Source organism: Pseudomonas brassicacearum subsp. neoaurantiaca, from assembly GCF_013608025.1.
Taxonomy (GTDB): Bacteria; Pseudomonadota; Gammaproteobacteria; order Pseudomonadales; family Pseudomonadaceae; genus Aquipseudomonas.
In genome coordinates this window covers 112,286-168,317 of record NZ_VDLV01000004.1, presented here as the reverse complement: position 1 = coordinate 168,317, position 56,032 = coordinate 112,286, and the positions used below count along the sequence as shown (strand labels likewise).

General features: G+C 59.9%; 55 protein-coding genes (2 of these 55 cut by a window edge). 30 read left to right on the top strand and 25 right to left on the bottom strand.

What is annotated here, in order from left to right:
• The 5 genes from fadA to FHK92_RS03890 all read left to right on the top strand — a co-directional run.
• A protein-coding gene (fadA, locus tag FHK92_RS03910; RefSeq protein WP_041020098.1) for an acetyl-CoA C-acyltransferase FadA crosses the window boundary here: on the top strand, nt 1-208 show its 3' portion. Its footprint begins 968 nt before the window's first position; the window shows 208 of its 1,176 coding nt (coding positions 969-1,176); the start codon falls outside the window, past its left edge; the stop codon is at nt 206-208.
• Nucleotides 209-317: 109 nt separating this feature from the next.
• The gene (locus FHK92_RS03905; protein WP_025212748.1) at nt 318-554 is read left to right on the top strand and encodes a DUF1653 domain-containing protein; all 237 of its coding nucleotides are present in this window, start codon (nt 318-320) and stop codon (nt 552-554) included.
• Between the two features lie 115 nt (nt 555-669).
• Nucleotides 670-3,282: a type I DNA topoisomerase gene (topA, locus tag FHK92_RS03900; protein ID WP_181286909.1), complete on the top strand. Its 2,613-nt coding sequence runs from the start codon at nt 670-672 to the stop codon at nt 3,280-3,282.
• Nucleotides 3,283-3,491: 209 nt separating this feature from the next.
• Nucleotides 3,492-4,016: a DUF6586 family protein gene (locus FHK92_RS03895; RefSeq protein ID WP_181286908.1), complete on the top strand. Its 525-nt coding sequence runs from the start codon at nt 3,492-3,494 to the stop codon at nt 4,014-4,016.
• A gap of 106 nt (nt 4,017-4,122) precedes the next feature.
• The gene (locus FHK92_RS03890; RefSeq protein WP_122568400.1) at nt 4,123-4,356 is read left to right on the top strand and encodes a hypothetical protein; all 234 of its coding nucleotides are present in this window, start codon (nt 4,123-4,125) and stop codon (nt 4,354-4,356) included.
• Between the two features lie 71 nt (nt 4,357-4,427).
• On the opposite strand, the gene sulA is transcribed toward FHK92_RS03890, so the two are convergent.
• Both sulA and lexA read right to left on the bottom strand, forming a co-directional pair.
• Nucleotides 4,428-4,901, bottom strand: a complete 474-nt coding sequence (gene sulA, locus FHK92_RS03885; RefSeq protein WP_030139953.1) for an SOS-induced cell division inhibitor SulA — start codon at nt 4,899-4,901, stop codon at nt 4,428-4,430.
• Nucleotides 4,902-4,911: 10 nt separating this feature from the next.
• A complete protein-coding gene (lexA, locus tag FHK92_RS03880; RefSeq protein ID WP_030139954.1) occupies nt 4,912-5,520 on the bottom strand; it encodes a transcriptional repressor LexA in 609 nt (202 codons plus the stop codon).
• A 240-nt stretch (nt 5,521-5,760) separates the two neighbouring features.
• Between lexA and FHK92_RS03875 the strand changes: the two genes are divergently transcribed.
• From FHK92_RS03875 to FHK92_RS03865, 3 genes are all read left to right on the top strand, one after another.
• Complete coding sequence (locus FHK92_RS03875) at nt 5,761-6,468, top strand: TetR/AcrR family transcriptional regulator (protein ID WP_181286907.1); 708 nt, start codon at nt 5,761-5,763, stop codon at nt 6,466-6,468.
• Between the two features lie 182 nt (nt 6,469-6,650).
• The gene (nagZ, locus tag FHK92_RS03870) at nt 6,651-7,649 is read left to right on the top strand and encodes a beta-N-acetylhexosaminidase (RefSeq protein ID WP_181286976.1); all 999 of its coding nucleotides are present in this window, start codon (nt 6,651-6,653) and stop codon (nt 7,647-7,649) included.
• A gap of 10 nt (nt 7,650-7,659) precedes the next feature.
• Nucleotides 7,660-8,400, top strand: a complete 741-nt coding sequence (locus tag FHK92_RS03865) for an S-methyl-5'-thioinosine phosphorylase (RefSeq protein ID WP_181286906.1) — start codon at nt 7,660-7,662, stop codon at nt 8,398-8,400.
• A 122-nt stretch (nt 8,401-8,522) separates the two neighbouring features.
• On the opposite strand, the gene FHK92_RS03860 is transcribed toward FHK92_RS03865, so the two are convergent.
• Genes FHK92_RS03860 through mfd form a run of 3 tightly spaced genes read right to left on the bottom strand, consistent with a single transcriptional unit; the run spans nt 8,523 to nt 15,254 of the window.
• Complete coding sequence (locus tag FHK92_RS03860) at nt 8,523-11,216, bottom strand: DEAD/DEAH box helicase (RefSeq protein ID WP_181286905.1); 2,694 nt, start codon at nt 11,214-11,216, stop codon at nt 8,523-8,525.
• 11 nt (nt 11,217-11,227) lie between these two features.
• Nucleotides 11,228-11,794 (bottom strand): CsiV family protein, encoded by a 567-nt coding sequence (locus FHK92_RS03855; protein WP_181286904.1) that lies wholly within the window; start codon nt 11,792-11,794, stop codon nt 11,228-11,230.
• Between the two features lie 10 nt (nt 11,795-11,804).
• Nucleotides 11,805-15,254, bottom strand: coding sequence for a transcription-repair coupling factor (gene mfd, locus FHK92_RS03850; protein WP_181286903.1), 3,450 nt, complete (start codon nt 15,252-15,254; stop codon nt 11,805-11,807).
• 168 nt (nt 15,255-15,422) lie between these two features.
• Between mfd and FHK92_RS03845 the strand changes: the two genes are divergently transcribed.
• Nucleotides 15,423-16,886 carry a glyceraldehyde-3-phosphate dehydrogenase gene (locus tag FHK92_RS03845; RefSeq protein WP_181286902.1) on the top strand — a complete coding sequence of 488 codons (1,464 nt, stop codon included), beginning with the start codon at nt 15,423-15,425 and terminating at the stop codon, nt 16,884-16,886.
• Between the two features lie 165 nt (nt 16,887-17,051).
• Here FHK92_RS03845 and FHK92_RS03840 read toward each other — a convergent pair whose 3' ends face one another.
• Nucleotides 17,052-18,350 (bottom strand): MFS transporter, encoded by a 1,299-nt coding sequence (locus tag FHK92_RS03840; protein WP_181286901.1) that lies wholly within the window; start codon nt 18,348-18,350, stop codon nt 17,052-17,054.
• Nucleotides 18,351-18,580: 230 nt separating this feature from the next.
• On the opposite strand from FHK92_RS03840, the gene FHK92_RS03835 reads away from it, so the two are divergent.
• Nucleotides 18,581-19,567, top strand: a complete 987-nt coding sequence (locus FHK92_RS03835) for an FAD:protein FMN transferase (protein WP_258232577.1) — start codon at nt 18,581-18,583, stop codon at nt 19,565-19,567.
• A 347-nt stretch (nt 19,568-19,914) separates the two neighbouring features.
• Nucleotides 19,915-21,309, top strand: coding sequence for a Si-specific NAD(P)(+) transhydrogenase (sthA, locus tag FHK92_RS03830; protein ID WP_003183399.1), 1,395 nt, complete (start codon nt 19,915-19,917; stop codon nt 21,307-21,309).
• 42 nt (nt 21,310-21,351) lie between these two features.
• On the opposite strand, the gene FHK92_RS03825 is transcribed toward sthA, so the two are convergent.
• Both FHK92_RS03825 and FHK92_RS03820 read right to left on the bottom strand, forming a co-directional pair.
• Complete coding sequence (locus FHK92_RS03825) at nt 21,352-22,074, bottom strand: glycerophosphodiester phosphodiesterase (protein WP_030139963.1); 723 nt, start codon at nt 22,072-22,074, stop codon at nt 21,352-21,354.
• Nucleotides 22,071-22,667: a PilZ domain-containing protein gene (locus tag FHK92_RS03820; RefSeq protein WP_181286899.1), complete on the bottom strand. Its 597-nt coding sequence runs from the start codon at nt 22,665-22,667 to the stop codon at nt 22,071-22,073. Before FHK92_RS03820 ends, FHK92_RS03825 begins: the two co-directional genes overlap by 4 nt.
• 94 nt (nt 22,668-22,761) lie before the next feature.
• Here FHK92_RS03820 and FHK92_RS03815 point away from each other — a divergent pair, with 94 nt between their 5' ends.
• From FHK92_RS03815 to FHK92_RS03805, 3 genes are all read left to right on the top strand, one after another.
• Nucleotides 22,762-24,012, top strand: a complete 1,251-nt coding sequence (locus FHK92_RS03815; protein ID WP_181286898.1) for a lipoprotein-releasing ABC transporter permease subunit — start codon at nt 22,762-22,764, stop codon at nt 24,010-24,012.
• Between the two features lie 7 nt (nt 24,013-24,019).
• Complete coding sequence (gene lolD / locus FHK92_RS03810) at nt 24,020-24,703, top strand: lipoprotein-releasing ABC transporter ATP-binding protein LolD (protein WP_181286897.1); 684 nt, start codon at nt 24,020-24,022, stop codon at nt 24,701-24,703.
• A gap of 63 nt (nt 24,704-24,766) precedes the next feature.
• Nucleotides 24,767-26,011 (top strand): lipoprotein-releasing ABC transporter permease subunit, encoded by a 1,245-nt coding sequence (locus FHK92_RS03805; protein WP_181286896.1) that lies wholly within the window; start codon nt 24,767-24,769, stop codon nt 26,009-26,011.
• Nucleotides 26,012-26,164: 153 nt separating this feature from the next.
• On the opposite strand, the gene FHK92_RS03800 is transcribed toward FHK92_RS03805, so the two are convergent.
• Nucleotides 26,165-27,514: a heavy metal sensor histidine kinase gene (locus tag FHK92_RS03800; RefSeq protein ID WP_181286895.1), complete on the bottom strand. Its 1,350-nt coding sequence runs from the start codon at nt 27,512-27,514 to the stop codon at nt 26,165-26,167.
• Nucleotides 27,511-28,191 (bottom strand): heavy metal response regulator transcription factor, encoded by a 681-nt coding sequence (locus tag FHK92_RS03795; RefSeq protein ID WP_030139969.1) that lies wholly within the window; start codon nt 28,189-28,191, stop codon nt 27,511-27,513. The genes FHK92_RS03800 and FHK92_RS03795 overlap by 4 nt, the downstream gene beginning before the upstream one ends.
• A 157-nt stretch (nt 28,192-28,348) precedes the next feature.
• On the opposite strand from FHK92_RS03795, the gene copI reads away from it, so the two are divergent.
• Together copI and queF are read left to right on the top strand one after the other, a co-directional pair.
• The gene (copI, locus tag FHK92_RS03790; RefSeq protein WP_181286894.1) at nt 28,349-28,873 is read left to right on the top strand and encodes a copper-resistant cuproprotein CopI; all 525 of its coding nucleotides are present in this window, start codon (nt 28,349-28,351) and stop codon (nt 28,871-28,873) included.
• A gap of 60 nt (nt 28,874-28,933) precedes the next feature.
• A complete protein-coding gene (gene queF / locus FHK92_RS03785) occupies nt 28,934-29,764 on the top strand; it encodes an NADPH-dependent 7-cyano-7-deazaguanine reductase QueF (protein ID WP_181286893.1) in 831 nt (276 codons plus the stop codon).
• Nucleotides 29,765-29,937: 173 nt separating this feature from the next.
• Here queF and FHK92_RS03780 read toward each other — a convergent pair whose 3' ends face one another.
• Nucleotides 29,938-30,201, bottom strand: a complete 264-nt coding sequence (locus FHK92_RS03780; protein ID WP_181286892.1) for a DUF4404 family protein — start codon at nt 30,199-30,201, stop codon at nt 29,938-29,940.
• A 109-nt stretch (nt 30,202-30,310) separates the two neighbouring features.
• Nucleotides 30,311-30,931: an HAD family phosphatase gene (locus FHK92_RS03775; RefSeq protein ID WP_181286891.1), complete on the bottom strand. Its 621-nt coding sequence runs from the start codon at nt 30,929-30,931 to the stop codon at nt 30,311-30,313.
• A 200-nt stretch (nt 30,932-31,131) separates the two neighbouring features.
• Between FHK92_RS03775 and FHK92_RS03770 the strand changes: the two genes are divergently transcribed.
• From FHK92_RS03770 to rssC, 3 genes are all read left to right on the top strand, one after another.
• Nucleotides 31,132-31,821: an MlaA family lipoprotein gene (locus FHK92_RS03770; protein WP_181286890.1), complete on the top strand. Its 690-nt coding sequence runs from the start codon at nt 31,132-31,134 to the stop codon at nt 31,819-31,821.
• A gap of 344 nt (nt 31,822-32,165) precedes the next feature.
• The gene (rssB, locus tag FHK92_RS03765) at nt 32,166-33,347 is read left to right on the top strand and encodes a two-component system response regulator RssB (RefSeq protein WP_030139975.1); all 1,182 of its coding nucleotides are present in this window, start codon (nt 32,166-32,168) and stop codon (nt 33,345-33,347) included.
• Nucleotides 33,347-33,829: an anti-sigma factor antagonist RssC gene (rssC, locus tag FHK92_RS03760; RefSeq protein ID WP_181286889.1), complete on the top strand. Its 483-nt coding sequence runs from the start codon at nt 33,347-33,349 to the stop codon at nt 33,827-33,829. Before rssB ends, rssC begins: the two co-directional genes overlap by 1 nt.
• Before the next feature lie 210 nt (nt 33,830-34,039).
• Here the strand turns inward: rssC and tal are convergent, their stop codons facing one another.
• The 5 genes from tal to FHK92_RS03735 form a co-directional block, all read right to left on the bottom strand.
• Complete coding sequence (gene tal / locus FHK92_RS03755) at nt 34,040-34,966, bottom strand: transaldolase (RefSeq protein ID WP_181286888.1); 927 nt, start codon at nt 34,964-34,966, stop codon at nt 34,040-34,042.
• 178 nt (nt 34,967-35,144) lie between these two features.
• The gene (dusA, locus tag FHK92_RS03750; protein ID WP_181286887.1) at nt 35,145-36,140 is read right to left on the bottom strand and encodes a tRNA dihydrouridine(20/20a) synthase DusA; all 996 of its coding nucleotides are present in this window, start codon (nt 36,138-36,140) and stop codon (nt 35,145-35,147) included.
• Between the two features lie 99 nt (nt 36,141-36,239).
• On the bottom strand, nt 36,240-36,962 hold the full coding sequence (locus FHK92_RS03745; RefSeq protein ID WP_181286886.1) for a metallophosphoesterase: 723 nt from the start codon (nt 36,960-36,962) through the stop codon (nt 36,240-36,242).
• Between the two features lie 65 nt (nt 36,963-37,027).
• Nucleotides 37,028-37,633 (bottom strand): putative adenosine monophosphate-protein transferase Fic, encoded by a 606-nt coding sequence (locus FHK92_RS03740; RefSeq protein WP_181286885.1) that lies wholly within the window; start codon nt 37,631-37,633, stop codon nt 37,028-37,030.
• Nucleotides 37,633-37,803 (bottom strand): YhfG family protein, encoded by a 171-nt coding sequence (locus FHK92_RS03735; RefSeq protein ID WP_085987050.1) that lies wholly within the window; start codon nt 37,801-37,803, stop codon nt 37,633-37,635. Before FHK92_RS03735 ends, FHK92_RS03740 begins: the two co-directional genes overlap by 1 nt.
• Nucleotides 37,804-37,964: 161 nt before the next feature.
• Here FHK92_RS03735 and FHK92_RS03730 point away from each other — a divergent pair, with 161 nt between their 5' ends.
• Nucleotides 37,965-39,185, top strand: coding sequence for a putative DNA modification/repair radical SAM protein (locus tag FHK92_RS03730; protein ID WP_181286884.1), 1,221 nt, complete (start codon nt 37,965-37,967; stop codon nt 39,183-39,185).
• The gene (locus tag FHK92_RS03725) at nt 39,176-40,033 is read left to right on the top strand and encodes a TIGR03915 family putative DNA repair protein (protein WP_181286883.1); all 858 of its coding nucleotides are present in this window, start codon (nt 39,176-39,178) and stop codon (nt 40,031-40,033) included. The genes FHK92_RS03730 and FHK92_RS03725 overlap by 10 nt, the downstream gene beginning before the upstream one ends.
• A 34-nt stretch (nt 40,034-40,067) precedes the next feature.
• Here FHK92_RS03725 and FHK92_RS03720 read toward each other — a convergent pair whose 3' ends face one another.
• Both FHK92_RS03720 and FHK92_RS03715 read right to left on the bottom strand, forming a co-directional pair.
• On the bottom strand, nt 40,068-40,430 hold the full coding sequence (locus FHK92_RS03720) for a BrnA antitoxin family protein (RefSeq protein ID WP_181286882.1): 363 nt from the start codon (nt 40,428-40,430) through the stop codon (nt 40,068-40,070).
• Nucleotides 40,427-40,711 (bottom strand): BrnT family toxin, encoded by a 285-nt coding sequence (locus tag FHK92_RS03715; protein ID WP_181286881.1) that lies wholly within the window; start codon nt 40,709-40,711, stop codon nt 40,427-40,429. Before FHK92_RS03715 ends, FHK92_RS03720 begins: the two co-directional genes overlap by 4 nt.
• 333 nt (nt 40,712-41,044) lie before the next feature.
• Here FHK92_RS03715 and FHK92_RS03710 point away from each other — a divergent pair, with 333 nt between their 5' ends.
• Nucleotides 41,045-41,320, top strand: a complete 276-nt coding sequence (locus tag FHK92_RS03710; RefSeq protein ID WP_181286880.1) for a hypothetical protein — start codon at nt 41,045-41,047, stop codon at nt 41,318-41,320.
• Between the two features lie 470 nt (nt 41,321-41,790).
• On the opposite strand, the gene FHK92_RS03705 is transcribed toward FHK92_RS03710, so the two are convergent.
• Nucleotides 41,791-42,708 (bottom strand): LysR substrate-binding domain-containing protein, encoded by a 918-nt coding sequence (locus tag FHK92_RS03705; RefSeq protein ID WP_181286879.1) that lies wholly within the window; start codon nt 42,706-42,708, stop codon nt 41,791-41,793.
• 415 nt (nt 42,709-43,123) lie between these two features.
• Here FHK92_RS03705 and FHK92_RS03700 point away from each other — a divergent pair, with 415 nt between their 5' ends.
• Both FHK92_RS03700 and FHK92_RS03695 read left to right on the top strand, forming a co-directional pair.
• The gene (locus tag FHK92_RS03700) at nt 43,124-44,443 is read left to right on the top strand and encodes a dicarboxylate/amino acid:cation symporter (protein ID WP_181286878.1); all 1,320 of its coding nucleotides are present in this window, start codon (nt 43,124-43,126) and stop codon (nt 44,441-44,443) included.
• An 11-nt stretch (nt 44,444-44,454) separates the two neighbouring features.
• A complete protein-coding gene (locus tag FHK92_RS03695) occupies nt 44,455-45,975 on the top strand; it encodes an amino acid racemase (RefSeq protein WP_181286877.1) in 1,521 nt (506 codons plus the stop codon).
• On the opposite strand, the gene FHK92_RS03690 is transcribed toward FHK92_RS03695, so the two are convergent.
• Entirely contained in the window at nt 45,959-46,876 is a 918-nt protein-coding gene (locus FHK92_RS03690; protein ID WP_181286876.1) for an AraC family transcriptional regulator, read from the bottom strand. The genes FHK92_RS03695 and FHK92_RS03690 overlap by 17 nt on opposite strands.
• 241 nt (nt 46,877-47,117) lie before the next feature.
• Between FHK92_RS03690 and FHK92_RS03685 the strand changes: the two genes are divergently transcribed.
• Nucleotides 47,118-48,341, top strand: a complete 1,224-nt coding sequence (locus FHK92_RS03685; RefSeq protein WP_181286875.1) for an MFS transporter — start codon at nt 47,118-47,120, stop codon at nt 48,339-48,341.
• Nucleotides 48,342-48,448: 107 nt separating this feature from the next.
• A complete protein-coding gene (locus FHK92_RS03680; protein ID WP_181286874.1) occupies nt 48,449-48,691 on the top strand; it encodes a hypothetical protein in 243 nt (80 codons plus the stop codon).
• A 34-nt stretch (nt 48,692-48,725) separates the two neighbouring features.
• Here FHK92_RS03680 and FHK92_RS03675 read toward each other — a convergent pair whose 3' ends face one another.
• From FHK92_RS03675 to FHK92_RS03660, 4 genes are all read right to left on the bottom strand, one after another.
• The gene (locus FHK92_RS03675; RefSeq protein WP_181286873.1) at nt 48,726-49,205 is read right to left on the bottom strand and encodes a hypothetical protein; all 480 of its coding nucleotides are present in this window, start codon (nt 49,203-49,205) and stop codon (nt 48,726-48,728) included.
• A 178-nt stretch (nt 49,206-49,383) separates the two neighbouring features.
• A complete protein-coding gene (nadS, locus tag FHK92_RS03670) occupies nt 49,384-49,671 on the bottom strand; it encodes a NadS family protein (RefSeq protein ID WP_181286872.1) in 288 nt (95 codons plus the stop codon).
• Nucleotides 49,672-49,673: 2 nt separating this feature from the next.
• Nucleotides 49,674-49,988: a type II toxin-antitoxin system RelE/ParE family toxin gene (locus FHK92_RS03665; protein ID WP_181286871.1), complete on the bottom strand. Its 315-nt coding sequence runs from the start codon at nt 49,986-49,988 to the stop codon at nt 49,674-49,676.
• 104 nt (nt 49,989-50,092) lie between these two features.
• A complete protein-coding gene (locus FHK92_RS03660; protein WP_181286870.1) occupies nt 50,093-51,241 on the bottom strand; it encodes a mechanosensitive ion channel family protein in 1,149 nt (382 codons plus the stop codon).
• 191 nt (nt 51,242-51,432) lie between these two features.
• On the opposite strand from FHK92_RS03660, the gene arsN2 reads away from it, so the two are divergent.
• The 4 genes from arsN2 to FHK92_RS03640 form a co-directional block, all read left to right on the top strand.
• Complete coding sequence (arsN2, locus tag FHK92_RS03655; RefSeq protein WP_181286869.1) at nt 51,433-51,858, top strand: arsenic resistance N-acetyltransferase ArsN2; 426 nt, start codon at nt 51,433-51,435, stop codon at nt 51,856-51,858.
• 228 nt (nt 51,859-52,086) lie between these two features.
• Nucleotides 52,087-52,746: a ribonuclease T2 family protein gene (locus tag FHK92_RS03650; protein ID WP_181286868.1), complete on the top strand. Its 660-nt coding sequence runs from the start codon at nt 52,087-52,089 to the stop codon at nt 52,744-52,746.
• 216 nt (nt 52,747-52,962) lie between these two features.
• A complete protein-coding gene (locus FHK92_RS03645; protein ID WP_181286867.1) occupies nt 52,963-54,534 on the top strand; it encodes a sensor domain-containing diguanylate cyclase in 1,572 nt (523 codons plus the stop codon).
• 202 nt (nt 54,535-54,736) lie between these two features.
• A protein-coding gene (locus tag FHK92_RS03640) for a bifunctional diguanylate cyclase/phosphodiesterase (protein WP_181286866.1) crosses the window boundary here: on the top strand, nt 54,737-56,032 show its 5' portion. The gene runs 1,281 nt beyond the window's last position; the window shows 1,296 of its 2,577 coding nt (coding positions 1-1,296); the start codon lies at nt 54,737-54,739; the stop codon falls past the right edge of the window.

Genomic DNA, 56,032 nt, shown 5'->3' with positions numbered 1-56,032 from the left:
GAAAGATTTGAAAGTGCTCGACAAGATGAACGAGAAGGTTAACCTGCACGGCGGCGCGATCGCCCTGGGTCACCCGTTCGGTTGCTCCGGTGCGCGTATCTCCGGCACGCTGCTCAACGTCATGAAGCAGAACGGCGGCACTTTTGGGGTGTCCACCATGTGCATTGGCCTCGGCCAGGGCATCGCCACTGTCTTCGAACGCGTCTAAGCGTTGCGTTGATGGAAGCCGGGGCCAAGTGCCCCGGTTTTTGTTTTTCCGGGTTTGGTAAAAAAAGATTTTGTTTTTATTTTGAAAAAATTGGAGTGAGGGCCGAAGCATGCCGATACAACCTGGGCTCTACCAGCATTACAAAGGTCCGCAGTACCGCGTTTTCAGCATTGCGCGGCATTCCGAGACCGAGGAAGAAGTGGTCTTCTATCAAGCCCTGTATGGCGATTACGGCTTTTGGGTGCGTCCCTTGAGCATGTTCCAGGAGTCGGTCGAGGTTGACGGCGAACAGGTGCCACGCTTTGCTTTGGTGCAGGCTGAGGAGAGCATTTTTTCCAAGCCTTGAGGCCGACCTGGGGGAGACCCCGCCCTTGACCTCACCTTGCAGCCACTATATATAGCGGTGCCGCGTCAGGCGCCAACCGCCTTTCACTTTTTAGAATTCAGGAATTTTCTGATCCATGGGCAAATCGCTGGTCATTGTGGAATCCCCGGCTAAGGCCAAGACCATCAACAAGTATCTGGGCAACCAATACGTGGTGAAGTCGAGTATCGGCCATATCCGAGACCTGCCCACCAGCGGTTCGGCTAGCGCCAGCAAGGAGCCTGCCGCCAAGCGCGGCAAGGCGGCTGCTGGTGAAGCGCCGGCGCTGTCGCCGAAAGACAAGGCGCGCAAGCAGCTGGTCTCACGCATGGGGGTCGATCCGGAACATGGCTGGAAAGCCAAGTACGAGATCCTCCCAGGCAAGGAAAAGGTCATCGAAGAACTGCGTCGGCTCGCCAAGGATGCCGACACCATCTATCTCGCGACGGACTTGGACCGCGAAGGGGAAGCCATTGCCTGGCACCTGCGCGAAGCCATCGGTGGGGATGACAGCCGCTACAAGCGCGTGGTGTTCAACGAAATCACCAAGAAGGCCATTCAGGAAGCCTTCTCCCAGCCCGGCGAGCTGGATATCGACCGGGTCAATGCCCAACAGGCGCGTCGCTTCCTTGACCGCGTCGTGGGCTACATGGTCTCGCCATTGTTGTGGGCCAAGATCGCCCGTGGCCTGTCGGCCGGTCGCGTGCAGTCGGTCGCGGTGAAACTGGTGGTGGAACGCGAGCGGGAAATCCGTGCGTTCATTCCAGAGGAATACTGGGAGGTCCACGCTGATCTCGGCACCGCCAAGGGTGCTACCGTGCGCTTCGAAGTGGCCCGTGAGAAAGGCGAAGCCTTCAAGCCGCTCAACGAAGCCCAGGCCATGGCGGCGCTGGAGAAGCTCAAGGCTTCGAGCTACAGCATCGTCAAGCGCGAAGACAAGCCGACCAGCAGCAAGCCTTCCGCACCGTTCATTACTTCCACCTTGCAGCAGGCCGCGAGCAACCGCCTGGGCTTCGGTGTGAAGAAGACCATGATGATGGCCCAGCGTCTGTACGAAGCAGGCTACATCACGTACATGCGTACCGACTCGACCAACCTCTCGGCCGATGCCGTGGCGATGGCGCGCACTTATATAGAAAGCGAGTTCGGCAAGAAATACCTGCCGGAGACGCCCAACGTCTACAGCAGCAAGGAAGGCGCCCAGGAGGCTCACGAAGCGATTCGTCCGTCCGACGCCAATACCGAGCCAAGCAAGCTGTCGGGCATGGAGCGCGACGCCGAGCGTCTCTACGAGCTGATCTGGCGCCAATTCCTGGCCTGCCAGATGCTGCCGGCGCAATACCTGTCGACCACGGTCAGCGTCGGTGCTGGCGACTTCGAGCTGCGCGCCAAGGGCCGTATCCTGAAGTTCGACGGTTACACCCGCGTCATGCCGCAAATCACCAAGCCTGGCGATGACGATGTCCTGCCGGACATGGCCCAGGGCGACGTGATGAAGCTGATCAAACTCGATCCGACCCAGCACTTCACCAAGCCGCCAGCGCGGTACTCGGAGGCCAGCCTGGTCAAGGAAATGGAAAAACGCGGCATCGGTCGTCCTTCGACCTACGCAGCGATCATTTCCACCATCCAGGACCGTGGCTACGTGACGTTGCACAACCGTCGTTTCTATTCGGAAAAGATGGGGGACATCGTTACCGAGCGTCTCTCCGAAAGCTTCTCGAACCTGATGGACTACGGTTTCACCGCGGGCATGGAAGAGAACCTCGACGACGTGGCCCAGGGCGAGCGGGACTGGAAGAACGTGCTCGACGAGTTCTATGGCGATTTCAAGAAAAAACTCGAAGTAGCCGAGAGTCCGGACGATGGCATGCGTGCCAACCAACCGGTCATGACCGATATTCCGTGCCTGACCTGCGGTCGTCCGATGCAGATCCGTACCGCCTCGACTGGCGTATTCCTTGGGTGCTCAGGCTACAGCCTGCCGCCGAAGGAGCGCTGCAAGGCGACGGTCAACCTCGTGCCAGGTGATGAAATCGCTGCGGACGACGAGGGCGAATCGGAATCCCTGGTGCTGCGTGGCAAGCACCGTTGCCCGATCTGCAGCACGGCAATGGATGCTTACTTGCTGGATGAAAAGCGCAAGCTGCACATCTGCGGTAACAATCCGGACTGCGCCGGCTACGAGATCGAGGAGGGCACTTATCGCATCAAGGGCTATGAAGGCCCGAGCCTGGAATGTGACAAGTGTGGCAGTGAGATGCAGCTCAAGACCGGCCGTTTCGGCAAGTTCTTCGGTTGCACCAACCCGACCTGCAAGAACACCCGCAAGCTGTTGAAGAGCGGTGACGCTGCGCCGCCGAAGATGGATCCGGTGAAGATGCCCGAACTCAAGTGCGAGAAGGTCAACGACACCTACATCCTGCGCGACGGTGCATCCGGTCTGTTCCTGGCAGCCAGCCAGTTCCCGAAGAACCGCGAGACTCGGGCGCCGTTGGTGATTGAGATACTGCCGCACAAGGACGAGATCGATCCGAAGTACCATTTCCTCTGCGACGCACCGCAGAAGGATCCGGACGGCCGCCCCGCAGTGATTCGCTACAGCCGCAAGACCAAGGAGCAATATGTGCAGACCGAGGTCGACGGCAAGCCTACTGGCTGGAAGGCGTATTACGACGGCGGCAAATGGACCGTTGAAGACAAGCGCTGACTCAGCGATGTGAGGGGTTGTTATGGCGAGGGGGCTTGCTCCCGCTGGACGCCGTAGCGGTCCCTTGCAATTGCAGGCAAGTAAAAGGCCGCATGACAACCCGTAGGTTTTCATGCGGCCTTTTGGTTTTTGGCTTGCAGTGGCTTTGGTTCATCCACGACACTGTCGCACCTGCATGACGCTTTTATTTCGTTGGGGAGAATGCCGCCATGGCCCACGAACTCTATACCCGCACCAACCAGAAGATTTATTTCGCCGGCCTGTCGCTTGAAGCGCTCGCCAGGGCCGAGGAAGGGCGCACCATGAATTCCCCAGCGCTGATCCAGGCGGGGCGTGAGTCAGTGCTGTTTCACTTGTATGGCGCGTTGTTGGGTCTTTGTCATGAAATTGCCGGTTTCTATCGCTTGCCCCAGGCAAGTGCTTCGCGCGCCGAGCTGATGTTGACGCGTGAGGTGTTGGAAACCGTTGCGATCCCCGAACTGGCTGAAATGGTCGAGCTGGCCCAGAACCCGGAAACCTGGCTAGCCAGGCTGCTGGCGGCTCATGCGGCACTGTTCCAGCCACCACGGGCCCCTCGTCAGCCTAAGGGGGACGTGACCCAGCCGTTGATCGTGGCGGTCAATCTTGACGAGCAGGAATCCGAACAGCCATTGAGTCGGGAAGAGCTGGAAAGCTGGCGCCAGAACCTGAAAAGCCTGGCAATTCGCTTTCGAGAGGGGCTGAATGAATGCTGAGTTTTCACTCGTCTAGCAATGTCCGCTGACGACACTTGGTCAAGATCCCGAGCGAAGCCTGACCGATGACTATATAATTCCCGCCTTTCGTGGAGAACAGACTTTTATGCCAACGTCCTTTCTAGAAATCGTCGAACTTCCTGATGGCCGCATCGAGCTGCGCAGGGCTGAAGACGAGGGTTCTCTGGTTACCCTGAACTTTTCCGAAGATGCCAAGGTGTTCCTGCAAGGCCAGCACGTTGAAGTCGCCAAGGCGATGCTCAGCGTGGGTGTTCAAATGGCAGGACGCTTGGTTGAAGGCGAATTCAGCAAGGAAGAGGGGCCGCGGGTTCTTCATTGATCCCGTTTGTCGGCTTTTTGAAATCGATTTACCGACCGGCTTCTCTGTTCTGGAGAAGCCCTGCGTTTGTCTTAGCCCAATCGAATATTCAAACTCTGCGCGTCTCCGGTACGAGCGGCGCTGATCAATTGTTGACGAGCGGTCGCAGTCAGTGGATTGAGCCAGCTAACCACCGTATGGCTACGGCCCAGGCGTAACGCTTCGCAGGTTAATTGCTGCGCGCTCTGGCTGCCGCGTGGTTGCAATAGCAGGATTCGCTCGCGATTGAGCCCCGCGTCCCGCAGCCAGGCCTGGGTGACGCTGGCGGGTGGTGCGATCAACGTTAACCAGCGAGCATCCTGGTCCTGGCTCAGCTCCCTCAGGATCGGTGCCAGCAGGTTCAGGCAATTCCCCGCTGCACCACGCAACGACAGTTCACTGAAAGCCTCGGGTTCGACGCCCCAAGGCGACTCGATGACTTCTTTCAGGACTGGAGCCAGCGGTTGGGCCATGAAAGCCTCGAACAGCGGAAGTTGTGTGTGCTGTGGTGTGTGAGGAAATTGCATAAAGCCTCCTTTAGCGGCGAATGACGCCAACGCTCAAGCCTTCGATGACCAGGTCCTGATCTTTCAGGTCCACTTCGATGGGGGCGAACTCGGGGTTCTCGGCGATCAGCCAGACTTTGCTGCCGTCGCGCTTGAACCGCTTGACGGTGACTTCGTCGCCGATCCGCGCTACCACGACCTGGCCGTTACGGGCTTCGCGCGTGGTGTGGACAGCTAGCAGGTCCCCGTCGAAGATGCCGATGTCCTTCATGCTCATGCCATGCACGCGCAGCAGGTAGTCGGCTCTCGGATGGAAAAAGGAAGGATTGATGTTGCAGGATTCCTCGACGTGTTGCTGGGCGAGGATCGGAGCGCCGGCTGCTACTCGACCGATGATTGGAAGAGTGGTTTCGTCAGCCTTGGCTTCGAAGCCTGGGATGCGAATGCCGCGCGATGCACCAGGCGTCATTTCGATCGCACCCTTGCGGGCCAACGCCTTGAGGTGCTCTTCGGCCGCGTTGGGCGACTTGAAACCCAGTTCCTGGGCGATTTCCGCACGGGTCGGCGGATAGCCGTTGTCTTCTAGGCAGCGTTTGATGAAGGCCAGAATCTCTGCTTGGCGTGGCGTCAGCTTTAGCATATCGATCGCTCTGTCTTTTTATACAGTGACTGGGATTATATACAGTGAACGGCGCTTGGCAATCATCCTTTTTCAGCAGGCCGCCAGACGGTTGGCTTGGCCGCTTGGACAGGCATGGCTACAGCCTGTCCAAGGTGTGGTTAAATAGCTGACCGGTCGTTCGCAAAACGTCCCGGCAGACTTGACAACGCGAGGGCTGAAACGTATGTTTCAAACAAGTGTTTGTCAGGCGGAGTAGCCATGGCCCAGTCGGAAACCGTTGAACGCATTCTCGATGCTGCCGAGCAGTTGTTCGCGGAAAAAGGTTTCGCTGAAACCTCTTTGCGTCTGATTACCAGCAAGGCCGGGGTAAACCTGGCTGCGGTCAATTATCACTTCGGCTCGAAAAAAGCCCTGATCCAGGCCGTTTTCTCGCGTTTCCTCGGGCCGTTCTGCATCAGTCTTGATCGAGAGTTGGAGCGGCGCCAGGCCAAGCCTGACGTCAAGCCTACCCTGGAAGAATTGCTTGAAATCCTCGTCGAACAGGCGCTCGTGGTTCAGCCACGTAGCGGCAACGACCTGTCTATTTTCATGCGCCTGCTGGGCTTGGCGTTCAGCCAGAGCCAGGGCCACTTGCGACGCTACCTCGAGGACATGTACGGCAAGGTATTCCGCCGCTACATGTTGCTGGTCAATGAGGCTGCGCCGCGCATACCACCGATCGAGTTGTTCTGGCGCGTGCACTTCATGCTGGGTGCGGCGGCGTTCAGCATGTCCGGCATCAAGGCGTTGCGGGCTATCGCTGAAACCGACTTTGGTGTGAATACTTCTATCGAGCAAGTGATGCGCCTGATGGTGCCTTTCCTGGCCGCCGGCATGCGTGCCGAAAGCGGTGTCACCGATGAGGCAATGGCGGCAGCGCAATTGCGTCCGCGCAGCAAGTCGGCTCCGGCGCTCGCCAAGGCATAGCAGACGGGTGGGCGTGGCTGGCTACATCCGCTAAGCTAGCCGCCCATGCCGATTCTCCTTTCAAGTTCGTTTCATATTTCATCGCCGATGCGCGAACTGTCGGGCGTGCAGCCTGGCGGTTTTGTCGTGCAGGCGTCGCCGTGGGCGCCCATCGTTATTAAGGAATTGCTATGACCGCTGGCCTGCAAGGCTCGTTGATGGTCGACGTCGCCGGTACCTGGCTGACGGCCGAGGATCGCCATCTGTTGCGCCAACCCGAAGTGGGTGGCTTGATTATTTTTGCTCGTAACATCGAGCACCCGCGGCAAGTGCGCGAGCTGAGCGCGGCGATCCGCGCCATCCGTCCCGACCTGTTGCTGGCGGTTGACCAGGAAGGCGGGCGGGTCCAGCGGCTGCGCCAGGGATTTGTGCGCCTGCCGGCGATGCGAGCCATCGCCGACAACCCGAACGCCGAGTACCTCGCCGAACAGTGCGGCTGGATCATGGCGACCGAAGTGCTGGCGGTCGGTCTCGATTTGAGTTTCGCCCCGGTGCTGGACCTCGATTACCAGCGCAGTGCCGTGGTCGGCAGTCGCTCCTTTGAAGGTGATCCCGAGCGTGCCGCATTGTTGGCCGGAGCCTTCATTCGTGGCATGAACGCAGCGGGGATGGCAGCCACAGGCAAGCATTTTCCTGGGCACGGCTGGGCCGAGGCTGACTCCCATGTGGCCATCCCAACGGATGAGCGCAGCCTTGAGCAGATCCGCGCCAACGACCTGGTGCCATTTGCCAAGCTGAGCAATCAGCTTGCGGCGGTAATGCCTGCCCACGTCATTTACCCCAAGGTGGATTCCAGCCCGGCAGGCTTCTCCCGCCGTTGGCTGCAAGACATCCTGCGGGGCGAGTTGCGGTTCGATGGCGTGATCTTCAGTGATGATCTTTCCATGGCCGGCGCCCATGTGGTTGGCGATGCCGCCAGCCGCATCGAGGCGGCACTAACGGCCGGTTGTGACATGGGCCTGGTGTGCAACGACCGCGCGGCCGCCGAACTGGCCCTGAGCGCTGCCCAGCGCTTGAAGGTCAAGCCGTCGGCGCGGATTGCCCGCATGCGTGGCCAGGCCTTTGCCAATACCGAGTACCGCCAGGATCCACGCTGGTTGACCGCCATCGGTGCGTTGAAAGCCGCACAACTGATTGATTAAGGACGTTTGAATGACCGTTTATGCAATTATCGGCGGCACCGGCCTGACCCAGCTGGAAGGCCTGACCATACGCCAATCGCTGGCGGTAGAGACGCCGTACGGCGCGCCGTCGGCCGACGTACAGATTGGCGAGTACGCCGGGCGTGAGGTGCTGTTCCTGGCGCGCCATGGTCACCCTCACCGTTTTCCGCCCCACCAGGTGAATTATCGCGCCAACCTGTGGGCCCTGAAGCAGGCCGGTGCCGAAGCCATCCTTGCGGTCAACGCAGTGGGTGGGATTCACGCAGCGATGGGCACTGGGCATTTTTGCGTGCCCCACCAGTTGATCGATTACACCAGCGGTCGCCAGCATACGTATTTCGCCGATGACCTGGAGGCGGTGACCCACATCGACTTCAGCTATCCCTACAGCGAATCGCTGCGCCAGCAATTGATTGCGGCCCTGGCCGCCGAAGGCTGCGCTTATAGCAGCCACGGCGTCTACGCCTGCACCCAGGGGCCGCGCCTGGAAACCGTGGCCGAGATTGCCCGTCTGGAACGCGATGGCTGCGATATCGTCGGCATGACAGGCATGCCGGAGGCGGCGCTGGCGCGTGAGCTGGAGTTGGACTACGCCTGTCTGGCGCTGGTGGTGAATCCGGCGGCGGGCAAGTCCACTGCGGTGATCACCATGGCTGAGATCGAGCAGGCTTTGCATGACGGAATGGGCAAAGTGAAGTCGACCTTGGCGCGGGTGTTGATGGCGGGCTAAAACAGCCCAGGGAATATCCGGGTGGGAGCGAGCCTGCTCGCGAAGGCGGCGGCTTAGCTCGCGAGAATGTTGAAGGCTGGCGGCCTCTTCGCGATCAGGCTCGCTCCCACACGAAAAGGGTTTTAACGCTTCTCCAGTTTTTCCGGCAGCGGCGCGAATAGCGCTTCGATGTCTTCGTTCTGCAGTTTCCAATCTCCCGCCACGCGTCCGTCCAGCACGCCAGCCGCCAGGTCGGACTTCTCTTTCTGCAGCAGTTGGATCTTTTCTTCCACCGTGCCGCGGGCGATCAGTTTATAAACGAACACCGGTTTCTCCTGACCGATGCGATAGGCACGGTCGGTCGCCTGGTTCTCGGTGGCGGGGTTCCACCACGGGTCGTAGTGAATCACCGTGTCGGCTTCTGTCAGGTTCAAGCCGACGCCGCCGGCCTTCAGGCTGATCAGAAAGATCTGACGCTTCCCGCTCTGGAACTCCTTCACCGGCGTGCGGCGGTCCCTGGTCTGGCCAGTCAGGATGACGTATTCCACGCCACGCTTTTGCAGTTCTTCTTCGATCAGCGCCAACATCGAGGTGAACTGTGAAAACAACAGCACTCGTCGACCTTCTTCAAACAACTCCTCGAGCATTTCCATCAGGCTGTCGAGCTTGCCCGAGCTGCTGCCCCGGGCCGGCAGGGCGGCGTCGCTGATCAGGCGCAGGTCGCAGCACACTTGGCGCAGCTTCAATAGCGCCTCGAGGATGATGATCTGGCTGCGCGCCACGCCTTTGCGGGTGATCTCGTCGCGCACTTTCTTGTCCATGGCCAGGCGCATGGTCTCGTAGACGTCCCGCTGGGCGTCGCTGAGTTCGACCCAATGGATGATTTCGGTCTTGGGCGGCAGTTCGGTCGCCACTTGTTCCTTGGTGCGGCGCAGCAGGAACGGTTTTATCCGACCGTTGAGGTGTTGCAATCGCACGTCGCTGCCGCGCTTTTCGATGGGCACGCGGTAGTCGCGGTTGAAGCTTTTGATGTCGCCGAGCCAGCCCGGCAACAGGAAGTGAAACAACGACCAGAGTTCACCCAGGTGGTTTTCCAATGGCGTCCCGGACAGGCACAACCGTTGCCGGGCATCCAGTTCCCGGGCGGCCTGGGCGGCTTTACTGGTGGGGTTCTTGATGTACTGGGCTTCGTCGAGGATCAGTACGTGCAGCGGCTGTGCCTTGAGGCGTTCGACGTCCTTGGGCAGCAGCGCATAAGTGGTCAGGATCAGGTCGTAATCGGCCAGGCGCTCGAAGTGTTTCTTGCGCCCGGCACCGTACAGGGCCAGGACCTTGAGCTGCGGGGTGAAATGCGATGCTTCATCGAGCCAGTTTGGAATCAGGCTTGTCGGCATCACCACCATGCATGGGCGGTCCAGGCGGCCGGCGTGTTTTTCGCTGAGAATGTGCGCCAGGGTCTGTAGGGTTTTACCCAGGCCCATGTCGTCCGCCAGGATGCCGCCCACCTCCAATTGCCGTAGCGACTGCATCCAGCTCAGGCCTTCGAGCTGGTAGGGGCGCAGCGTTGCGTTCAAGCCCTTCGGGGCGGTGGCGGTGTAGTCCTTGATGTCGCGCAGGCGTTGGGCGAGGCTGCGTATGTGTTCGCCACCTTCCCAGCGCAGCGGCATGTCCTGCAACGGGTTCAGGCGCAGGGCGTCGGCGCTGTTGAGGCGCAGCTTGGTGGTGCCGGGCTCTTGCAGGTAGAACTCGCCGAGGGTCGCCAACACCGGCTTCAACCGACCGTAGGGCAGGGCCACTTGCTGTGGGCCGAACTCCGAGTTGGGACGGTGCGGCAAGTTGACCAGAATGAGTTCGTCATCGCGGCGCCTGGCCAGGCGTTCCGGGTTGAACAGCTCGATGTGCGAGCGCATCAGGTTCAACAGGATTGGCAGCAGGCTCAGTCGCTCGCCGTTGACGATGATCCCCAGCTCCAGGTCGAACCAGTCCCGCTCCGGCGTTTCCTCGACCGTGGCGTACCACTCGTCTACCGCCGTCAGGTCGAAGCCGAAATCTTCATCGATCTGCAATTCCCAGCCCTGGGTGCGCAGTTTCGGCAGGTCGTTGAGCGTAAAGGTCAGCCAGGCACTGTCGTTGACCATTTCGTACAGTTCGCCCGCGCTCTCCGGCAAGGCCTTGCTTTGTCGGGTCGCGATCTTGAAACCGAGAATTCGCAGTTGTTCGCGGTAGGACTGTTCCACATCGGTGTGGCGTTTTATCCGCAGCGTCTGGGTTTCCTGGCGAATCAGTACGTCGGTGTTGCGCTGGCCGCTGACGTATTCATCCAGATAGCTGAACGACAGGGCGGCGCGGTGCTGGATGTAGCGCTGCATCTTGCCGTTGCGCGGCTCGAAGGCACTGAATTCGATGCTCGCCAGCCACAGGCGTGGCACCGGCTGCACGTTGTCCACCAAGACTTGCGGCGGCGCCTTGGGGCTGCGGCTGTCGAGCACTGCCTGGAGTTTTTCCAGCATCTGCGCGTCTTTTTCGGCGGCAGGGTAGGCCAGGGTTTCCTGGACTTGCAGTAGCACCGCCGCGCAATGCTTGCAATTGATGCGCACCGGACAGGAGCACGCTGCTTCGAGCAGGATCAAAGTGCCCTTGGCTGACTCCTTGAGGCGAATGGTCTGACGATAAACGCTGCCACCGGAGCCTTCGCAACTGGCAACGATGGTGCTGTCGCCGGCCTCGACGATCCTGACGCGATTTTCCAGCGCGTATCGACGCCCACGCTCCAGGCTTTGCTCCTTGAATCGATTGACCCAGGAAGGTGCCAGCGGTTTGCTCAGGGGCGAGGGCATAGGCGCGCCGATCAGTCTGGAATGACGTCAGGTGCCTGCCGTGGAGCAGGCGCGGTCAACGAGGTGATCTTGATCAGCAAGCCAAGGTGGCCGTTGTCGAGGAAATTCAACTGGCCATTCTTGGTGTGGCTCTGTTGCTTCAAGCGTTCGCTGGCGGTGACCAGGCCATTGGCGTCGATCTGGTTGATCCAGAAGTCAGCGTCCACGTCGGTGAAGCGGCCGAGCTTGAGTTCCAGAGTGCCCTCGATGGGAAACTGGCCAAACTGTTCGGTGCCGTCGCTGACGGCGATCTTGCTGCCTTGTTCGCCCAGTTTCTGTTGCCAGGCCTTGTGCATGAGCACGGTGTACTGGCCGCTGGCGCTGAGTTTTTCGACGATATTGCCCATTGCCGGTGTACGCAGGCTGTCGGCGCCCAAGCGTCGAGCCCCGGCGTCCCAGTCTTCCGGCGCGGCTCGGCTGATGATGGTTGGCTCGGCATTTTGCCGGACCAGGATCATCTCCACCTGATACAGATCGTCGGCCAACGCCAGAGGGGCAACCAGGGTCATCAACAACATCAAGGAGTGAAACAGGCGCATTGGGCGTCCTTCAAGCAGTGGTCGGAGTGAGGCGCTCGAACAGCGCCTCCACGGTATTGAAACGCTCTTCCGGGCGTTCCATGGGCACCATGAACTTGAACATCGTGGCGCCTTCGAACTTGTAGCGTTTGGGCTGGCCCTGGATCAGCTTGATCAGCACCAGTGGATCGACCGGGGTCTGGGCTTCGAACTCGATACGGCCACCGTTGGGCCCGCCGTCGACTTTCTTGATGCCCAGTTGCTCGGCCTTGAGCTTGAGCAGCGTGGTGCGCACCAGATTCTTGGTCGGCTCCGGCAGCAGGCCGAAGCGGTCGATCATTTCCACCTGCAGATCCTTCAGGCCTTCCTCGTCAGTGGCCGAGGCGATGCGCTTGTAGAGGATCAGCCGTGCGTGGACGTCCGGCAGATAATCTTCCGGGATCAGCGCCGGCACCCGCAGGTTGATCTCCGGTCCGCCGCCCAAGGGCTGGTCGAGGTTCGGCTGTTCGCCCTTGCGGATCGACTTGACCGCCCGTTCGAGCATTTCCATGTACAGCGTGAAGCCGACGGCCTGGATCTGGCCGCTCTGGCCGTCGCCGAGCAACTCGCCGGCACCACGAATTTCCAGGTCATTGGTGGCCAACACGAAGCCGGCGCCGAGGTCCTGGGTATTGGCAATGGCTTCCAGGCGCTTCTCCGCGTCCGGGGTGATCTGCTGGCGCGGCGGCGTCAGCAGGTAGGCGTAGGCCTGGTGGTGGCTGCGTCCGACCCGACCGCGCAACTGGTGCAACTGGGCCAGGCCGAACTTGTCGGCGCGCTCGATGATGATGGTGTTGGCGCTCGGCACGTCGATGCCGGTCTCGATGATGGTCGAGGCGATCAGCACGTTGAAGCGCTTGTGGTAGAAGTCGCTCATCACCTGTTCGAGTTCGCGCTCGCGCATCTGTCCGTGGCCGATACCGATGCGCGCTTCCGGCACCAGCTCGGCCAGGTCGGCGGCGCATTTCTCGATGGTCTTCACGTCGTTGTGCAGGTAATAGACCTGGCCGCCGCGCAGCAGCTCACGCAGCAGGGCTTCCTTGACCGTGCTTTTGTTCTGCTCCATGACGAAGGTGCGCACCGACAGACGCCGGGCTGGCGGTGTGGCGATGATCGACAGGTCGCGCATGCCCGACACCGCCATGTTCAAGGTGCGCGGGATCGGCGTGGCGGTCAGGGTCAGGATGTCGACTTCGCTGCGCAGGGCCTTGAGCTGTTCTTTCTGGCGCACGCCAAAGCGGTGTTCCTCATCGATGATCACCAGCCCCAGGTTCTTGATCTTCACATCGTCCTGCAGCAGCTTGTGCGTGCCAATGACGATGTCGATCTTGCCTTCGGCCAGGTCCGCGACGGCGGCGTTCACTTCCTTGGCGGACTTGAAGCGGCTCATCACTTCCACGGTCACGGGCCAGTCGGCGAAGCGGTCGCGGAAACTGTTGTAGTGCTGCTGGGCGAGCAGAGTGGTCGGCACCAGGATCGCCACCTGCTTGCCGCCGTGCACGGCAATGAACGCGGCGCGCATCGCTACTTCGGTCTTGCCGAAGCCCACATCACCACAGACCAGGCGGTCCATGGGCTTGGGCGCGAGCATGTCGGCGCGTACGGCTTCAATGGTGGTCTGCTGGTCGACGGTTTCTTCGAACGGGAATCCGGCGCTGAAGGTTTCGTAGTCGGCTTTCGGGTCGGCGAATGCATAGCCTTCGCGCGCGGCACGGCGGGCATAGATGTCCAGCAATTCCGCCGCCACGTCGCGCACCTGTTCGGCGGCCTTGCGCTTGGCCTTCTGCCAGGTTTCCGAGCCCAGGCGATGCAGCGGTGCCAGCGCATCGTCGCTGCCGGTGTAGCGGGCGATCAAGTGCAGGTTCGCCACCGGCACGTAGAGCTTGGCGCCCTCGGCGTATTCCAGGGTGAGGAATTCGGCGGCCTGGTTTTCGATTTCCAGGGTCGCCAGGCCCAGGTAGCGGCCCACGCCGTGGTCGATATGTACCACCGGCGCACCTTCGCGCAGTTCTGTGAGGTTCTTGATGACCGCATCGTTGGCGGCGTCGGCGCGTTTCTCGCGGCGGCGACGCTGCATGACGCGCTGGCCGAACAACGGGCTTTCGGCAACCAGGGCCAGGGCGGGATCGTCAAGGACCAGGCCGTCGTTAAGCGGCGCGATGGTGATCGCCAGGCGATCCTTGCCCGCGACGAAGTCAGGCCAGCTGTCGACGGTCTTCGGGCGCAGCTTCAGGCGTTCCAGTAGTTCCAGCAATACTTCACGGCGGCCGGCGGACTCGGCGGTGAACAGTACGCGACCAGGAAACTCGTCGAGGAAACCGGCCAGGGCCGCCAGCGGTTGCGTGGCTTTGGCTTCGATCGCCAGGTCGGGCAGGGGCTTGGCGGGGAAGCGTTCCCGGCCGACGCCGGTTTCCACGTCCTGCTGGCTCGCCACCACGCGCGGCCAGCTCTTGAGGCGGGCGAAGCAGTCTTCCACCGGCAGGAACAACTCGGCGGGCGGCAATAATGGACGGGACGGGTCGACACGACGTTCTTCGTAGCGGTTGCGCACATCGTTCCAGAAATTTTCCGCCGCCTGCTCGATGCCCGGCAGGGAAAATACCTGGGTGTCCTGGGGCAAGTAATCGAACAGCGTGGAAGTTTCTTCGAAAAACAACGGCAAATAATACTCGATGCCGGCCGGGGTGATGCCGCTGCTCAGGTCCTGGAAGATCGGGCAGCGACGGAAATCCACGTCGAAACGTTCGCGAAAACGGGCCTTGAAGCGAGTGACCGCGTCTTTTTGCAGCGGGAATTCCTTGGCCGGCAACAGGCGGATCGACTGGACCTTGTCGATGGAACGCTGGGTTTCCGGGTCGAAGGTGCGCAGAGTCTCGATTTCGTCATCGAACAGATCGATGCGATACGGCAATTTGCTGCCCATCGGGAACAGATCGATCAACGCCCCGCGCACCGTGAACTCGCCGTGCTCGTACACGGTGTCGACGTAGCGGTAGCCGCTGGCCTCGAGTCGCGTGCGCATCTGCTCGACATCGAGCTTCTGGCCGATGTCCAGCACCAGGCTGCTGCCCAGCAAAAACTGAGTGGGCGCCAGGCGATGTAGGGCTGTGGTGATAGGCACTACCAAAACGCCATGACTGAGCTCCGGCAGCCGATAAAGGCTGGCGATTCGCTGGGAAATGATGTCCTGGTGCGGCGAAAAAAGGTCGTAGGGCAGGGTTTCCCAGTCTGGAAAATGCAGCACTGGCAAATCCGGGGCGAAGAAACCCAGCTCCTGTTCCAGCCGCTCGGCGCTTTGGCTGTCGGCGGTCAATAGCAGGGTGAAGCGCTTTGCAGCGCCAGCGGCCTCGGCGATGGCCAGGCTCAGGGCGGCACCGGGCAGATTGCCCCAGTGCTGTTTACCTGCCGCGGCAGGGAGAAGCGGTAGACGCAGAACGGGCACGGAAGGTTGAGCTCCAGCGTTGCGACAAAGTCGACAATTGTAGCGGCTGAAGGGCCCGGCTGTCAGTCGCGGACTACGCTACTGGAACGCAAAACCACGGCGCGACGGGCGCGCATTGCTCCGGCGAGGACTCGGCGGCATAATGTAGCCCCTTTTTTCAGCCCCTACATGTGGAAGGTTACCGTGACTCAGAAGCCCGACCAGTGTCTTGGTGAATGGATTGATCGTGAAGCACTCGCAGAAGCGATGATCCCTCTCATCGGTCAGCTCTACCGCAATAACAACGTGGTGAGCTCGATCTATGGCCGCAGCCTGATCAACCAGTCTGTCATCGCGATCCTCAAAGCCCACCGCTTTGCTCGCCACCGCTCTTCCGACGACAGCGAACTCTCCGTCCACGAAACATTCCCTCTGCTCAAGGCCATGAGCGAGCTCAAGCTCGGCGCGGCCTCGGTGGACCTGGGCAAGTTGGCGTTCAAATTCCGCAACGAAGCCAATGGCCGTAGCGCCGAGCAGTTCGTGCGTGAGGAAATGGCCGATGTGGTTGGCCAGCAAAACGTTTCGGCCCGCAAAGGCACCGACGTCGTGCTGTACGGCTTTGGCCGTATCGGCCGCCTGCTGGCGCGCATCCTGATCGAGAAAACCGGTGGCGGCGACGGCCTGCGCCTGCGTGCCATCGTCGTGCGCAAAGGCGCCGAGAACGATCTGACCAAGCGCGCCAGCCTGCTGCGTCGCGATTCGGTCCATGGTTCGTTCAACGGCACCATCACCATCGACGAAGAAAACAACACCATCACCGCCAACGGCAACCTGATCCAGGTGATCTACGCGAAGAACCCGACCGAGGTGGACTACACCCAGTACGGCATCAAGAACGCATTGCTGGTGGACAATACCGGTGTATGGCGTGACGCCGATGGCCTGGGCCAGCACCTGACCTGCCCGGGTATCGACCGCGTTGTCCTGACCGCGCCTGGCAAGGGCAAGCTGAAGAACATCGTCCACGGCATCAACCACGGCGACATCACCGCCGACGACAAGATCGTTTCCGCCGCTTCCTGCACCACCAACGCCATCGTGCCGGTGCTCAAGGCTGTGAACGACAAGTTCGGCATCATCAACGGTCACGTTGAAACCGTTCACTCGTACACCAACGACCAGAACCTGATCGACAACTTCCACAAGGGCGATCGCCGTGGCCGTAGCGCCGCGCTGAACATGGTCATCACCGAGACCGGTGCCGCCACTGCTGCTGCCAAGGCCCTGCCTGAGCTGGCTGGCAAGCTGACCGGTAACGCGATCCGTGTCCCGACGCCGAACGTGTCGATGGCCATTCTCAACCTGAACCTCGAGAAGGCCGCCACCCGTGAAGAGATGAACGAGTACCTGCGCTACATGGCGCTGCACTCCGATCTGCATAAGCAAATCGACTTCGTCAACTCGCAGGAAGTGGTGTCCACCGACTTCGTGGGCTCGCGCCACGCCGGTGTTGTCGACGCTGAAGCGACCATCGTCCAGGACAACCGCGTTGTTCTGTACGTCTGGTACGACAACGAGTTCGGCTATAGCTGCCAGGTCGTTCGCGTGATGGAAGACATGGCTGATGTGAATCCGCCTGCTTTCCCGCGCTAAGCCTTAGCTGCAAATGAAAACGCCCCGACTTGTCGGGGCGTTTTTTTGTCTGGGATTTGCTGTGTTTGGGCGGGCCTCATCGCGAGCAAGCTCCCACATTGGACCGCATACATCAGCAACAACTCGGTCAACTGTGGGAGCGAGCTTGCTCGCGATGACGATTTATCAGGCGCCACCCACTATAGAGGCCCGCGCGGTGCGCAGTTCATGCCGATTGCCCTTGAACAGCACCAGGGTCGCAATCAACCCCAACACCGCCGCACCACTCAGCCAGATACCAGGTGCAGCCTTGTTATCCAACACGTGGATCAGATAGGTACAGGCCGCGGGGGTAAACCCGCCGAAGGTGGCGGTGGCGAGGCTATAGGCCAGGGAAAAACCGGTGGTGCGCACTTCGACCGGCATGATTTCCGTCAAGGCGACCACCGTGGCTCCGTTGTACGATCCATACAGGAAGGACAGCCACAACTCGACGATCAGCAAATGGCCGAAACTGGGGTTCGCCACCAGCCAGGACAGCGCCGGGTATGCGGTCAGGATCGCCAGAATCGTTGCCCCCAGCAGTAGGGGTTTACGCCCGATCTTGTCGGAAAACGCGCCCATCACCGGCAGCCAGAAGAAATTCGACAAGCCGATGCACACGGTGACCAGCAGGGCATCCAAATCCGACAGATTCAATTCGGCCTTGCCAAATGTCGGCGTGTAGGCCGTGATCAGGTAGAACGAAACCGTGGTCATGACCACAAGCGCCATGCCGGCCAGGACGATACCGAAGTTCTGACCGATGGAACGGGTAATTTCCGACAGGGTAGGACGATGTTTTCGCGCCTGGAATTCAGGCGTTTCTTCCAGCGAGCGCCGGATCATGAAGATCGCCGGAACAATCATGCAACCTACCAGGAACGGTACGCGCCAGCCCCAGTCACCCATCTCCTGAGGACTCAGCCAGTGATTGAGGCCAACCCCCAGCAAGCCGGCAAACACCACAGCCGCCTGTTGGCTGGCGGACTGCCAGCTGACGAAGAAACCCTTGCGACCCGGCGTGGAGATTTCCGCCAGGTACACCGACACCCCGCCCAGTTCCACGCCAGCGGAAAAACCTTGCAGCAATCGACCCAGGAGCACCAGCAAGGGGGCCGCCACGCCGAGGACGGCATAGCCCGGCACGCAGGCTATCAGTATGGTGCCCATGGCCATCAGTGCCAGAGTGATGATCAGGCCTTTGCGGCGGCCGTGGCGGTCGATGTAGGCACCGAGGAAAATCGCGCCCAGCGGACGCATCAGGAATCCTGCGCCGAAGGTGGCCAGGGACAGCATCAGCGAGGCGAACGCACTGTCGGCGGGGAAGAACGTCTTGGCGATGGCCGTGGCGTAGAAGCCATAGACCATGAAGTCGAACATCTCGAGGAAGTTACCGCTGACGACGCGGAAAATCGCCTTGCCGTTGCTCGTATTGGAAGACATGGGTAGGTACTCACTCTGGCAATCTTGTATGAATGCGCTGCACTCCCCTGTGGGGGACGGGCTTGCTCGCGAAGGCGGTGTGTCAGTCACTTTGATGTTGATCGGTCCGTTGCCTTCGCGAGCAGGCTCGCTCCCACAGGGATTTTTTGCATGCGTTGTAGCCCATAATGGCCGGCGCGGTTTTGAGGGGAGATGAAGATTTGTTAACTGGACGATGGGTAGGGCTTGTGATGCTGGCCGGCGTGTTATCTGCCTGTGGCAACGGCGATACCCTGGAGCGCTTCGACGGCCCGACCATGGGCAGCCACTATTCCATCCAGTACGTCAGGCATGTCACCACGCCCGGTCCGAAAACGGTGCAGGACGAGGTGGAAAGGATCCTCGCCGAAGTGGATCGGCAACTGTCCACCTACCGCAGCGACTCGGACATCGAGCGTTTCAATGCGTTGCCTTCCGACAGTTGCCTGGTGATGCCCGGTCCGGTTCTCGAATTGATCAGCGTGGGCGAGGAATTGTCCTCGCAAAGCGGCGGCGCCTTTGACCTGACCGTTGAGCCACTCTTGAATCTATGGGGGTTCGGTCCTCAATCCCGTAAAGAAGAGGTGCCGAGCGCCGAGGCCTTGACCGAGGTACGCCGGCGCGTGGGTCATGGACATCTACGCATTGAGGGCGACCGGTTGTGCAAGGACGCCGCCGTGGCAGTCGATTTCAATAGCATCGCGGCCGGTTACGCTGTCGACCGCATCGCCGCCAGGTTCCAGGCCCTGGGCATCGACAGCTACCTGGCCGAGGCCACCGGTGAACTCAAAGCCGTCGGGCGCAAGCCGGATGGCTCGCCTTGGCGCATCGCCCTTGAAGAACCACGGGATGATCGGCAAGTGGCCGAGCGCGTCATCGAGGTCAACGGCTACGGGGTTTCAACGTCGGGCGACTATCGGAAATATTTCGAGCAGGGCGGCAAGCGTTACTCCCACACCTTTGATGCGCGCACGGGGGCTCCGGTCCTACACAACCTGGCGTCAGTCACGGTAATTCATCCTTCAGCGATGATGGCCGATGGACTATCGACGCTGTTGCTGATTCTCGGTCCTGAAGAGGCTTGGGACTATGCCCAGAAACAGGGTATCGGGGTATTTTTCGTGTTGCGGGACAATGATCGTTTCGTCGTTCGAACAAACGATGCGTTTGAACGGATGGTGGGCGGAAAAACCCAATAGGTTGTACAGCAAAGAATCCGTGGCGAGGGAGCTTGCTCCCGCTGGGCTGCGTAGCGGCCCCTTTTGAGAGCGCTTCGCACTCAAGCGGGAGCAAGCTCCCTCGCCACGATGATTCGGGCAAACTTTGAGTGCGCAATGACAGCGCCCTGAAAGCCTACCTGTGGCGAAATAGCGCAGGCAAAACTAGCCTACGGCGCGACCAAGGGGTAATGTGCGCGGCGTTGACGCTTCTATAGACTGTGGCCGGGCTCGTGAACCGGCCCCAAATTGTTCCTTCATGCCGCCGGCCGGCATGATTTAGCCGTCGGTGCCAAGCGTGGCATCGCGGCCTGTTCTGAGGAGTACGCATGGCTGTCTACAACTACGACGTGGTAGTACTGGGTTCCGGCCCTGCTGGGGAAGGCGCGGCAATGAACGCGGCCAAGGCAGGGCGCAAAGTGGCGATGGTCGACAGCCGTCGGCAGGTCGGCGGCAACTGCACCCACTTGGGCACCATCCCGTCCAAGGCCTTGCGTCACTCGGTCCGGCAGATCATGCAGTTCAACACCAACCCGATGTTCCGCGCCATCGGCGAGCCGCGCTGGTTCTCCTTCCCGGACGTGCTCAAGAGCGCCGAGAAGGTGATTTCCAAGCAAGTGGCCTCGCGTACCGGCTATTACGCCCGCAACCGTGTGGACGTGTTCTTCGGCACCGGCAGCTTCGCCGATGAACAGACCGTCGAAGTGGTTTGCGGCAATGGTGTGGTCGAGAAGCTGGTGGCCAAGCACATCATCATCGCCACCGGTTCGCGCCCGTATCGCCCGGCCGATATCGATTTCAACCATGCGCGTATCTACGATAGCGACACCATCCTGAGCCTGGGTCACACCCCGCGTAAGCTCATCGTCTACGGTGCCGGCGTGATCGGTTGCGAATATGCCTCGATCTTCAGCGGCCTGGGCGTGCTGGTGGAGCTGGTGGACAACCGCGGCCAGTTGCTGAGCTTCCTCGACTCGGAAATTTCCCAGGCCCTGAGTTATCACTTCAGCAACAACAACATCACCGTGCGCCACAACGAAGACTACGACCGCGTTGAGGGCGTCGACAACGGCGTGATCCTGCACCTCAAGTCCGGCAAGAAGATCAAGGCCGACGCCTTGCTCTGGTGCAACGGTCGTACCGGCAACACCGACACCCTGGGCCTGGAAAACATCGGCGTGAAGGTCAACAGCCGTGGCCAGATCGAAGTCGACGAGAACTATCGCACCTGCGTGCCGAACATCTACGGTGCCGGTGACGTGATCGGCTGGCCGAGCCTGGCCAGTGCCGCCCACGACCAGGGCCGTTCGGCTGCCGGCAGCATTGTCGACAATGGTAGCTGGCGTTTCGTCAACGACGTGCCGACCGGCATCTACACCATTCCGGAGATCAGCTCGATCGGCAAGAACGAGCAAGAGTTGACCCAGGCCAAGGTGCCTTATGAAGTGGGCAAGGCCTTCTTCAAGAGCATGGCGCGGGCGCAGATCGCTGGTGAACCGCAAGGCATGCTGAAGATCCTCTTCCATCGTGAGACGCTGGAAGTACTGGGCGTGCATTGCTTCGGCTACCAGGCTTCGGAGATCGTGCACATCGGCCAGGCGATCATGAACCAGCCGGGCGAACTGAACACGCTGAAATACTTCGTCAACACCACGTTCAACTACCCGACCATGGCCGAAGCCTATCGGGTAGCCGCGTACGACGGGCTCAACCGGCTTTTTTGAGCGGCTCCGGCCGGTGGCCTGAGCCGGCCGGGGAGACCGATTTCAGCAATTCTCGAGGGTGGCAGTGGCCAAACCGGGAAAGTCTGTAATCAGGCTGTCAGCGCCAAAATCGGCGAGCCTGCGCATGAGCGCGGGCTCGTTGACCGTCCACACCGACACATGCAGCCCCTGGCGCTGCGCCTTGATCAGGCGTTCCGGCGTGCACAGGGTCCAGTTCAACGCCAGAATCTCGCAGCCGTAGCTCTGGGCGACCTTCAGCGGATCGAGCCAGGCGTATTCGGCCACCAGTCCACGGGAAATGTCCGGGGTCAGGTCCAGGGCGGCCTTGAGCACTTCCCGGGAACTGGAGGTGATGGTGATCCTGTCCAGCAGCCCGAAGCGTTGGGCCATTTCACGAATGCCCAGCACGGTGGCGGCGGCGCGGGTGCGTGACGCGCTTTTCACTTCGAGCTGCCAATGCTCGAAATCGCATTTTTCGAACAGCTCTTCCAGTCGCGGAATCGGGCACGGCTTGATCCAGCCCGGGCCACCCTTGCGTGCATCGTAAGTGACCAGTTCGGCAGCGGTGTGTTCGACCACCTTGCCCCGGCGATCGGTGGTGCGCTTGAGGGTCGGGTCGTGGATCACCATCAACTCGCCGTCCATCGATAGATGCAGGTCCAGCTCGCATCGGCGCACGCCGTGCTTGAGGCATTCCTGGAAACCGGTGAGGGTGTTTTCCGGTGCTTCGCCCTTGGCGCCGCGGTGGCCATAGATGAGGGTCACGGTTCTTCCTTATTGATGCCAGATTCGTTCAGTTCCCGGGCCAGGCGCCGTTCTTGCGCCTGTTTCTGCAGGATGTAGCGGGCCAACAATTGACGCTGGGCGTCGGTCGGGTGTTCAAACTCGGTGCCGACGTCATAGCCGCCACCCTTCGGATCGCAATGGGTGACCCGCGCTCGCAACAACAGACCGAGGGCCTGGGGCATCAACACCAGCTTGATCGACAGGTGCGCGCCGACGGCGATGGGAGTGGGGTATTGGAAGTCGATGCCGCCTTCGGAAATGATCACCGGCTGGGGCTCGCCGATTTCGCCAAGCACGGTCACGGCGATGACCTGGCTGAGCAAGTCGATGCGTTTGTTCATCGCCTTGAGGTACGCCGCGATGCTGCGCTCGCGCTCGCTGATCTGGCGCAACAGGTGCTGTGACTCGAATTCGCTCAGGTGCAGTTCGCTGAGCAGATTGAACAATGGGGACTCATCCTGCAACACTTCCTGGCTGGCAGCTTCAGGAATGGACAGGGGCCGAATTTCCAGTGCGATCGTGTCCTCGATACGGTAGTATTCGCGGCGATCTTCTTCATCTAATGTCGACATGGCGAACCCATGGTAGCGGCGGTGGTCTGAGTGTAAAGCTGGTTTGTGACCCCCGCCACAAGGACGTTCCTTTTCCCTCCGAACAAGCCCCGACATGTTCAGACCTCTCTTCGTATTCATCGGCACGCGTTATACCCGTGCAAAGCGTCGCAATCATTTCGTATCGTTCATTTCCCTGACCTCTATCATCGGATTGGCCCTTGGCGTGGTCGTGATGATCGTCGTGCTGTCGGTGATGAACGGCTTCGATCATGAAATGCGCACCCGCGTGCTGGGCATGGTGCCCCACGCGACACTCGAATCCGGCGACGCCATCAGCGATTGGCCGAGCCTGGCCGCCAAGGTCAAGCAGAACCCGCAGGTGCTGGCCGTCGCGCCGTTCACCCAGATGCAAGGGTTGCTGACCAACGACGGCAAGGTCTCCAAGGTCTTGCTCAACGGCATCGACCCGGGGCTGGAGCGGCAGGTGTCGATCATCGACAACTTCATGAAGCAGGGGAAGCTCGATGACCTGGCGCCGGGCAGCTTCGGCATCGTCATCGGCGACAAGGCCGCGGCCAAGCTCGGCGTGGCCATCGGCGACAAGCTGACCTTCGTCGCGCCGGAAGTCACCGTCACACCGGGCGGCATGTTCCCGCGCATGAAACGCTTTACCGTGGTCGGCATTTTCCACGTGGGTGCAGGCGAGCTCGACGGCTACCTTGGCGTGACCAATCTCCAGGATCTCGCCCGCCTGCATCGCTGGAAACCGGACCAGGTCCAGGGCCTGCGGTTGAAGTTCGACGACCTGTTCCAGGCGCCACGCGTTGCCTGGAGCATTGCCCAGCAGCTTGGCGAAGACCGTTATTACGCCCGCGACTGGACCCGCACCCACGGCAACCTGTACCAGGCAATCCGCATGGAAAAAGCCATGATCGGCCTGCTGCTGTTGCTGATCGTCGCGGTTGCGGCGTTCAACATCATTTCCACCCTGGTAATGGTGGTGAATGACAAGAAGGGCGACATCGCCATCCTGCGCACCCTCGGCGCCACGCCGGGGCAGATCATGCGCATCTTCATGGTCCAGGGCACCGTTATTGGCGTTATCGGCACATTTGTCGGCGCCCTGGTCGGGATGTTCGCCGCGCTGAACGTCAGCGCCGCGATTGCCGGTCTCGAAACCCTGATTGGACACAAATTTCTCAACGCCGACGTGTATTTCATCGACTACCTGCCATCGCAACTGCAGGCCGATGACGTGTTGATGGTCTGCGGCGCCGCGTTGGTCCTGAGTTTCCTCGCCACCCTGTATCCAGCCTGGCGTGCCGCGCGCACCCAGCCTGCGGAGGCGTTACGTTATGAGTGAGTCGGGCATGAGTGAAAAAGCGATCTTGAGCTGCCGCAACCTGGGCAAATCCTACGAGGAAGGCCCGGAGTCGGTGGTGGTGTTGTCGGGCCTGCAACTGGAGCTGCATCCAGGCGAGCGTGTGGCGATTGTCGGCACCTCCGGGTCGGGCAAAAGTACCTTGCTGAACCTGTTGGGTGGGCTGGATACGCCAACCTCCGGCAGTGTCTGGCTGGCAGGTGAAGAACTGTCGGCGCTGAACGAGAAGGCCCGCGGCCTGCTGCGTAACCGTTCCCTGGGTTTCGTCTACCAGTTCCACCATTTGCTGCCAGAGTTCACCGCCCTGGAAAACGTCTGCATGCCGCTGTTGATCGGACGCACGGCGATCCCCGAGGCGCGCCAGCGCGCCACGGCATTGCTGGAGCGGGTAGGGCTGGGGCATCGCCTTGAGCACAAGCCGGCCGAACTGTCCGGTGGCGAGCGCCAGCGCGTGGCGATTGCCCGGGCGCTGGTCAACAAGCCGGGCCTGGTGATGCTCGACGAGCCCACCGGCAACCTCGACTCCCATACCGCCCAAGGTATCCAGGACTTGATGCTGGAACTCAGCACGTCGATGCGTACCGCGTTCCTGGTCGTCACCCACGACATGAATCTGGCCCGGCAGATGGACCGCGTCCTGCATTTGCAGGAAGGTTGCCTGACGCCCATCTGACCGACCGAAACCCGGTGCCTGATCAAGGCGCCGGGTCTTTTATTTTCATACGGTGCCCAGCGAATGTTCAGACCGTTATCGATTTTCATCGGCACGCGCTATACCCGCGCCAAGCGCCGCAATCGCTTTGTTTCGTTCATCTCCATGACGTCGATGATCGGCCTCGCCCTGGGCGTGCTGGCAATGATCGTGGTGTTGTCGGTAATGAACGGCTTCCAGCGCGAAATGAGCTCGCGCATCCTCGGCATGGTTCCGCATGCCACTATCGTCGGCGTCAACCCGATCGACGATTGGCAGCCGGTGGCCGCCGCCGCGCTGAAAAATCCCGAAGTCACCGCCGCCGTTCCGTTCACGGAAATGGAAGGCATGCTCAGCCATAAGGGTTCGATGCAGCCGATCCAGATCAGCGGCGTTGACCCCGCCCAGGAAGGCAAAGTGTCCATCGTTGCCCAGCACATCGTCCAGGGACGTCTCGATGCCCTTAAGCCGGGTGAATATGGCGTGGTGATCGGCGAGATCACGGCCCGGCGTTTTCGCCTGAATGTTGGCGACAAGCTCACCCTGATCGTGCCGGAAGTCAGCACCGCGCCGGGTGGCATCACGCCGCGGATGCAGCGTCTGAACGTGGTCGGTGTGTTCAAGGTCGGTGCAGAGCTGGATGGTTCCATGGCGCTGATCCACCTGGCCGATGCCGCGCAGATGCAGCATTGGCAGCCAAACCAGGTGCAGAGCGTGCGCCTGGCGGTGAAGGACTTGTACGCGGCGCCGAAGGTTTCCGGTGACATCGCCACCGGTCTCGGCGTGGATTACAAGGCCGATGACTGGACCCACACCCAAGGCAGCCTGTTCAGCGCCATGAAAATGGAAAAGACCATGATCGGCTTGCTGTTGCTGATGATCGTCGCGGTGGCGGCGTTCAACATCATCGCCACGCTGATCATGGTGGTGAACGACAAGGGCGCGGACATCGCGATCCTGCGCACCATCGGCGCCACGCCGCGGCAAATTATGGCGATCTTCATGGTCCAGGGCACGGTGATCGGCATTGTCGGAACGTTGATTGGCGGTGTGTTGGGGGTGATTGCGGCGCTGAATGTCAGTGAACTGGTGGGTTGGCTGGAACGGGTCAGCGGCCAGCACATTTTCAGCTCCGACGTGTATTTCGTCAGCAACCTGCCTTCCGAGCTTCAGCGTGGCGATGTGGTGTTGATCTGTTCTGCCGGGTTCATCCTCAGCTTCCTAGCCACCGTGTACCCGGCGTGGCGTGCGGCGAAGATCGAACCGGCGCAGGCGTTGCGGTATTCCTGAGCCTGGACAGGCTTTCGTGGCGAGGGAGCTTGCTCCCGCTGGAGTGCGCAGCGCTCCTAGAAATCTAAACGGCCCCTATCATTAGTGAGATTTTGGGGCTGCTGCGCAGCCCAGCGGGAGCAAGCTCCCTCGCCACAGGGGTTGAGTCCGGCTTCAATTATTTTTGGGCAGTTCAATCACGAACCGCGTCCAGCCATCAGCCGATTCGCAGCGAATCTGCCCGCCATGGGCGCGGATGATCGAGCGAGTGATGGCCAGCCCAAGTCCTGCATGTTCGCTGCTGCCTTCCTGGCGGGCCGGGTCGGCGCGGTAAAAACGATCGAACAGGCGCGGCAGCAGATCAGTTGAAATCCCCTCGCCACTGTTTCCCACGCTCACACTCACCTTTTGAGCCTCATCGACAATTCGCACCCGCACTTCGCCGTCAACCGGGGTGAAGCGCAGAGCATTGTCCAGCAGGTTGGAAAGGGCCCGGCGGAGCATGTTGCGGTCACCCTCGATCAAGCTCTCGCCGTCGCGACTCAGGCGTACGTTGACGTCCTCGGCCAGGGGGGCGAAGAAGTCCAGCAAGAGGTCCACTTCCTCGGCCAATTGCAGCGGTTCACGATGGAGCGCCAGCAGACCATGATCGGCCTTGGCCAGGTACAGCATGTCGTTGACCAGTTGCGCCATCCACTGCAGTTCTTCGAGATTGCCGTGCAGTGCTTCGCGATAGTCTTCCAGCGAGCGCTCGCGGGTGAGGGTGACTTGGGTGTGGGTCAGCAGGTTGGACAGCGGCGTGCGCAGTTCATGGGCGATGTCGGCGGAAAATGCTGAGAGGCGTTGAAACGCATCGTCAAGGCGTCCGAGCATGTCGTTGATGCTGCGGGCCAATTCCGCCAGCTCGATGGGCATATGCTCTTCGGGCAATCGGGCATTGAGGGAGCGGGCCGAAACGCTGCTGGCGATCGCGCCCATGCGTCGCAAGGGGCGCAGGCCACGCCGGGCCGCCCAGGCACCGAGTAGCGCGGTGGCCAGTGCCGAGAGGCCGACGGTCAGCCAGATAAGCCGCTGCATGCGTTGCAGAAAGTGTTGGTGGTGGGTGATGTTCAGCAACAGGGTCAGTTGCGGTGAATCGGTGCGATCGGGGTACAGCGGCGCGTTCAGCACCCGATAGTCATTGTCGGCATCGCGAAGCGTGTACAGGCCGGGGCGTTCCGGTAGTTCGGGCGGCGTCGGGATCGGGCTGCCGCGCCACTGGGCGCCGTTGCTGTCCTTGATGCGCAAGGTCAGGTCTGCCTGGCGACTCAGCTCATCGTCCAGGCGAACTTGGGGGTCATGGCCGTGGTTGTCTTGCACGGCGCGACGCACGCCGATCAGTTGGGTTTCGAGCAGTTGTCGGTCCAGCTCCACGAAGTGAGCCTCGCTGCCGCGGCTGAACAACACGCCTGCAAACAACGACACGACGGCGGCGCAGGCGGCGAAAAGCAGCGCCAACCGATTGCTCAGTGACCACCGGCTCACAGGCTGCGCTCTTCAAGGACATAGCCCATGCCGCGCACGGTGTGGATCAGCTTGTTGGGAAATTCATCGTCGACCTTGAGCCGCAGGCGGCGGATCGCTACCTCGATGACGTTGGTGTCACTGTCGAAATTCATGTCCCAGACTTGCGAGGCGATCAGCGACTTTGGCAATACTTCGCCCTGGCGCCGCAGCAGCATCTCCAGCAAGGCGAACTCCTTTGCAGTCAAATCGATGCGTCGGCCGCTGCGCTCAACGCGACGACGAATCAGATCCAGGCGCAGGTCCGCCAGTTGCAGGCTGGTTTCCTGGGGTGTCGAACTGCCACGGCGCAACAGGCTGCGCACCCGGGCCAGCAGTTCGGAAAAAGCAAAGGGCTTGACCAGGTAATCATCGGCGCCCAGTTCCAGGCCATGCACGCGGTCCTGTACCGCATCGCGCGCGGTGAGAAACAGCACCGGCGTGTCCAGGCCGGCCCCGCGCACGGCTTGCAGGATCTGCCAGCCATCGCGACCGGGCAGCATCACGTCGAGAATCAGCAGCGCGTATTCATCGCTCAGGGCCAATTGCTGGCCGGTGATGCCGTCGGCCACCAGATCGGCGTTGAACCCGGCTTCGCTCAAGCCTTGGCGCAGGTATTGGCCGGTTTTCAGTTGGTCTTCGACAATCAGCAGTTTCATGGGCGGCTCGAGGCTGTGTTTGAACGGAGGCGTTATACCGTGGCGCGCGAGCGGGCGGGCCAAGCTGACAAACTTGTAATGCAAATGTCAGTCAACTGGCAGTCGCGCCTGCTTAGAGTCTTCGGCAAGTTGAACCTTATTTTGCTGGAGTATGAACATGTTGATGATAAACCGCCTCGTCCTGGCCGCCTCTGCGCTGGCGTTGAGTGTGTCGTCCTGGGCGTCGCCGGGCCACTTTGATTTCGGCCAGCCCGCGCCGGCAGCCAAGGCCAGTCGCAGCATCGAAGTGGTGATGGGCGACATGTCATTCAATCCCAAGGCGCTGGACATCAAGGCCGGCGAGACGGTGCGGTTTGTACTGATCAACAAAGGCCAGTTGTTGCATGAGTTCAATTTGGGCGATGCGGCGATGCACGCGGAGCACCAGCAGGAGATGCTCAAGATGCAACAAGACGGCATGTTGTCGCCAACCGGAATGCAATCGGGCATGGACCATGCCGCGATGGGCCACGGGAATAAAGCCGGGATGAGTCACGACGACCCCAACAGCGTGCTGGTGCAGCCAGGCAAGACCGGCGAATTGACTTGGACCTTCAGCAAGGCCACGCGCCTGGAGTTCGCCTGCAATGTGCCCGGTCATTATCAAGCCGGGATGAAAGGCGACCTGACAGTCAGTCAGTAAGCGCTCAAGGCGGTGGCAAAGGCTGGTAGAATCCGCTGATTCTTCAGTCAGGTTTCCATCATGCATCCCGCAGCCGAACATTCGCCGTTGGGCAAATCCAGCGAATACATCGCTACGTACACGCCGTCATTGCTGTTCCCTATCCCGCGTATCGCAAAGTGGGCGGAGTTGGGGCTGACGGCCGAGACCCTGCCCTATAAAGGCGTGGACTTCTGGAACTGCTTCGAATTGTCGTGGCTGTTGCCGTCCGGCAAGCCAGTGGTGGCCATCGGTGAGTTCGCCATCCCGGCGGATTCGCCGAACATCATCGAATCCAAGTCCTTCAAGCTGTACCTGAACTCGTTGAACCAGACGCCGTTCGCCGACAGTGCCAGCCTGGAAGCGACCTTGCGCCAGGATCTATCGACAGCGGCGGGCAAACCGGTGGCCGTGCGCATTCGCAGCCTCAAGGATGTAGAGAGCGAAGGCGTTGTGGCGCTGCCCGGGTTTTGCATTGACGAATTGGACATCAGCGTCGACTCCTACGAGCATCCGCGTCCGGAGCTGCTGCGTTGTGATGGCTCGCGCATCGTCGAGGAAAGCCTGCACAGCCATCTGCTGAAGTCCAACTGCCCAGTGACGAGCCAGCCGGATTGGGGCAGCGTGGCGGTGGAGTACCGTGGCGCGGCGCTGGATCATGCCAGCCTGCTGGCCTACATCGTCAGCTTCCGCCAGCATTCGGATTTCCATGAGCAGTGCGTCGAGCGGATCTTTCTCGACCTGCAACGCTTGCTCAAACCGGAGAAATTGACCGTGTATGCGCGGTACGTGCGGCGTGGTGGGTTAGATATCAATCCGTACCGCAGCACTGAAGAGGTGACGTTGCCGAACCATCGCCTGGTCCGCCAATAAAGCGCTGACTGTGGGAGCGAGCTTGCTCGCGATGAGGGCGACACATTCAAAATCGTATTTGACCGACATATCGCTATCGCGAGCAAGCTAGCTCCCACAAGGGATCGTTTTTCCAAAGCGTTGAACTAAAAAGCCCCGCTATCGCTAGCGGGGCTTTCAGGTGTTTGGAAGGTTCAGATTCCCATGCTGCCCAAGGTATTGACGATGTTGCGCAGCGTTCCAGCGATAGTTGGATGTTCCACTTCAAAACGCTCTACGGCCAGGTTCACCCCGTCGACCAGATTGTTGTCCTGCAGGTGATTTTCCAGTTCGATCTGGGATTCGATCTGCGCCATTAACTCGTGCAGATGTTCGCGCTCTGGCTCAGATAGCGGCGGGTTCTGGTCCAATTGCTCGCGCAGTGTGTTGAGCTGTTCTTGCAAGTCGCGGGCAGGCATTGGCGTACTCCCTTTATTGATAGGCACTGCCATGGACCGCGACGCTGCGTCAAAAGTCCGTGGCTTGCCTTAAGAGTAATCCACACTCAGGCGCCCTGCATGATCCTGGTCAGGGCTTCTCGCCTTTTTGCCTGCGCAGGCTGATGTCGGCCAGGCAGGTATCCAGCTCGCCCAGGTGATCGATCACCGAATGCACGCCTAGACTGAACAATTGCACGGTCGCCTTGGCGCGCTTGATCTCCCGGTCTTGTTGGCTCAGGGCTTGCCACTCGGCCGGCGACAGGCCGCACAACGAGCCGCAGGAGGCCAATCCGATGGTCCATAATCCCGCGTTGAGCCCTGATTGCAGCAGCCTTGGCTCGCCGCTGACCAATACACAGCCGTCCAGCTGCTGAACATCCAACGCCATCAGCGCTTGCCAACAGGCATGTGGCGCTGGCCAAGGATTATTTGTTGCGGGAAGTTGCGGCGCCTTGATGGACCCAGGCAATGCAGCTGCCAGCCGATGACTGATGGCAGGAGGCAATTCGTCGAGCCATGCGCACGGAATATTCAGGTGCTGCAAGCGTTGTAGGCTTTCCAGGGCACCGGGTGTCGGTTGGGCGTGATCTGCTGACGTTGCCCCTGATCGGCGAGTACGCGACCCGAAATCCACCAGGCATCCGCTCAGGCCGAACAGTACGGCGGTTAGACTGGGAGCGAGGAGGGGCAGGGCTTCAGCGCGCGGCATGGGAACGTCCTTGAAATAACTCGCAGCCTAACGGGCCGCGATGACAGTCCGGTGACAGGAAAATTAACGCGGCGCGTTGTGGAATCTTCCTACAGAAGCTTCTTTTTCAATGCTGCCTATCCGTGTGTTCCGTCTTATACTATCGGCCTCACCGCCTGGGCTCGGCGCCCTTGCCTGATCAATCCAAGGAGTTCTTCCCTATGCGCTGGAGCCATCGTCTAGCTCAGCTGTGTCTTTCCGCCAGCGTCCTGCTGGTGCCGTTCGCCAGTCAGGCCGCTACGGAAGAAGACCCTTGGGAAAGCATCAACCGTCCCATCTTCACGTTCAACGACACCCTTGATACCTACGCGCTCAAGCCGCTGGCCCAGGGTTATCAATACGTGACGCCGCAGTTCCTCGAGGACGGCATCCACAACATGTTCCGCAACATCGGCGATGTCGGCAACCTGGCCAACAACGTGCTGCAAGCCAAGCCGGCCGCCGCTGGGGTGGACACCGCCCGATTGATCTTCAACAGCACTTTCGGCCTGCTGGGCTTCTTTGACGTGGGCACTCAAATGGGCCTGCAGCGCAGTGATGAGGATTTTGGCCAGACCCTAGGCTATTGGGGGTTGGGCAGCGGGCCGTACGTGATGCTGCCGTTGCTGGGGCCGAGCACCTTGCGTGATGCGCCGGCCAAGCTGGTGGACAGCTACACCACGCCTTATCCCTACATCGACAACGTTTCGGTGCGCAATTCGATCTGGGGCCTGAATATCGTCGATACCCGCGCCAGCCTGTTGTCCGCGGAAAAGCTGGTGAGCGGCGACAAATATGTCTTCATTCGCAATGCCTTCCTGCAGAACCGCGAATTCAAGGTCAAGGATGGCCAGGTCGAAGACGATTTTTGATTTCGTCCTGTAGAACGCGGAAGGCGGCCCGAAAGGCCGCCTTCTGTGCATTGACGTCATGTCTGGACGGGTTTGATCCTTCCATTGAGTTACGCTTCGCTCGGTTCTTATAACTCTCTGTACTTTGACAAATGACGACGGCAAGCGGCCGTCTGCATGAGCTTGAAACGCCCCGCGGATGGGAGTACCGTCTGCGCCTTAGAAGGGCACCTCTGATGAAATTGCGTGTAGGGCAAAGGCCTGAACCAGTGCAACAGAGAGGCTAGAAAGCGAATCCAGTAGTGCGTGCCAGGCCATACCGCCCAGCCCGCTACGCCAACCTAATTCTGGCGCCGTTTGCCCACATGCCAAAAACCAGTGCCACGCTGCTGATAATCGATGATGACGAAGTGGTGCGAGCCAGTCTCGCCGCCTACTTGGAAGACAGTGGTTTCAGCGTCTTGCAGGCCAGTAACGGCCAACAAGGTCTTCAGGTATTCGAACAAGAGAAGCCCGACCTGGTCATCTGCGACCTGCGCATGCCGCAGATGGGCGGACTCGAACTCATTCGCCAGGTCACCGAGATTTCCTCGCAGACCCCAGTGATCGTGGTGTCGGGCGCGGGCGTCATGAACGACGCGGTCGAGGCCTTGCGCCTGGGTGCGGCGGATTACCTGATCAAGCCCCTTGAAGACCTCGCGGTGCTCGAGCATTCGGTGCGCCGCGCCTTGGACCGTTCACGCCTGCTTGTGGAAAACCAGCGCTACCGCGAAAAGCTGGAAACCGCCAATCGCGAGCTCGAAGCCAGCCTGAACCTGCTGCAGGAAGACCAGAACGCCGGGCGCCAGGTGCAGATGAACATGCTGCCGGTCAGCCCTTGGACCGTCGACGATTTCCGTTTTGCCCACCAGATCATCCCGTCGTTATACCTGTCGGGCGATTTCGTGGACTATTTCCGCGTCGATGAGCGACGAGTGGCGTTCTACCTGGCGGATGTTTCCGGTCACGGCGCTTCGTCGGCATTCGTGACGGTATTGCTGAAGTTCATGACCACGCGCCTGTTGTTCGAATCCAAGCGCAACGGTACCTTGCCGGAATTCAAGCCTTCGGAAGTCCTCGGGCATATCAACCGAGGCCTGATCAGTTGTAAGCTGGGCAAACACGTCACGATGGTCGGTGGAGTCATCGACGAGGAGACTGGTTTGTTGACGTATAGCATCGGCGGTCACCTGCCGTTGCCTGTGTTGTACACACCTGACAGCGTTCGTTATCTGGAAGGACGTGGTTTGCCGGTAGGTCTGTTCAACGAGGCCACCTATGAGGACCACATTCTGGAGCTGCCACCGACGTTCAGCCTGACGCTGATGTCTGATGGCATTCTGGACCTTTTGTCAGAACCTACACTCAAAGAGAAAGAAGCGGCCTTGCCCGAACGGGTAAGTGCAGCGGGCGGCAGCCTGGAAGGCCTGCGCCAAGTGTTTGGATTAGCCACGCTAGGGGAGATGCCGGATGATATCGCCCTGTTAGTGTTGAGCAGGAACCTTTGATGAGTACCGGTAGAATCCAGTTCGCCGAGCAGGACGGCACCTTTGTCCTGAAGTTTGTCGGTGAAGTGCGCCTGACCTTGTGTTCGGCGCTGGATGCGACAATCGAGAAGATCTTCACCGCGCTGAACTTCAACGCCATCGTGATCGACCTGACCGAAACCCGCAGCATCGACAGCACCACCCTGGGCCTGCTGGCCAAGCTGTCGATCCTGTCGCGGCAAAAGGTCGGCCTTCTGCCGACTGTCGTCACCACCCACAACGACATTACCCGTCTTCTTCAATCGATGGGCTTCGACCAGGTGTTCAACATCGTTGGCGATCCGGTTCCGTGTCCGGAATGCCTGGACGACCTGCCTGATCAGGACCAGTCCGAAGAAGAAGTGCGGATCAAGGTGCTTGAAGCCCACAAGATCCTCATGGGGCTGAACGATTCCAATCGTGAAGCGTTCCATGACCTGGTGAATGCTTTGGAGCGGCCTTGATTCTGGTTTTTTTGTAGGCTGATCCGGCCTCATCGCGAGCAAGCTCGCTCCCACAGGGTTATCGGTTGGGCTCGGTTAAGGGAGCGCTACATATCTGTGGGAGCGAGCTTGCTCGCGATGGCATTTGTCGAGCCGCCACATTTCTAAAGCAACAGAATAAAAAAGGGCGAACCCACCAAGGTTCGCCCTTTTGCATGCCTGCGAGTCAGCTTAAAGCTTGGCTTGCAGCAACGCTTCCAGCTTTTCCTGGTCCCGGGCGAACTGGCGAATGCCTTCAGCCAGTTTCTCGGTCGCCATGGCGTCCTCGTTGGACAACCAGCGGAATTGCGCTTCGTTGAGGCTCAGGCGCGCTTCTCCAGCTTGCCCAGGCGCCAGTTTGCGATCCAGCTTGCCCTCGTCGGCGGCCAGTTTTTCCAGCAACTCAGGGCTGACGGTCAAGCGGTCGCAACCGGCCAACTGCTCGATCTGATTGAGATTGCGGAAGCTGGCGCCCATGACCACGGTCTTGTAGTCATTGGACTTGTAGTAGTTGTAGATGCGCGTGACGGACTGCACACCCGGATCATCGGCGCCGGTGTAGTCGTTGCCGTTGGCCTTCTTGTACCAGTCATAGATACGGCCCACGAACGGCGAGATCAGGAACACCCCGGCGTCGGCACAGGCCGCGGCCTGGGCGAAGGAAAATAGGAGCGTCAGGTTGCACTGGATGCCTTCGCGCTCCAGTTTTTCGGCGGCGCGGATACCTTCCCAGGTCGACGCGATCTTGATCAATACGCGATCCCGGCCAATACCGGCTTTTTCGTACAGGTCGACCAGACGATGCGCACGCTTCAACATGGCTTCGGTGTCGAAGGAAAGGCGCGCATCCACTTCGGTGGAAATTCGCCCTGGAATCACTTTAAGGATTTCTTGCCCCACCGCGACGCCAAAGCGGTCGCTGGCCAGGCCTACGTCGCCCTTGCAGTCCGCCACGCAGGCGTTGAGCAATTCGGCATAACCGTGCATTGCCGAAGCCTTGAGCAGCAGGGAAGGGTTGGTGGTGGCGTCGACGGGCTTGATGCGGGCGATGGCTTCGAAGTCGCCAGTATCGGCCACGACGGTAGTGAACTGCTTGAGTTGTTCCAGCTTGGAAGTCATGAGCGTGCTCTGTCCTATGGGTCCGTTGACATTACCCGAGGGCCGGCAGCCACTCAAGGGCGTGAAGAGGTATCGATGGCCCCAGCGGCAACAACCTGGAAACGGCTGTTTGAATGGCCGGGGCAACTGTCGGTAGATACGATGCCAAAACCGCGCGCAGGTTCAAAGCAAGTGACGGTTAACGCCCTTCAAGCAACTGCCCCGCCTGGTCCAGCAACGCCAACGGATCCTGAGTCTTGTGGATATCCACCGACAACAACTGCCGGAACCGCCGCGCCCCCGGGAATCCAGTGCCCAACCCCAGTACGTGGCGGGTGATGTGGTGCATGGCACCGCCATTGGCCAAGTGATCGGCAATATACGGCCGCAGCTTTGCCAAGGCCTCGGCCCGAGTGATGATGGGTGCAGTGCTGCCAAACAACTGCTGATCCACTTCGGCCAGCAGATACGGGTTGTGATAGGCCTCGCGACCCAACATGACACCGTCAAACGTTTGCAGGTGCTCGTGGCAGGCCTCCAGCGTCTTGATCCCGCCGTTGAGCACGATTTCCAGCTCGGGGAAATCCGCTTTCAACCGCGCTACCACGTCGTAACGCAACGGCGGGATGTCGCGATTCTCTTTCGGCGACAACCCCTCCAGGATCGCAATCCGTGCGTGCACGGTAAAACTGTTGCAGCCAGCGTCACGTACCGTCCCGACGAACTCGCACAACTGCTCGTAGCTGTCGCGACCATTGATCCCGATCCGATGCTTCACCGTCACCGGGATCGACACCGCATCCCGCATCGCCTTCACGCAATCGGCCACCAATTCTGGATGCCCCATCAGGCACGCGCCGATCATGTTGTTCTGCACCCGATCGCTTGGGCAGCCGACGTTGAGATTGACCTCGTCGTAGCCATGTTCCTGGGCCATACGGGCGCAGGCGGCCAAGTCGCCGGGAACGCTACCGCCTAACTGCAGGGCCAATGGGTGTTCGGTTTCGTGGTGGCGCAGGAAGCGTTCGTGGTCGCCGTTGAGCAGGGCGCCGGTGGTGACCATTTCGGTGTAGAGCAGGGCGTGTTTGGAGAGGATGCGCAGGAAGTAGCGGCAGTGCGCGTCAGTCCAATCCATCATCGGGGCCACGCTGAAGCGGCGGGACACGGACTGTTGCGAAGTTTCTTGAAGAGGCATGGGAATCTGGAAGCGAATGCGAAGGGCGCACAGTTTATCAGGTATGGGACGGCAGCGAATGCGGTCGGGCCTGATCGGTGAATGAGGCAGTCCGTTACCTCACTGCGTCATGCCTATGCTGAGAACGGATTGGCTGCTGATTTCCACCAGGCTCAGTGCTCCGTCGGAAAAAGAGCAGCCCGTGTCCACGTAAACAACATTGCCGAGGCGCGTGACGGTGGGGACGGTTGAATGTCCTACATAGAGTTCGTGGATGCCTTTGATTGATGTTGGGTCCTGCTGTTCGATCTTGTCCCGGGCATACAGGGCTTCCGCCAAGGCTTGTTGTTGAACCTGCTTTCCGAGTGCCCCGGTAATTGCGTCTTTCGCACTTTGCCAATCTTTATTCAGCCCGAAAAACGGCGCTTGGGCATGTACGATTCCAATCGTTTTATCAGCCAATAAGTCGATTTCGATAATGAGTGGAAGCTCTCCAAGGGCTTTTAGAAGCTGGTCTTGGATGGCCGGGTTCAATTCATAGAGCCAGGCTCCGCCGTTGCGGATGTGCCTGGGTTTGTCTCCGTGGCCGCAGATGCCGTCGATCACCATTTGTTCATGGTTGCCGCGTACCGCGTGAAACCAGGGTTTTCCAAGCCAATTCAATACATCTTCGGAGTCAGGGCCGCGATCGATGAGGTCGCCTACGGAAAAAATCCGGTCTATTTCCGTATTGAATTCGAGGTTGTCCAAGGCCTTCGCCAAAAGCTTGAAATGCCCATGTACGTCGCCCACGACAAAGTCTCGGCCTTGCTCGTTTGGCGGGAAGGAGGCAATCCGGTACATACAGAGGGTTTCGGCAGGGTGGGCTGGCACGGAATGTATCACTTAAGCGAGGAAGTGCAGATAACTTATGGTCGGGATTGTATCGGCTGTCCAATGCACTTCTTGAAAACCGTTTCCATAGGCTCGAGTACGCAGTTATAGGCCGCGATATTGGCGCTGATCCATTCGTCCTTTTCGATGCCCCACCAACTGATTTCGAACCCGGCGTTCATGATGAGGTGCTCGAACAGGATGCGTTGGGCGCGGCCGTTGCCTTCGCGGAAGGGATGAATGACGTTGATATCGGAGTATGCATCCGCCACGGCCACTATCAGTTTTGCCCGGTCCAATTCTTCGAACCAGTTCGCCGCTGCCATCTTGGCAAAGATTTTGTTGGCTTCCTTTTCCATGTATTCCGGTTGGCAGAAGCGCGTGTCTTGCTTCGCCATGCCGACGGTCCGCAACTGTCCGGCCCATTCGAACAAGTCGGCGAACAATGCGCGATGGATATTCTGGAGGTAAGCCAGATTGTAAGGAGGAGGGGTGAATTCGACGTTGCTTGCCGCAATGGCCGAGAGTTGTTGTTCGGCTTCGCCCAGCGTGGGTTCGTCGCGGATATCGAGTTTGTTGCGCAGGACCGTGGAGCCGGGATAACAGTAGGCGTCCTCGCCGACGCCATATTTGTCCGGCATCAGGCTCGGGTCTTGGTGAAGGTTTTCAAGACATCTTCACGGGAAGGCAGCTTGCGTTCGCCGTCCTCGAAAGACACTTTGAAACCTTCCAGGCGCAGGCTGGCCGCGTAGTTGGACCTGCGCGTCCTGGCCGCGTAGGCCTTTTTTGTTTCAAGGCTGACAGTGCCCATGGGGTTGGACCTCGAATCGCGTGAATGACCGGATTATAGCCCATCGTGGTGCCGATGAATCCACCAGTCGCTATCTGCTCGTTGGCTGGATTGACCAGCGGAGCTTGCATCGCGGTCAATCTCCAAATACTGTTCATGCATACAGCATTTGAGAATCTTCCATGGAGCTTATCGCCAAGCTCGGCATTCTTGCCGACGCCGCCAAATATGACGCGTCCTGTGCCAGCAGTGGTGCTCCCAAGCGCAGTTCGCGTGGTCGGGACGGGCTTGGGGCCACGGATGGCATGGGGATCTGCCATAGCTACACGCCGGATGGGCGTTGTGTATCGCTGCTCAAGGTGTTGTTGACCAATTTCTGCTTGTACGACTGCCAGTACTGCGTCAATCGTCGCTCGAGCAACGTGCCGAGGGCGCGTTTCACACCCGAAGAAGTGGTCCGGCTGACCCTGGATTTCTACCGCCGTAACTGCATCAGCGGTCTGTTCCTGAGCTCCGGCATCATTCGCTCGGCCGATTACACCATGGAGCAATTGGTTCGGGTGGCGCGGTTGTTGCGCGAGGAGCATCATTTTCGGGGCTACATCCATCTCAAGACCATTCCTGACGCCGATCCGCTATTGATCGAAGAGGCCGGGCGGCTGGCGGATCGCCTGAGTGTGAATATCGAGTTGTCCTCCGAGGTGAGCCTCAAGCGCCTGGCGCCGGAAAAGCAACTGACGACGATTCGTCAGGCCATGGGCACCATCCACGACGGTCAACAGGCAGTGGCCGGCGAACCACGGGCGCCTCGCTTTGCCCCGGCCGGGCAGAGCACCCAGGTGATCGTCGGGGCCGATGCCACTGACGACCATGCCATCCTCAGCAATGCCGAGTCGCTCTATCAAGGCTATGGATTACGGCGGGTCTATTACTCCGCCTTCAGCCCGATCCCCGAGAGCCCTGCCAGCGTGCCACTCGCCGCGCCGCCGTTGCTGCGCGAGCATCGGTTGTATCAGGCCGATTTCCTCATGCGTGGCTACGGCTACAAAGCGGGCGAACTGTTGAGCCCATCCGGCAACCTGGACCTGGACATCGACCCCAAGCTGGCCTGGGCATTGGCTAATCGCGAGGTGTTTCCACTCGACCTCAACCGCGCCGAGCCGGCCCTGCTCGCGCGCATTCCCGGCATCGGCCTGCGCAGCGTCCAGCGCTTGGTGACACTGCGCAGGGAAAGGCGGATTCGCTACGACGATCTGGTGCAGTTGCGTTGCGTGTTGGAAAAGGCCCGGCCTTTCATTGTGACCAGCGATTACCGACCCGCTGATGGGCAGGTGCGCAGCGGCTTGCTCCGAGCGCGTTTGCGCGATCCGCAGCGGCCCGTGCAAATGGGGCTGTGGGCATGATTGCCCTGGATTGCGATGACGATTTCACCACCTGGCGTAATCAAGCCAGAACCCTGCTGGGCCATGGAATCGACCCCAGCGACGTGACATGGGCCCAAGGCCCCATGGCCGACCTGCTGGCTGTGCCAGCGCCACTGACGCAAGGCCCGGGACCGTTTCAGACGCGAATCCCGGCCGGGCTGTTGGGGCAGCTGGAACAGGCCAGTCGTTACCAGGGTGAACAACGCTGGAACCTGTTGTACGAGGTGCTCTGGCGCGTTGCCCATGGCGATCGCACCGCGATGCTCGCCGGTGATCGATTGGGCAGCGAACTGCAACGGCGCATCAAGCAGGTCAGTCGTGAAGCCCATCACCTTCACGCGTTCGTGCGCTTCATCCCCTTGCCGCCTGCGGTTGCTGAACAACTGCAACTGGATCTGGTGGCCTTCCACCAGCCGGCCCACGACATCCTCGAAAGCGCGAGCGGCCATTTTGCCGAGCGATTGGGCCGGCAACGCTGGCTGATCGCAACGCCCCGCGACGGTATTCGTTTCGATGGGCAGTCGCTGGACTACCAACGCCGTTGCCCCGAGCAATGGCAACAGTGGGCTCGCCACGCCGAAGATCCCGGCGCGGAATTGTGGCGCACCTATTATCGGCACATCTTCAACCCGGCGAGGCTCAACCCTACAGCGTTGCGCCAGCACATGCCGGGGCGATTCTGGAAGCACTTGCCGGAAGGGGATTTGATTCCTCAACTGGTGGGGCAGGCGCGGCAGGGGAAGCAGAGGGATGGGCAGGCGTTGGAGGTGGGGGAGAAGGTAGGGAAGCGGATAATTGTGGGCAGCCAGGTAGAGGCACTGGATTGAAACAGTGCCTCTAAATGGATCCCGATTTCTCACGTCATACCGATGCCTTGGCTTTGCCGGGCTTAGGTGCATCCATCATCTTATGCAGTTCTTCAGTCATGGCTGCTAACCGTTTCTCCAAGTCTTTCACATCAGATCGGGTAATACCGTTTGCGTAGGGTTTGACTGTTCGCGCCCGTTTTTGGGTTGCTGGTGCCAGATTGTGGGCGGTTTCAGACACAAGAGCCTGACGCAGCAGATTGTTGATAACGGTTTGATACCCGATGCCGGCGCTTTCGGCGCGCTCGCGAGCAGCTTCGATCACGTCATCGTCAAGCATGATGGTGATGCGGGTCTTGCCTTTGCTGCTTGCAACGGGACCGCGCTTGGCGGTGCTGAAATCGTACTCTTCTTTCACAGGTCACCTGCCAGATACTGACGCAGTTCATTTTTGGACGCTACGCGCGCGCTTATGACGCGCACGAAATCCGGCTCTCGGTAGGTATATGCGACGACGAGGACACGACCAGTGGCGTCTTGGCCGATGATAATCCAGCGCTTTTCGTCATGGTCGTTGTCCTCCAGTTCAAGAGCCACCTCGTCGTAAAATACGGCCTCGGCGTCCGCTAGGCTTACCTTGTGTTTCTTTTTGTTCGCAACGTTTTTTACCGGATCATACTGAACTCTGAATGTTTTCATTATGCATATTCTATATGTATAAAAAAGACCCGGTGTCAGCTCCTTTCATTTGGCTAACCAAGGCGATGGCCTCAACCATACGACGAAGCCGTTTTTCTCGCCTTGCGATTTGGAGGTGCATTCGTTTCAGGATTGGTCTTTGAGTTTATCCGTATCGCTGCTCGATCCACAGGAGCACATACCCATCGGAAATTTCCCTCAAATCGCGTCGCTCCCGGCCGACTATCTGCCAATCGCTCAGCACGTTAGATTCGCTCCGTCGCTGCAAACTCAGCGGCAGGGAGTGGAAGCCCTTTTCAAACTAGGACACCTAACTCTGCAGGAGAAACACCCATGTCCCGCTACATGCCCATCACCGGTATAGAAAACAACTTCCACGCCCTTCTGATCGACACGGAAGCACCTCTGGACGTGCTGCACGACACAGCCGCCTACCGAATCGCCGCAGTCACCCAGTTATTGGAGAACCTCGCGATGCGTTCCGAAATCAGCACCGACGCCGTCGTCCTGCACGACTTCGCCCAGGTAATGGCAATCCCCCTGCGCGACGGTTGTGATTTGCTGGATGTGATCGGGCGACGCTTACAGGCGCAACTTCTCGCGTCTTGACGCAGTCGGCGGCCTTGCCAGGGTCCCTTCGATGTTGAATAAAACGACGGACCCGTGGCGAGGTAGCTTGCTCCCGCTGGGCCGGGCTGGCGCTCCAGCGCGAAGCGGCCCCCCAAAAACTAGCGAATTCGAAATGTCGGATACACAGCCCCCGCCGGTTCACGACTGCTGTGCAGCCGAGCGGGAGCAAGCTCCCTCGCCACGGGGTTGCGTTCTCGCCAGCGCCGGCGTCGGCCTATGTGCTCAAGCGCGGCTTGCCTCGCAGCGTTGCCGAACTCAACGAGCATCGGTTACTCCCCTATGGATCGGCTGACCGATGGAGGCTCGCCAGTGCCAACGGGAAATCAATAACCCTGGACTGTCACGGCACGTTTCATACAGACACCGTCACTGCCTTGCACGCCGATGCCTTGGCAGGCGGCGGCATTGCCGCATTTTCCCTGGCGACGGTGCAGCATTACCAAGCGGTGTCAGGCGGGTGAGCGCAACGACGCGCCCTCCAGCGTTTTCCAGAGCTTGCGCATGGTTGGATTGCGATTGGCATTCGTGCAATACGATCGAATCTCCAATCTTGTGCTCCATTGTTCATCGCCGGCCTTGACCAGCAGCCCACGCGCCAGCTCATCGGCCACTGCGCTTTGTGGCAGCCAGGCCACGCCATAGCCCTCAACCGCCATGCGCATCAGCAGCATGGCCATGTCGGCCTCATAGCAGCGTTCCAGCGCAGTCGGTGTCGGGCCGTTCTTGATGACGATGTCGGCGACGCGACCCAGGAACGTGGTGGCCGTGTAGGCGAGGTAGGGCACCGCCTTGCCGCTGCGGCCTGACAACGGAAACAGCGCTTCGCCGTTACGGTTTGGTGCGCAGCATGGAATGAATGCGTCATGGCCGAGCGTCAGGCTGCTGAAACGCTCGGCGTCCAGCTGGATGGGTGCGAGGGGGTGGTGATAAACCATCATCAGGTCGCAACTGCCTTCTTCCAAGGCAATCACCGCGTCGTGGATATTGGCGGCAACCACCCGGGCGTTGAACTGTTCGTTGTGTTGCTGGAATTGCGCGAGCCACTTGGGCAGGAAGGTCATCGACAGGCTGTGGCCCGCGGTGATCTGGATCGAGCGTCCTGGCATCCGCTCCACGTCACGCAAGGTCGAACGCAACCTCAATAACCCGGCGAGCGCCTCTCTGCTCTCATCGCAAAAAGTGATCCCCGCCGCAGTCAACTGGACCGGGTACGTGCCGCGATCCACCAACTTGACGCCCACCCATTCTTCAAGCGAGCGAATACGGCGCGATAACGCCGATTGCGTCACGCAGCGGACTTCCGCCGCCCGAGAGAAATTTTTCCATTCGGCGATCGCCAGGAGGTCGTCCAGCCATTTGAGTTGCATCTCGCAATCCCTCGTTGTGATGGTAATGCGCTTCAAAAGAGGCGATGGACCCGTGGCGAGGGAGCTTGCTCCCGCTGGGTCGCGAAGCGGCCCCAGAAACTGCCGAGTGCAGGCCGCATCCGCCGGCTTGCGACTGCTTCGCAGTCGAGCGGGAGCAAGCTCCCTCGCCACGGGTTTGTTAACGACCACAAGTAAGCAGCATTCAGTTCGACGCAGACATTCTAGAGCCCAATCCCCCGGATTATGGTGCCAAAGAGCGAACTATTCCGAAAACGCATGGGTTCGGCCGGATTACTCATCATCCCGTCCGATCCTTTTCTTAGAATTGTCTCCTAGCGCTGATTTCGCACCTTCAAGCGAATCAGCGTGACCCTGCCAAGTAATAAAAATCCAAGAACTACTTGAGGACAGCACCGTGAAAAAGAACAAGCTCCCGCGTCGAATTGCCATGGGCATCGCCCTGGGCGTGCTGGTGGGTTGGGCGTGTCACCATTTCGCAGGGAGCGAGCAAAGCGCCAAGGAAATCGCCGCTTACTTCTCGATGGTCACCGATATTTTTCTGCGCATGATCAAGATGATCATCGCGCCGTTGGTGTTTGCGACGTTGGTCGGTGGCATCGCCAGCATGGGCAATTCCCGCTCCGTGGGAAGGATTGGCACCCGGGCGATGGCGTGGTTCGTGACGGCTTCGATTGTGTCGTTGTTGATTGGCATGGGGTTGGTCAACCTGTTCCAACCTGGCGCCGGATTGAATCTGGACGTCGCCCAGCATGCGTCCGCAGCCGTGCCCGTCAACACCGGGGATTTCAGTCTCAAGGCGTTTATAGGTCACGTCTTTCCTCGAAGCATTGCCGAGGCAATGGCCAATAACGAGATCCTGCAAATCGTGGTGTTCTCGCTGTTCTTCGGCTTCGCACTGGCAGGCGTCAAACGCGCCGGTCATACGCGCATCACCGATTCCATCGAAGAATTGGCGAAGGTGATGTTCAAGATCACCGACTACGTGATGGCCTTCGCGCCGATTGGTGTGTTCGCCGCCATCGCTTCGGCCATCACCACCCAGGGCCTGGGCTTGCTGGTGGATTACGGCAAGCTCATCGCCGAGTTCTACTTGGGCATCCTGATCCTCTGGACATTGCTGTTCGGTGCCGGATACGTGTTCCTCGGGCGTTCGGTTTTTCACTTGGGCAAGCTGATCCGCGAGCCGATCCTCTTGGCCTTTTCCACTGCCAGCAGCGAATCCGCCTACCCAAAAACCATCGAGGCGCTGGAGAAGTTCGGCGCGCCCAAACGCGTCTCCAGCTTCGTGCTACCCCTGGGGTACTCGTTCAACCTGGACGGCTCGATGATGTATCAGGCGTTCGCCATCCTGTTCATTGCCCAGGCCTACAACATTGACCTGAGTTTCACTCAGCAGATGCTGATTCTTCTGACGCTGATGATCACCAGCAAGGGCATGGCCGGCGTGGCCCGCGCATCGGTCGTGGTGGTTGCGGCGACGTTGCCGATGTTCAATCTTCCAGAAGCGGGGCTGTTGCTGATTATCGGTATCGACCAATTCCTGGACATGGCGCGCACGGCGACCAATGTGGTGGGTAACAGCATCGCAACGGCCGTTGTGGCCAAGGCCGAGCCACACGAAGAGCCCGTCGAGGAAGACGGCGGACAGCCAGCCGTTCGGTCTCGCGCCGAAGCGGCTCCCGGAACGGCTCCTGACGCGGTCCCGGTTGTTTGAGGAGAAACGATATGAAGGCCAAAGGCAAGTCGATCCGCAACGCATCTGTCATCCGCAAGTTGGGCATTGTCGGTGGCCTGGGGTCGCTGGCTGGCGGTGACCTGTTCTACAAGCTGGTCAAGTCCAGGGCCGTGATCGAAGACCAGGGCCGCTATCATTTCCTGTTCGAACAGCATCCGTTCAAGGACGTGCTGCTGCCCTTGGACGCAGGCGCGAGCATGACGTCGCGTAAGTTCTATGTCTTCCAGGTGTGCAAGGCCTTCGAGGCGAGCGGCCTGGATGCGGTGATGCTTCCATGCTTCGCCAGCCAGACCTTTCGCGTAGAAATCGAGGCTGAATTGGGCATTGCCGTACTCGACATGATGGCGGCTCTGAGTCGGCACGTGCGCCGTAGCGTCCCTGTCGGGGCGACGTTGGGTGTGATCGCTTCCGACTTCGTTCGCCATTGCGGTCTGTTCGAAGAGCACTTTGGCAAGGACTATCAGGTTCTCTACCCCGACGCCGAAGCGCAGGCGAGTGTGATGGACGCGATGTACGGCCTCGACGGTATCAAGGACGGCCACTTCGATGGCGCGCCGTTCGAGGCGGTCTGCCAGGCCTGCCTTTCCCTGCAAGCCCGGGGTGCAACGGTGATCGTGCCTGGCATGACCGAACTTTCGCTGATCTGTCGACCTTTGCAGGATCGTGGGCTGGCTGTCCTGGACATCAACCAGATCTATGCGGACTTCGCGACGACGGACCAGCCATCGTCCAATCGTCCGGCATTCAAGCTCGGTATCGTCGGCGGTGTCGGGCCTGCCGCCACGGTGGACTTCATGGCCAAGCTCGTCGCCAATACGCCTGCCGGCAAGGACCAGGACCATATCAAGCTGGTGGTCGAGCAGAACCCGCAGATCCCCGACCGCACGGCTAACCTGCTGCACGATGAGACGGACCCGACGATGGCGCTGTACGCCGCCTGCAAACGCCTCGAAAGTGCGGGCGCCGATGCCATCGCCATTCCCTGCAACACGGCCCACGCATTTGTCGAGCGCATCCAGGCGCACTTGACGGTGCCAATCGTGAATATGCTGACCGAGACGGTTGAGTGGATCGTGAACGCGTACGGCTCCGGCAAGGCAGTCGGTCTGTTGGCGACGTCCGGCACCGTGCAAAGCCAGGTCTATCACCAGGCGGCCAGCCGCGCCGGGCTGCAAATCGTTACGCCCGGTGTCGACTATCAGGCCATGGTGATGGACGCCATCTATGGGCCGCGCGGCATCAAGGCCGGTTTCACCGAGGGGCTTTGCCGGGAGCAGCTATTGCTAGCGGCTGAGCATCTATGTGAACTGGGGGCGCAGGTGTTGATTCTTGGCTGTACGGAGTTGCCGTTGGTGCTGAAGCATTGCGAGGCGTTCGATATCAACGGGCATCGGGCGGCACTTGTCGATCCCACCCTGATCCTGGCGCGCAAGTGCATTGCGCTGGCGGGCCGGGTTGAGGCCCCCTCGCCACCCTGGAGCAGGGCACCTCGAATCAGTCAGTTTTCATGACATTCGCCGGCCTGCGCGCCGCCGCAATGTCCCGCTTCGGCGACGCACCGAACAGTCGGCTGTATTCGCGGCTGAACTGCGAGGGGCTTTCATAGCCCACCTGATAGGCGGCGCTCGCCACGTCCAGATGCTCGTTGAGCATTAGGCGCTTGGCTTCGTTCAACCGCAGCCATTTCTGGTATTGCAGTGGGCTCATCGCGGTGAGCTGGCGGAAATGATGGTGGAAGGTCGGGGCGCTCATCTGCACGCGCGCCGCGAGGTCGTCCACGCGAACGGGCCCGGTGTAGTTGAGTTTCAGCCAATCGATGGCCTTGGCGATCCGGTAGCCCTGGCTGTCGACGGAGGCAATCTGCCTCAGCCGTGCGGCCTGGTCGCTCATCAACAGTCGATAGTGGATCTCGCGCTGGATCAGGGGGGCCAGCACGGGGATCGCTTCGGGTTCATCCAGCAACGCCAGCAGACGCACGAACGGCGCCAGGAAATCCGCTGACGCCGTGCCGATACTCGCGCCAATCCCGACGGGGCGCTCGACACCGGGCGCCACGCCACCCTGAGCGACCAGATCGGCCACCATGCGCAAGTCGAGCCGCATGACCAAGCCCAGGCACGGCTGCTCCGGGCTGGCCGCCAGCACTTCGGAGTTTGCGGGCATATCCAGCGACGTCATCAGGAAACGTGTGGTGTCGTACCCGTACGCCTGGCCGCCAATCCACACCTGCTTCATCCCTTGGGCGACGAGGACGATGCTTGGCTCGATCATGCAGATCATGGGCGGGGCAGGGGCGTCGCGACGGAAAAAGCACAGGCCCGCAATTGACGTTTCAAAGTCACCCGCGCCAGCCGTCCGGGTGCCGATGAGGTTTGCGAGCCGGTCTTGTGGCGATCTGCCTTGGGTGGTCATGTCGACTCTGTCTGGGTTGATAGCTATGGGCAGAACATTAACCCGCCAAGCGAAGCGTTGCCTATGCGTAACCGGCGCGTTCACAGGATCGGGCAAGAACTCCAGCGAAATGTTCTACCGACCGTCGATACCAATTCGTGAAAAATACCCGTCGGATTCAGTTCATGGCGTCATCGTCGCCGTCGCGAGCAAGCTCGCTCCCACGAGGGCTTCCGAGCGCTCCAGAAATTTCAGGATTGTTATGACCCCTATCTCATCGCTAGAACCACAGGGCAAGCCTGCGTGGGGCGCGGTGCTTGCCATGTCGCTGGCTGCCTTCGCCCTTGTTGCGTCCGAATTCATGCCGGTCAGCCTGCTGACGCCGGTGGCGGCGGACCTCCGGATCAGTGAAGGGCAGGCCGGCCAGGGCATCGCCGTCTCGGGTGCCTTTGCCCTGGTGACCAGTCTGCTCATCGCACCGATTGCGGCCCGGGTCGAGCGCAAGTGGCTGCTCTCGGCACTGACGCTGTTGATGATCCTGTCCGGGACCGTGGCGGCAGTGGCGCCCAGTTATCTGATTTTCATGGTCGGTCGCGCGCTGATCGGTGTTGCGATTGGCGGCTTTTGGTCGCTGTCGGCGGCCACGGCCATGCGGCTGGTGCCGGAAGATAAAGTCCCTCGCGCCTTGGCCATCGTCAACGGTGGCAATGCCCTCGCGACAGTGATCGCTGCGCCGCTGGGCAGCTTTCTGGGAGCGATCATCGGCTGGCGTGGCGCGTTTTTCTGCATCGTGCCGGTCGCCGCACTCGCCCTGGCGTGGCTGCTGTTGAGCCTGCCCTCGATGCCCAACCAGACGAAGCGGGGCGGTGGGAATCCTTTCAAGCTCATGACCCGGGCGCCGGTGGCGTTGGGCATGCTGGCGGTCAGCACGTTCTTCATGGGCCAGTTCATGTTGTTCACTTATCTGCGGCCCTTCCTGGAAACCGTGACGCAGGTGGGCGTCTCGCTGCTCTCTCTGATGTTGTTGGCGATTGGTCTGGCGGGTTTGCTGGGCACCTTCCTGATCGGCGCGTTCTTGAAGAAAGGCCTGTATCGCACGCTCATTGTCATCCCGCTGTTGATGGCCGCGATTGCCCTCGCGTTGGTGGGGTTCGGCAGTTCTGCGTCGGTCACGACCGTCCTGCTCGGCCTCTGGGGCCTGGTGGCCACGGCGGCCCCCGTGGGTTGGTGGACTTGGCTGGCCAGAACGTTGCCGGACGATGCCGAGGCCGGGGGCGGTTTGATGGTTGCGATCGTCCAGCTCGCCATCGCCTCGGGGGCCACGGTGGGCGGCGTTCTGTTTGACTTGAGCGGTTATCGCGCGACCTTTGAGACCAGCGCGGCCGTATTGGTTGTTGCCGCTGTGTTGACGATCCTGGCTGCTCGCGCGGCGGCTCGACAATCCTCGCGAGCATCGCGCGCCAGGACATACAGCATAGTGGGTTGAGAAGAACCGTTGGGCGCCTGCGGTTGGTGGCACATTGATATCTTGGTAAGCTTCAGGCTGGTTACCTACCGAGTTGGTTAGTTGTGTCTACTGAAAGAATCCAGCCCTTGGAGCAGGCCCTCCTGGCAGTCATCGCCGCTGCGGGAAAGATGGGCATCAGTTGCGATGAGTTATGCGCGCATGCGGTCGGCGGGCTCGTGTCGGAGCAATACTGGACTTGGGCGGACGCCCAGCATGCTGAGCATGCCGCCGATGAGATCGACAATGCCTTGGCAATCCTCGTTGGCAGGCAAGCAGGGGCGCCGAGCAAAAGCGTGCCTGATGCGACATTCGAATCGGCCGCAAACTAAGAGCGGGCGACTCGTTGAGTCGCCCGTTTTCTTTTTATAGACCCAAGCCTTCCTCGATGATCGAGAGGAAATCATCTTCATCCAACGTGACGGGTTCAGGCCGTGGCTGTCTGGTTGGCTGCAGATGCCAGCGCGACTCGCCATGTTCGCCCACCGTCCGCAGGATGCAGCGCTCCATCCCTTTCATGTGGATTTCGATGCAGCCTTCGGCGCCGGGGGAGAAACGAGCGATCGGATCAAACGAGATGCGACGGTGATTACCTTCGATGACCAATTGATCAATTGCGTAGTGATACGTCGATCCGCTGGAATGACGCTCGAAGACATGGGTGGGGTTACGCCGGAGAACCAGGCCCGCCTCACAGACCGGCGCCAGCCAGGTTTCAAGCTGGCGATACAGCTCATACACCTGGCCAGGCCAATGTTCGATCGCCAGGTCGGCGCAATTGTCAGTATCAGCCGGAGTGCGTTGGGCCTGCCTCAGCTTTGCCGCGAGTTCGTCTGCCTTGCTCATGTCGATTCCCTGTCGTGGTGATGGGTTGAGCTTAGCTGAAGGGGCGGGGTGGTCAGTTGCGCTGGGTCATGTAGGGTTTCCTTCCTGGCTTGCAGCGGCAGACCTGAAGCATTCCTCCCCGAGTGGAGGACGATTCCCTTATGGGGCTTTATCCAAAACTCGTTGCAGCGCTGAGGAGTTATACGGCTAGCGCGTTGATCACATGTTTTGGATCGTTGTGGATTGCCCGTAACAGTGCTTTAGCGGGACCGGTTGGCTCGCGCCGCCCTTGCTCCCAATTGCGAAGCGTACCCAACTGAACATCAATCAACGCCGCAAACTTGGCTTGGGTCAGTCCAGTGGCTTTTCGGATCTCCTTTACTTGCAACGCGTCGACGACAAACTCCCGGGATGGTTGACGCTCTCCCCGGACAATCTCATCCATTTGCTGCACGCTTTCCATCAGCTCATCAAAAAACTTGCTCATGGTTATCTCCAGTTCTCGACGATCGCTTTTAATGCCTTGCGTTGATCGTCGGTCAAGTCTTGCTGTTCGTTTTTTGGATAGATCATCAATAAGGCTATCTGAGAGGCCGAGGCGAGATGGTAGTAGATGACTCGGGCTCCACCGCGTTTTCCGTGGCCTTTGGCTGCCACACGAATTTTTCGAATACCGCCGGTACCTTCAATTACATTGCCGGTACAGGGATCGCGAACCAAAGTCTTCTGCAAAGCGGCAAGATCATTGTCATCTATCAGCTCCCTGACCCGGCGGGTGAAGATCGGTGTCTCAATAAAAATCATAGCTAATGTACGCCATTGGCTTACCGGCAGACAATGCTATCGGACGTGACGTCCTGCTTCACCTCGTGACTTGTAACGTGATCCTCCAACGCTTGTCCGGCGGATTAATGCTGGGCCCGAAGTGACGGAGCCATTTGTCCGGAGTTCGCGTCATTTCCTCTGGTTAACTGCTCAGGCATCTCCGGCAACGAAGCCACATGCACGGCGCGGGACGGCATGGCGAAGCGCACGCCGATCCTGGCGAATTCATCCATCATCCCCAGGTTGATAGCTTGCTGGATGTCCATGTAGACGTTGTAGCTGGGGTCCAGGACGATGTAGACCGTTTCGAATTCCAGCGTGCTTTCGCCGAAACTGCGAAAGTGCGCGCGGTCGAAGCGGGTTTTTTCCTGGGCCTTGATGATGTTTTCGACGATGACAGGCACTTGGCGAAGCTGTTCGGTCGAGCATTCCTGGGGCAAGGCGAATTCGAAGACGATGCGGCGTTCCTGCAGCCGTTTGTAGTTCTGGATGGTGGTGCTGATCATGCCGGCGTTGGCCATGACGATCTGCTCGCCGCCCAGGCTGCGGATGCGGGTGGTCTTCAGGCCGACATGTTCGACGGTACCGGCCAGTGAGCCGACCACGATGAAGTCGCCCACTTCGAACGGTTTGTCCACGGCAATCGACAGCGAGGCGAACAGGTCGCCAAGGATGTTCTGTACAGCGAGCGCAACGGCGATGCCGCCGACGCCGAGGCTGGCGATGAAGGCGGTGATGTTCACGCCGAGGTTGGAAAGCATGGCCAGCAGCACCACCGCCCACAGGAATACTTTCGCGCCCCAGAGGCTCAACGTTGCCAGGGCACTTTTCTGATGGATATCGGTGTGGCTGTGCCGGGCAAAATAATGCATCAGCGCCAGGGCGATCGCCCGGTTCGCCCACAACCCCACCTGCAAGGCCGCGACCACGAACCAGAGGCTGCTGACCCGTCCGAGCCAGCGTTCCGGTAGGTCCAGCACGCCGATGCCTATGAGAATCGAGGCCAGCAACAACAAGGTATTGCTGGTGCTGGACAGCACCTCGACGGCGATATGGCTGATGTAGGCGTCGGGCTTCTGAGCCCGGGCGCGCACGTTTTTCAACAGGAAACCGATACCGGCCCTGGCGACGATGAAACTCAGCGTCATCACGCTGAGGGCCAGTAACCAGTTGGCGATGGTAATGCCGAGTAGTTGGGTGTCGGTGAAAATCTTGAAGGAGCTTGAATCCATTGGCGGGTCACCTGTGCCATTGCTGTTCAGGTTGTGCCCCGACCGATTCGGTGCGAAGGCACGGGCCGGGCCATGAACTTTGTTAGTTCATGTGCGGTGGGTGCCGTTCAGATTTATTGCCGGACCGATTGCGAGCCTTTGAGTAAGCAGCGTAGCTTTACCCAAACACTAAGAGGGCCCTCGTCTTGCTCATGACAGCATTGAAAAAAGAACAGCTGGAGCCTTTGCGGGAGGCTCTTGTCCGGGCTCGTCTTCCGGTAAATGACCTGGACTATCCGGGTCGCTGTTTTTTCATGTTTAGCCTGCAAGGCATCGACATGGCATTCGGTGGAATCGAGGGGGAGGGCGCCGATCGGTTGCTGCGCTCTCTGGTTGTCCTGGATGGCCATCGCGGACGAGGCATTGGCGCGACAGTGCTGGCGACGCTTGAGGCGTTTGCAAAACGCGAGGGGGTGGTGCGGCTTCACTTGCTGACGGACACCGCCACAGCCTTTTTTGTGAGGCAGGGATATCGGTTACGAGACCGCTCCCTGGCGCCTGCTTCAATCAGTGCTACGGCTCAATTCCGGACCCTGTGTCCAGCCACGGCGGCTTATCTGAGCAAGCGCCTTGCCTGATGCATCAGGTTTACCGCCAACCCGGCCAGGTCGCCAGGTATCGGGCCTCGGTTGCGTGCGGGAGTTCAGAACTCGAAGGCCGCTTGCGTTAGGGGTGTTACATATTTCAGATGGCCCCCGAGACGGTTTGCTTGTAAAAAATCCTCCGTTGAATGCTGAGATCAAATTGAAATGATCACGGGCCGGACTCTGATTCCAGCCAGTAGCACATCTACCCAAGGAGGGGTTATGAAACAACGTTTTCCTATCATCATGCTGTTCATCCTGTCGCTGGGCTTCATCAGCACAGGCAACGCCCGCGAGCCGCGCGACGCCGGAGTCGAGCCGGTTGCAGGGGTATTCGACTATTACGTACTGTCGCTGTCCTGGTCACCTACCTTCTGCCTTACCCATCAGAACGACTCGCAATGCTCCGGCAAAGGCTACGGTTTTGTCCTGCACGGTCTCTGGCCGCAATATGCCAGGGGTGGCTGGCCACAATCGTGTTCGACCGAGATGCCCTTGACCGCTGCCGAGCGCGAGAAAGGCTTGACGCTATTTCCTACCCGCAAACTGCTGGAACATGAGTGGTCCAAGCACGGCACCTGCAGCGGCCTCGGTGCCATGGGTTACCTAGACGCTTCCGACCGGGCGCTTGGAGCAGTGAAGATTCCGACGCCATTGCAACCTTTCACTTCCTCTCATTATTTTGAAGCCGATGAAATCATCCGGCTGTTTCGCCAAAGCAATCCTGGTATCGAGGCCGATGGTGTCGCCGTGATTTGCCGTGGTCCGCAGTTATCGGAAGTGCGGGTGTGCATGGACAAGGACTTGGCATTTACCGCCTGTGGCAAAGGCGTCAAGACTCAATGCAGGGCGGGCGAAATCCGAGTCCCCCCGGTTCGCTGAGCGCATTTTCCGACACAGAGGCGGTATGTCCCGCCAAAGGCATGTTGCTTTTGAAGGGCATATCGGCCAGAAAATACCGGGCTTTTTGGATCCACCCGGCCATCCATCGACTTCCTCCTAAAGGCAAATTGCCGCCCCCCAAGCGGTACGCTAAGCTCCCGATTATTGGGGGCTTTTGAGCGATTCGCTCATGTTTTGCCCTCCTCAGGATTTCGCTTGCCTATCCCCATCCCTGATCTGAACCATGCGCCCGACGGTGCCATGAAACGCCTGCCGTTGCTCAAGGCTGCGGTGACATTCATCGCCGCCGTGTGCCTGTGTCTTTGTGCTTTGCTCTATTTGCAATTGGAGCAGTCACGTCGTCATGACCTGGATTCTGCACGTATCGCCTCGGCCAACCTCACCAGAGCCATGGCCCAACAGGCCCAGGACACGTTCCTGCAGGCTGACCTGGTGCTGGCCAGCCTGGCGGACTGGATCCAGAACGACGGGTTCGGCCCGTCGACGCGGCCACGTCTGCAGCAGACTTTCGCCCGGCGCGTGCAATCACTGGAACAGTTGCATGGCCTGTTTCTGTTCGATAAGAACGGCCAGTGGGTCATTACGTCCTTTGCTAGCCTGCACAGGGGCGCAGGGGTCGCGGATCGTGATTATTTCAAGTTTCACCAGCAGAATGCCTCGCTGATCGCCCATGTCGGCCCGGCGATCCGAAGTCGACAAAACGGTGATTGGATCATCCCGGTTTCCCGCCGATTGAATGACGCCAAAGGCAATTTCCAAGGCGTGTTGCTGGCTGGGATCAAGATGTCGTACTTCGATCAATTCTTTAAGAGTTTCAATCTCGACGCCAAAGGCGAAATGGCCTTGGCGCTGTCCGACGGGACGCTGTTGGCGCGCCGGCCGTTCGACGAAGGCCTGATCGGCCAACCGCTAGCCGAGGAGCACATCTATAAGCATGAGCCGTCGAACGCCGGAACCGGCGATGCGATCATTCGCAGCGTCCCCGATGGCGTTGTCAGGCTCTACGCGCACCAGCACTTGCAGGCTTATCCGCTGGTGGTGACCGCCGCGATGTCCGAAGAGGCGATCCTGGCGGGTTGGTACGGCACAGCTTTTCAATCCAGCCTCATCGTTGCCTTGGTGGTGTTGGGTATCTGTTTGTTCGGCTGGGTATTCGTGCGTCAGGTGCGCAACAGCGAGCGGATCGAGGCCGACCTGCGCAAGGCCCAGGAGGCGTTGGAACTGATCGCCACCCACGACAGCCTGACCGGGCTGGCGAACCGGCGGTTGTTCGAGCGGGCGCTGGACATCGAGTTTGGCCGAGGCGCCCGCCAGCGCAGCCCTTTGAGCCTGATCATGCTAGATATCGATTTTTTCAAGCGCTACAACGACACCTACGGGCACGTTGCCGGCGACCACTGCCTGGCGGAGGTGGCAAGGGCGCTCAAGAGTTGCTGTCACCGCAAGGCGGACTTGGCGGTGCGGTTTGGCGGTGAAGAATTCGCCGTCTTGCTGCCCGATACCAGCCTGCAAGGGGCCATCGCCCTGGCCGAGCAGATCCGTCGCAGCGTCATCGACAAAAACATCATTCACGCGGGTTCTCCGACCGGCTATCTGACGGTGAGCCTGGGCTGCCATGCCTTCGTACCCAGCAGCCTGGATAGCATCGAGGTCTTCATCCAACGAGCTGACGCGGCGCTTTATCAAGCCAAGCACGGGGGGCGCAACCGCGTCGCGGCGCTGTCAATGGAAGATGGGCTCTGCGCGTTGGAGCGCTCTGATCGTTGAGATTGCTTGGAATCATCGGTCGCGGATAGCGGTCCATTGCTCAACACTTCTACACATGGCACGTAGGCCTTTTCGGCAAATCCTGTGAGTCCGTCGATTGGCGCGGGTTGGCTGCTAAGGTTAAAAAACCAAGGGCCAATTGCGGTTCGTGCTGTGAAGCTTGCACGGCGAAGCCAGCGCCGAAAAGGACAGGAGCAGGTCGATGGATACCACTGCCGATACCCCTTCTGACGTCACCCGACATGCGCCGATTACCCTGCGCCTGGTCGTAGGTCTCGGCCTGTTGTTTGTCGTCGGTGTCCTGGTGGCCATCGTCGTGCTGTTCAACATCGCGCAGAAGCTGGACGCGGAGGACGTCCGCAAGACGCATTTCTACATCGAGCGCGCCCTCGATAATCGAATCACGGCGTCGAAAAACTACATCACCAGTTACGCCTTCTGGACCACCGCGTATGAGCACCTCAACGGCGAGGTCGATGTGCAGTGGGCCTATGCCGAACAGAACATGGGCAAGACCCTGTTCACCAACGATGAGTACGACGGTGTGTTCGTGATTGATCGCGAACGCACCAAATATACGGTGGTACGCGGACAGAATATCGAGGCTGAGGCGACGGCGTATCTCGACACGTCATTGGCGGATCTGGTGGATCAGCTCCAGGCACAGGCCGACCTGACGATGCCGTCGATCCGCTACACGCTGTTCGACGGCTGGCCGGCCATTGTCACTGCATCGGTGATCACGCCCAACGACGAACGCCCCCAGGTCGATCGCCGAAACACTTCGGTGTTGCTGTTTGTCGATCAGTTAACGCCGGTCAAGCTGCGCAAATTGGGCAGGGATTATGGTCTCACCGACTTGAACCTGGTGAAGGATACAGCGTTGGCTTTCGGCCAGCCCGCCGTGCCGTTGGACAGCACTGGTTACAGCCTGGTGTCTCGGCTGGAGCGGCCCGGACAGCAACTGCTCTGGTCCCTGTTACCGCCATTGGGCGGGGCGTTGCTGATCCTGGCGTTGCTCACCGCATATTTTTTTCGATATGCCATGCGTACGGCTCGCCAGGTGGACACCGGGTATGACAGCCTCGCAAAGTCGAAACAGGCCCTCGAGGCCAGCGAAGAGCGCTTTCGCGCCGTGGCCGAAGCCGCATCCGACTGGATCTGGGAAATCGACAGCCATCGACACATCACCTACCTGTCGGGGCGCTTCAGCACGGTCACCGGTTTTTCCGACCAGCAATGGCTGGGGCAGGATATCGAACAGCTCTTGTACTGCGACACCACGCCGATTGCGTTGTGGCTAAGCAAACTGGACGAAGAACAGCACGCCAGCAATTTGCGTTGTTCCTACCGCGACCACTCCGGCCAATTGCGATTCTGTCGAGTGTCGGCGCGGCCCATCCATGACAAGACCGTCATTACCGGGTATCGCGGCACCGCCAGTGATATCACCGACGAGGTGGCGGCCCATGCCCAGGTCCAGCACCTGTCTATGCAC

What these genes read in the sequence shown, in the direction of transcription:
- queF (WP_181286893.1), top strand. Translation starts at nt 28,934, where the DNA reads ATGCATCCCGCAGCCGAACATTCGCCGTTGGGCAAATCCAGCGAATAC.
- nadS (WP_181286872.1), bottom strand. Translation starts at nt 49,671, where the DNA reads ATGAGCAAGTTTTTTGATGAGCTGATGGAAAGCGTGCAGCAAATGGAT.
- FHK92_RS03735 (WP_085987050.1), bottom strand. Translation starts at nt 37,803, where the DNA reads ATGGGCACTGTCAGCCTTGAAACAAAAAAGGCCTACGCGGCCAGGACG.
- FHK92_RS03840 (WP_181286901.1), bottom strand. Translation starts at nt 18,350, where the DNA reads ATGTCTTCCAATACGAGCAACGGCAAGGCGATTTTCCGCGTCGTCAGC.
- FHK92_RS03685 (WP_181286875.1), top strand. Translation starts at nt 47,118, where the DNA reads ATGACCCCTATCTCATCGCTAGAACCACAGGGCAAGCCTGCGTGGGGC.
- dusA (WP_181286887.1), bottom strand. Translation starts at nt 36,140, where the DNA reads ATGCCTCTTCAAGAAACTTCGCAACAGTCCGTGTCCCGCCGCTTCAGC.
- FHK92_RS03865 (WP_181286906.1), top strand. Translation starts at nt 7,660, where the DNA reads ATGACCGTTTATGCAATTATCGGCGGCACCGGCCTGACCCAGCTGGAA.
- lexA (WP_030139954.1), bottom strand. Translation starts at nt 5,520, where the DNA reads ATGCTAAAGCTGACGCCACGCCAAGCAGAGATTCTGGCCTTCATCAAA.
- FHK92_RS03890 (WP_122568400.1), top strand. Translation starts at nt 4,123, where the DNA reads ATGCCAACGTCCTTTCTAGAAATCGTCGAACTTCCTGATGGCCGCATC.
- lolD (WP_181286897.1), top strand. Translation starts at nt 24,020, where the DNA reads ATGAGTGAAAAAGCGATCTTGAGCTGCCGCAACCTGGGCAAATCCTAC.
- topA (WP_181286909.1), top strand. Translation starts at nt 670, where the DNA reads ATGGGCAAATCGCTGGTCATTGTGGAATCCCCGGCTAAGGCCAAGACC.
- FHK92_RS03675 (WP_181286873.1), bottom strand. Translation starts at nt 49,205, where the DNA reads ATGAGCAAGGCAGACGAACTCGCGGCAAAGCTGAGGCAGGCCCAACGC.
- FHK92_RS03855 (WP_181286904.1), bottom strand. Translation starts at nt 11,794, where the DNA reads ATGCGCCTGTTTCACTCCTTGATGTTGTTGATGACCCTGGTTGCCCCT.
- FHK92_RS03905 (WP_025212748.1), top strand. Translation starts at nt 318, where the DNA reads ATGCCGATACAACCTGGGCTCTACCAGCATTACAAAGGTCCGCAGTAC.
- FHK92_RS03775 (WP_181286891.1), bottom strand. Translation starts at nt 30,931, where the DNA reads ATGCCGCGCGCTGAAGCCCTGCCCCTCCTCGCTCCCAGTCTAACCGCC.
- FHK92_RS03780 (WP_181286892.1), bottom strand. Translation starts at nt 30,201, where the DNA reads ATGCCTGCCCGCGACTTGCAAGAACAGCTCAACACACTGCGCGAGCAA.
- FHK92_RS03695 (WP_181286877.1), top strand. Translation starts at nt 44,455, where the DNA reads ATGAAGGCCAAAGGCAAGTCGATCCGCAACGCATCTGTCATCCGCAAG.
- arsN2 (WP_181286869.1), top strand. Translation starts at nt 51,433, where the DNA reads ATGACAGCATTGAAAAAAGAACAGCTGGAGCCTTTGCGGGAGGCTCTT.
- sulA (WP_030139953.1), bottom strand. Translation starts at nt 4,901, where the DNA reads ATGCAATTTCCTCACACACCACAGCACACACAACTTCCGCTGTTCGAG.
- FHK92_RS03860 (WP_181286905.1), bottom strand. Translation starts at nt 11,216, where the DNA reads ATGCCCTCGCCCCTGAGCAAACCGCTGGCACCTTCCTGGGTCAATCGA.
- FHK92_RS03690 (WP_181286876.1), bottom strand. Translation starts at nt 46,876, where the DNA reads ATGACCACCCAAGGCAGATCGCCACAAGACCGGCTCGCAAACCTCATC.
- tal (WP_181286888.1), bottom strand. Translation starts at nt 34,966, where the DNA reads ATGACTTCCAAGCTGGAACAACTCAAGCAGTTCACTACCGTCGTGGCC.
- FHK92_RS03895 (WP_181286908.1), top strand. Translation starts at nt 3,492, where the DNA reads ATGGCCCACGAACTCTATACCCGCACCAACCAGAAGATTTATTTCGCC.
- FHK92_RS03820 (WP_181286899.1), bottom strand. Translation starts at nt 22,667, where the DNA reads ATGTCGACATTAGATGAAGAAGATCGCCGCGAATACTACCGTATCGAG.
- copI (WP_181286894.1), top strand. Translation starts at nt 28,349, where the DNA reads ATGTTGATGATAAACCGCCTCGTCCTGGCCGCCTCTGCGCTGGCGTTG.
- FHK92_RS03805 (WP_181286896.1), top strand. Translation starts at nt 24,767, where the DNA reads ATGTTCAGACCGTTATCGATTTTCATCGGCACGCGCTATACCCGCGCC.
- FHK92_RS03770 (WP_181286890.1), top strand. Translation starts at nt 31,132, where the DNA reads ATGCGCTGGAGCCATCGTCTAGCTCAGCTGTGTCTTTCCGCCAGCGTC.
- sthA (WP_003183399.1), top strand. Translation starts at nt 19,915, where the DNA reads ATGGCTGTCTACAACTACGACGTGGTAGTACTGGGTTCCGGCCCTGCT.
- FHK92_RS03715 (WP_181286881.1), bottom strand. Translation starts at nt 40,711, where the DNA reads ATGAAAACATTCAGAGTTCAGTATGATCCGGTAAAAAACGTTGCGAAC.
- FHK92_RS03875 (WP_181286907.1), top strand. Translation starts at nt 5,761, where the DNA reads ATGGCCCAGTCGGAAACCGTTGAACGCATTCTCGATGCTGCCGAGCAG.
- FHK92_RS03650 (WP_181286868.1), top strand. Translation starts at nt 52,087, where the DNA reads ATGAAACAACGTTTTCCTATCATCATGCTGTTCATCCTGTCGCTGGGC.
- FHK92_RS03815 (WP_181286898.1), top strand. Translation starts at nt 22,762, where the DNA reads ATGTTCAGACCTCTCTTCGTATTCATCGGCACGCGTTATACCCGTGCA.
- FHK92_RS03710 (WP_181286880.1), top strand. Translation starts at nt 41,045, where the DNA reads ATGTCCCGCTACATGCCCATCACCGGTATAGAAAACAACTTCCACGCC.
- FHK92_RS03660 (WP_181286870.1), bottom strand. Translation starts at nt 51,241, where the DNA reads ATGGATTCAAGCTCCTTCAAGATTTTCACCGACACCCAACTACTCGGC.
- FHK92_RS03740 (WP_181286885.1), bottom strand. Translation starts at nt 37,633, where the DNA reads ATGCCGGACAAATATGGCGTCGGCGAGGACGCCTACTGTTATCCCGGC.
- rssB (WP_030139975.1), top strand. Translation starts at nt 32,166, where the DNA reads ATGCCAAAAACCAGTGCCACGCTGCTGATAATCGATGATGACGAAGTG.
- FHK92_RS03745 (WP_181286886.1), bottom strand. Translation starts at nt 36,962, where the DNA reads ATGTACCGGATTGCCTCCTTCCCGCCAAACGAGCAAGGCCGAGACTTT.
- FHK92_RS03845 (WP_181286902.1), top strand. Translation starts at nt 15,423, where the DNA reads ATGTGGAAGGTTACCGTGACTCAGAAGCCCGACCAGTGTCTTGGTGAA.
- FHK92_RS03795 (WP_030139969.1), bottom strand. Translation starts at nt 28,191, where the DNA reads ATGAAACTGCTGATTGTCGAAGACCAACTGAAAACCGGCCAATACCTG.
- FHK92_RS03730 (WP_181286884.1), top strand. Translation starts at nt 37,965, where the DNA reads ATGGAGCTTATCGCCAAGCTCGGCATTCTTGCCGACGCCGCCAAATAT.
- FHK92_RS03835 (WP_258232577.1), top strand. Translation starts at nt 18,581, where the DNA reads ATGCTGGCCGGCGTGTTATCTGCCTGTGGCAACGGCGATACCCTGGAG.
- FHK92_RS03705 (WP_181286879.1), bottom strand. Translation starts at nt 42,708, where the DNA reads ATGCAACTCAAATGGCTGGACGACCTCCTGGCGATCGCCGAATGGAAA.
- FHK92_RS03665 (WP_181286871.1), bottom strand. Translation starts at nt 49,988, where the DNA reads ATGATTTTTATTGAGACACCGATCTTCACCCGCCGGGTCAGGGAGCTG.
- rssC (WP_181286889.1), top strand. Translation starts at nt 33,347, where the DNA reads ATGAGTACCGGTAGAATCCAGTTCGCCGAGCAGGACGGCACCTTTGTC.